The organism is Vagococcus coleopterorum, assembly GCF_011303955.1.
In the GTDB taxonomy this organism is placed as follows: Bacteria; Bacillota; Bacilli; order Lactobacillales; family Vagococcaceae; genus Vagococcus_D; species Vagococcus_D coleopterorum.
In genome coordinates this window covers 1,037,423-1,095,093 of record NZ_CP049886.1, presented here as the reverse complement: position 1 = coordinate 1,095,093, position 57,671 = coordinate 1,037,423, and the positions used below count along the sequence as shown (strand labels likewise).

General features: G+C 35.7%; 57 protein-coding genes (2 of these 57 running past the window's edge). 11 read left to right on the top strand and 46 right to left on the bottom strand.

Going from position 1 to position 57,671, the window contains the following annotated elements; all coding sequences use genetic code 11:
* The 4 genes from aroF to G7081_RS05425 form a co-directional block, all read right to left on the bottom strand.
* Positions 1 to 59 carry the 5' end (the start) of a 3-deoxy-7-phosphoheptulonate synthase gene (gene aroF, locus G7081_RS05440; protein WP_166007944.1) on the bottom strand. It extends 970 nt beyond the left edge of the window, so only the first 59 of its 1,029 coding nucleotides appear in the window; it begins with the start codon at positions 57 to 59; the stop codon falls past the left edge of the window.
* Entirely contained in the window at positions 56 to 934 is an 879-nt protein-coding gene (gene aroE / locus G7081_RS05435; protein ID WP_166007943.1) for a shikimate dehydrogenase, read from the bottom strand. The genes aroF and aroE overlap by 4 nt, the downstream gene beginning before the upstream one ends.
* A gap of 278 nt (positions 935 to 1,212) precedes the next feature.
* Positions 1,213 to 2,715 carry a D-alanyl-D-alanine carboxypeptidase family protein gene (locus G7081_RS05430; RefSeq protein ID WP_166007942.1) on the bottom strand — a complete coding sequence of 501 codons (1,503 nt, stop codon included), beginning with the start codon at positions 2,713 to 2,715 and terminating at the stop codon, positions 1,213 to 1,215.
* 59 nt (positions 2,716 to 2,774) lie between these two features.
* Complete coding sequence (locus tag G7081_RS05425; protein WP_166007941.1) at positions 2,775 to 3,518, bottom strand: hypothetical protein; 744 nt, start codon at positions 3,516 to 3,518, stop codon at positions 2,775 to 2,777.
* 146 nt (positions 3,519 to 3,664) lie between these two features.
* On the opposite strand from G7081_RS05425, the gene G7081_RS05420 reads away from it, so the two are divergent.
* Positions 3,665 to 5,365, top strand: coding sequence for an NFACT RNA binding domain-containing protein (locus G7081_RS05420; protein WP_166007940.1), 1,701 nt, complete (start codon positions 3,665 to 3,667; stop codon positions 5,363 to 5,365).
* Positions 5,366 to 5,392: 27 nt separating this feature from the next.
* On the opposite strand, the gene G7081_RS05415 is transcribed toward G7081_RS05420, so the two are convergent.
* The 14 genes from G7081_RS05415 to G7081_RS05355 form a co-directional block, all read right to left on the bottom strand.
* Complete coding sequence (locus G7081_RS05415; RefSeq protein WP_166008395.1) at positions 5,393 to 5,746, bottom strand: phage holin family protein; 354 nt, start codon at positions 5,744 to 5,746, stop codon at positions 5,393 to 5,395.
* The gene (locus G7081_RS05410) at positions 5,746 to 6,054 is read right to left on the bottom strand and encodes a PspC domain-containing protein (protein WP_166007939.1); all 309 of its coding nucleotides are present in this window, start codon (positions 6,052 to 6,054) and stop codon (positions 5,746 to 5,748) included. Before G7081_RS05410 ends, G7081_RS05415 begins: the two co-directional genes overlap by 1 nt.
* 24 nt (positions 6,055 to 6,078) lie before the next feature.
* The gene (liaX, locus tag G7081_RS05405; protein ID WP_166007938.1) at positions 6,079 to 7,404 is read right to left on the bottom strand and encodes a daptomycin-sensing surface protein LiaX; all 1,326 of its coding nucleotides are present in this window, start codon (positions 7,402 to 7,404) and stop codon (positions 6,079 to 6,081) included.
* A gap of 123 nt (positions 7,405 to 7,527) precedes the next feature.
* Positions 7,528 to 9,030, bottom strand: coding sequence for a glycerol kinase GlpK (gene glpK / locus G7081_RS05400; protein WP_202982284.1), 1,503 nt, complete (start codon positions 9,028 to 9,030; stop codon positions 7,528 to 7,530).
* Between the two features lie 95 nt (positions 9,031 to 9,125).
* Entirely contained in the window at positions 9,126 to 10,538 is a 1,413-nt protein-coding gene (locus G7081_RS05395; RefSeq protein WP_166007936.1) for a cation:dicarboxylate symporter family transporter, read from the bottom strand.
* A 16-nt stretch (positions 10,539 to 10,554) separates the two neighbouring features.
* Positions 10,555 to 11,889, bottom strand: coding sequence for a CoA-disulfide reductase (locus G7081_RS05390; RefSeq protein ID WP_166007935.1), 1,335 nt, complete (start codon positions 11,887 to 11,889; stop codon positions 10,555 to 10,557).
* A gap of 169 nt (positions 11,890 to 12,058) precedes the next feature.
* The gene (locus tag G7081_RS07660) at positions 12,059 to 12,232 is read right to left on the bottom strand and encodes a hypothetical protein (RefSeq protein WP_238786626.1); all 174 of its coding nucleotides are present in this window, start codon (positions 12,230 to 12,232) and stop codon (positions 12,059 to 12,061) included.
* Positions 12,233 to 12,299: 67 nt separating this feature from the next.
* Positions 12,300 to 13,199: a permease-like cell division protein FtsX gene (gene ftsX, locus G7081_RS05385; RefSeq protein WP_166007934.1), complete on the bottom strand. Its 900-nt coding sequence runs from the start codon at positions 13,197 to 13,199 to the stop codon at positions 12,300 to 12,302.
* Complete coding sequence (gene ftsE, locus G7081_RS05380; RefSeq protein WP_166007933.1) at positions 13,192 to 13,878, bottom strand: cell division ATP-binding protein FtsE; 687 nt, start codon at positions 13,876 to 13,878, stop codon at positions 13,192 to 13,194. The genes ftsX and ftsE overlap by 8 nt, the downstream gene beginning before the upstream one ends.
* A 126-nt stretch (positions 13,879 to 14,004) precedes the next feature.
* A protein-coding gene (gene prfB, locus G7081_RS05375) for a peptide chain release factor 2 (protein WP_166007932.1) occupies positions 14,005 to 15,103 on the bottom strand; the annotation gives its coding sequence in 2 pieces (ribosomal slippage) (positions 14,005 to 15,033 and positions 15,035 to 15,103; 1,098 coding nt in all).
* A 59-nt stretch (positions 15,104 to 15,162) separates the two neighbouring features.
* Positions 15,163 to 17,691 carry a preprotein translocase subunit SecA gene (secA, locus tag G7081_RS05370; RefSeq protein ID WP_166007931.1) on the bottom strand — a complete coding sequence of 843 codons (2,529 nt, stop codon included), beginning with the start codon at positions 17,689 to 17,691 and terminating at the stop codon, positions 15,163 to 15,165.
* 202 nt (positions 17,692 to 17,893) lie between these two features.
* Positions 17,894 to 18,457, bottom strand: coding sequence for a ribosome hibernation-promoting factor, HPF/YfiA family (gene hpf / locus G7081_RS05365; protein ID WP_166007930.1), 564 nt, complete (start codon positions 18,455 to 18,457; stop codon positions 17,894 to 17,896).
* Between the two features lie 153 nt (positions 18,458 to 18,610).
* A complete protein-coding gene (locus G7081_RS05360; protein WP_166007929.1) occupies positions 18,611 to 19,294 on the bottom strand; it encodes a ComF family protein in 684 nt (227 codons plus the stop codon).
* Between the two features lie 3 nt (positions 19,295 to 19,297).
* Complete coding sequence (locus G7081_RS05355; RefSeq protein WP_166007928.1) at positions 19,298 to 20,605, bottom strand: ATP-dependent helicase ComFA; 1,308 nt, start codon at positions 20,603 to 20,605, stop codon at positions 19,298 to 19,300.
* Positions 20,606 to 20,735: 130 nt separating this feature from the next.
* Between G7081_RS05355 and G7081_RS05350 the strand changes: the two genes are divergently transcribed.
* Together G7081_RS05350 and G7081_RS05345 are read left to right on the top strand one after the other, a co-directional pair.
* Entirely contained in the window at positions 20,736 to 21,662 is a 927-nt protein-coding gene (locus tag G7081_RS05350; protein ID WP_166007927.1) for an alpha/beta fold hydrolase, read from the top strand.
* Positions 21,663 to 21,753: 91 nt separating this feature from the next.
* Positions 21,754 to 22,386, top strand: a complete 633-nt coding sequence (locus tag G7081_RS05345) for a YigZ family protein (RefSeq protein ID WP_166007926.1) — start codon at positions 21,754 to 21,756, stop codon at positions 22,384 to 22,386.
* Positions 22,387 to 22,395: 9 nt separating this feature from the next.
* Here the strand turns inward: G7081_RS05345 and G7081_RS05340 are convergent, their stop codons facing one another.
* The 5 genes from G7081_RS05340 to G7081_RS05320 all read right to left on the bottom strand — a co-directional run bounded on the left by G7081_RS05340 (position 22,396) and on the right by G7081_RS05320 (position 25,618).
* Complete coding sequence (locus G7081_RS05340) at positions 22,396 to 23,085, bottom strand: CPBP family intramembrane glutamic endopeptidase (protein WP_166007925.1); 690 nt, start codon at positions 23,083 to 23,085, stop codon at positions 22,396 to 22,398.
* 26 nt (positions 23,086 to 23,111) lie between these two features.
* On the bottom strand, positions 23,112 to 23,831 hold the full coding sequence (locus G7081_RS05335) for a hypothetical protein (RefSeq protein ID WP_166007924.1): 720 nt from the start codon (positions 23,829 to 23,831) through the stop codon (positions 23,112 to 23,114).
* A complete protein-coding gene (locus G7081_RS05330; protein WP_166007923.1) occupies positions 23,831 to 24,691 on the bottom strand; it encodes an ATP-binding cassette domain-containing protein in 861 nt (286 codons plus the stop codon). Before G7081_RS05330 ends, G7081_RS05335 begins: the two co-directional genes overlap by 1 nt.
* The gene (locus G7081_RS05325; RefSeq protein ID WP_166007922.1) at positions 24,684 to 25,055 is read right to left on the bottom strand and encodes a GntR family transcriptional regulator; all 372 of its coding nucleotides are present in this window, start codon (positions 25,053 to 25,055) and stop codon (positions 24,684 to 24,686) included. The genes G7081_RS05330 and G7081_RS05325 overlap by 8 nt, the downstream gene beginning before the upstream one ends.
* Before the next feature lie 107 nt (positions 25,056 to 25,162).
* Positions 25,163 to 25,618, bottom strand: coding sequence for a MepB family protein (locus G7081_RS05320; protein ID WP_166007921.1), 456 nt, complete (start codon positions 25,616 to 25,618; stop codon positions 25,163 to 25,165).
* 116 nt (positions 25,619 to 25,734) lie between these two features.
* On the opposite strand from G7081_RS05320, the gene G7081_RS05315 reads away from it, so the two are divergent.
* The 3 genes from G7081_RS05315 to G7081_RS05305 all read left to right on the top strand — a co-directional run bounded on the left by G7081_RS05315 (position 25,735) and on the right by G7081_RS05305 (position 28,671).
* Positions 25,735 to 27,201 (top strand): helicase HerA-like domain-containing protein, encoded by a 1,467-nt coding sequence (locus G7081_RS05315; RefSeq protein ID WP_166007920.1) that lies wholly within the window; start codon positions 25,735 to 25,737, stop codon positions 27,199 to 27,201.
* Between the two features lie 131 nt (positions 27,202 to 27,332).
* Positions 27,333 to 27,755: a cupin domain-containing protein gene (locus G7081_RS05310; protein ID WP_166007919.1), complete on the top strand. Its 423-nt coding sequence runs from the start codon at positions 27,333 to 27,335 to the stop codon at positions 27,753 to 27,755.
* Between the two features lie 85 nt (positions 27,756 to 27,840).
* Entirely contained in the window at positions 27,841 to 28,671 is an 831-nt protein-coding gene (locus G7081_RS05305) for a VOC family protein (RefSeq protein ID WP_166007918.1), read from the top strand.
* Positions 28,672 to 28,702: 31 nt separating this feature from the next.
* On the opposite strand, the gene adhP is transcribed toward G7081_RS05305, so the two are convergent.
* Positions 28,703 to 29,716 (bottom strand): alcohol dehydrogenase AdhP, encoded by a 1,014-nt coding sequence (gene adhP, locus G7081_RS05300; protein ID WP_166007917.1) that lies wholly within the window; start codon positions 29,714 to 29,716, stop codon positions 28,703 to 28,705.
* Positions 29,717 to 29,877: 161 nt separating this feature from the next.
* Here adhP and G7081_RS05295 point away from each other — a divergent pair, with 161 nt between their 5' ends.
* Positions 29,878 to 30,777, top strand: coding sequence for a prenyltransferase (locus G7081_RS05295; RefSeq protein ID WP_166007916.1), 900 nt, complete (start codon positions 29,878 to 29,880; stop codon positions 30,775 to 30,777).
* Between the two features lie 32 nt (positions 30,778 to 30,809).
* On the opposite strand, the gene G7081_RS05290 is transcribed toward G7081_RS05295, so the two are convergent.
* Positions 30,810 to 32,312, bottom strand: coding sequence for an LPXTG cell wall anchor domain-containing protein (locus tag G7081_RS05290; RefSeq protein ID WP_166007915.1), 1,503 nt, complete (start codon positions 32,310 to 32,312; stop codon positions 30,810 to 30,812).
* Between the two features lie 243 nt (positions 32,313 to 32,555).
* Here G7081_RS05290 and G7081_RS05285 point away from each other — a divergent pair, with 243 nt between their 5' ends.
* A complete protein-coding gene (locus G7081_RS05285) occupies positions 32,556 to 34,031 on the top strand; it encodes a helix-turn-helix domain-containing protein (RefSeq protein ID WP_166007914.1) in 1,476 nt (491 codons plus the stop codon).
* A 26-nt stretch (positions 34,032 to 34,057) separates the two neighbouring features.
* Here G7081_RS05285 and G7081_RS05280 read toward each other — a convergent pair whose 3' ends face one another.
* A complete protein-coding gene (locus tag G7081_RS05280; protein WP_166007913.1) occupies positions 34,058 to 34,801 on the bottom strand; it encodes an HAD family hydrolase in 744 nt (247 codons plus the stop codon).
* Between the two features lie 336 nt (positions 34,802 to 35,137).
* Between G7081_RS05280 and G7081_RS05275 the strand changes: the two genes are divergently transcribed.
* Complete coding sequence (locus tag G7081_RS05275) at positions 35,138 to 36,079, top strand: TDT family transporter (protein ID WP_238786625.1); 942 nt, start codon at positions 35,138 to 35,140, stop codon at positions 36,077 to 36,079.
* A 10-nt stretch (positions 36,080 to 36,089) separates the two neighbouring features.
* Here the strand turns inward: G7081_RS05275 and G7081_RS05270 are convergent, their stop codons facing one another.
* On the bottom strand, positions 36,090 to 36,707 hold the full coding sequence (locus G7081_RS05270) for a YfbR-like 5'-deoxynucleotidase (RefSeq protein ID WP_166007911.1): 618 nt from the start codon (positions 36,705 to 36,707) through the stop codon (positions 36,090 to 36,092).
* A 143-nt stretch (positions 36,708 to 36,850) separates the two neighbouring features.
* On the opposite strand from G7081_RS05270, the gene G7081_RS05265 reads away from it, so the two are divergent.
* A complete protein-coding gene (locus G7081_RS05265) occupies positions 36,851 to 37,489 on the top strand; it encodes a GNAT family N-acetyltransferase (RefSeq protein WP_166007910.1) in 639 nt (212 codons plus the stop codon).
* A 12-nt stretch (positions 37,490 to 37,501) separates the two neighbouring features.
* On the opposite strand, the gene G7081_RS05260 is transcribed toward G7081_RS05265, so the two are convergent.
* The 14 genes from G7081_RS05260 to G7081_RS05195 all read right to left on the bottom strand — a co-directional run bounded on the left by G7081_RS05260 (position 37,502) and on the right by G7081_RS05195 (position 50,963).
* Positions 37,502 to 38,218: a DsbA family oxidoreductase gene (locus G7081_RS05260; protein ID WP_166007909.1), complete on the bottom strand. Its 717-nt coding sequence runs from the start codon at positions 38,216 to 38,218 to the stop codon at positions 37,502 to 37,504.
* A gap of 164 nt (positions 38,219 to 38,382) precedes the next feature.
* On the bottom strand, positions 38,383 to 40,563 hold the full coding sequence (locus G7081_RS05255) for a C39 family peptidase (protein WP_166007908.1): 2,181 nt from the start codon (positions 40,561 to 40,563) through the stop codon (positions 38,383 to 38,385).
* 77 nt (positions 40,564 to 40,640) lie between these two features.
* Entirely contained in the window at positions 40,641 to 40,988 is a 348-nt protein-coding gene (rplS, locus tag G7081_RS05250; RefSeq protein ID WP_166007907.1) for a 50S ribosomal protein L19, read from the bottom strand.
* Between the two features lie 140 nt (positions 40,989 to 41,128).
* Positions 41,129 to 41,872, bottom strand: coding sequence for a tRNA (guanosine(37)-N1)-methyltransferase TrmD (gene trmD, locus G7081_RS05245; protein ID WP_166007906.1), 744 nt, complete (start codon positions 41,870 to 41,872; stop codon positions 41,129 to 41,131).
* Position 41,873: 1 nt separating this feature from the next.
* Positions 41,874 to 42,389 carry a ribosome maturation factor RimM gene (gene rimM / locus G7081_RS05240; protein ID WP_166007905.1) on the bottom strand — a complete coding sequence of 172 codons (516 nt, stop codon included), beginning with the start codon at positions 42,387 to 42,389 and terminating at the stop codon, positions 41,874 to 41,876.
* 102 nt (positions 42,390 to 42,491) lie between these two features.
* Positions 42,492 to 42,737, bottom strand: coding sequence for a KH domain-containing protein (locus tag G7081_RS05235; protein WP_166007904.1), 246 nt, complete (start codon positions 42,735 to 42,737; stop codon positions 42,492 to 42,494).
* Between the two features lie 13 nt (positions 42,738 to 42,750).
* Entirely contained in the window at positions 42,751 to 43,026 is a 276-nt protein-coding gene (gene rpsP / locus G7081_RS05230) for a 30S ribosomal protein S16 (protein WP_126830757.1), read from the bottom strand.
* Positions 43,027 to 43,112: 86 nt separating this feature from the next.
* Positions 43,113 to 45,542: a serine hydrolase gene (locus G7081_RS05225; protein WP_166007903.1), complete on the bottom strand. Its 2,430-nt coding sequence runs from the start codon at positions 45,540 to 45,542 to the stop codon at positions 43,113 to 43,115.
* 61 nt (positions 45,543 to 45,603) lie between these two features.
* Positions 45,604 to 47,028, bottom strand: coding sequence for a signal recognition particle protein (ffh, locus tag G7081_RS05220; RefSeq protein ID WP_166007902.1), 1,425 nt, complete (start codon positions 47,026 to 47,028; stop codon positions 45,604 to 45,606).
* 15 nt (positions 47,029 to 47,043) lie between these two features.
* Positions 47,044 to 47,382: a putative DNA-binding protein gene (locus G7081_RS05215; RefSeq protein WP_166007901.1), complete on the bottom strand. Its 339-nt coding sequence runs from the start codon at positions 47,380 to 47,382 to the stop codon at positions 47,044 to 47,046.
* Positions 47,383 to 47,645: 263 nt separating this feature from the next.
* Entirely contained in the window at positions 47,646 to 49,847 is a 2,202-nt protein-coding gene (locus G7081_RS05210; RefSeq protein WP_202982253.1) for a heavy metal translocating P-type ATPase, read from the bottom strand.
* Between the two features lies 1 nt (position 49,848).
* Entirely contained in the window at positions 49,849 to 50,058 is a 210-nt protein-coding gene (gene copZ / locus G7081_RS05205; protein ID WP_166007900.1) for a copper chaperone CopZ, read from the bottom strand.
* A gap of 23 nt (positions 50,059 to 50,081) precedes the next feature.
* Entirely contained in the window at positions 50,082 to 50,516 is a 435-nt protein-coding gene (locus G7081_RS05200) for a CopY/TcrY family copper transport repressor (RefSeq protein WP_166007899.1), read from the bottom strand.
* Between the two features lie 123 nt (positions 50,517 to 50,639).
* Positions 50,640 to 50,963 (bottom strand): heavy metal-binding domain-containing protein, encoded by a 324-nt coding sequence (locus G7081_RS05195; RefSeq protein ID WP_166007898.1) that lies wholly within the window; start codon positions 50,961 to 50,963, stop codon positions 50,640 to 50,642.
* Positions 50,964 to 51,089: 126 nt separating this feature from the next.
* Between G7081_RS05195 and G7081_RS05190 the strand changes: the two genes are divergently transcribed.
* Positions 51,090 to 51,833 (top strand): nitroreductase family protein, encoded by a 744-nt coding sequence (locus G7081_RS05190; RefSeq protein ID WP_166007897.1) that lies wholly within the window; start codon positions 51,090 to 51,092, stop codon positions 51,831 to 51,833.
* 23 nt (positions 51,834 to 51,856) lie between these two features.
* Here the strand turns inward: G7081_RS05190 and G7081_RS05185 are convergent, their stop codons facing one another.
* The 5 genes from G7081_RS05185 to G7081_RS05165 form a co-directional block, all read right to left on the bottom strand.
* A complete protein-coding gene (locus G7081_RS05185) occupies positions 51,857 to 52,615 on the bottom strand; it encodes an alpha/beta fold hydrolase (protein ID WP_166007896.1) in 759 nt (252 codons plus the stop codon).
* A gap of 55 nt (positions 52,616 to 52,670) precedes the next feature.
* Positions 52,671 to 53,987: an asparagine--tRNA ligase gene (gene asnS, locus G7081_RS05180; RefSeq protein ID WP_166007895.1), complete on the bottom strand. Its 1,317-nt coding sequence runs from the start codon at positions 53,985 to 53,987 to the stop codon at positions 52,671 to 52,673.
* A 54-nt stretch (positions 53,988 to 54,041) separates the two neighbouring features.
* On the bottom strand, positions 54,042 to 54,518 hold the full coding sequence (locus G7081_RS05175) for a cell wall elongation regulator TseB-like domain-containing protein (protein WP_166007894.1): 477 nt from the start codon (positions 54,516 to 54,518) through the stop codon (positions 54,042 to 54,044).
* Positions 54,519 to 54,595: 77 nt separating this feature from the next.
* On the bottom strand, positions 54,596 to 57,394 hold the full coding sequence (locus G7081_RS05170; RefSeq protein WP_166007893.1) for a helicase C-terminal domain-containing protein: 2,799 nt from the start codon (positions 57,392 to 57,394) through the stop codon (positions 54,596 to 54,598).
* Between the two features lie 82 nt (positions 57,395 to 57,476).
* Positions 57,477 to 57,671 carry the final stretch of an MFS transporter gene (locus G7081_RS05165; RefSeq protein ID WP_166007892.1) on the bottom strand. Its footprint extends 1,224 nt past the window's final position, so the window shows 195 of its 1,419 coding nt (coding positions 1,225–1,419); its start codon lies off the right edge, out of view; the stop codon is at positions 57,477 to 57,479.

The window sequence follows — 57,671 nt, the reverse complement described above, 5'->3', positions numbered from 1 at the left end:
GTATCTTGTAGAAGTTTTAGGTCAGCTTCTTTGATAGTTTTATTTAAATGAATAATCATTTGTCATTATTCTCCAATCGATTTTTTACCGCTTCTTTTACAGGAGTAATCGGCATGTCTTTAGCCGTCCATAATTTAAAGGCTTCTGAGGCTTGGTAAATTAGCATATCTAAGCCGTTTAACGTGCGACAACCTTGCTCTTCTGCCCATTTCAATAGTTCAGTTTGCTTCGGCACGTAGATGATATCAACGACGACTGAATGGCTGGACAGCTTAAACCTAGGGTCTAACGGAGTTTCATCCTCTAACTCCGCCATACCAACATTTGTACAATTCACAATAATATCAGCACTCTCGATGATAGCTTGTAATTCATCTGAGAAAGCAATAACTGTTATGGGGCAATTTGTCAGAGTTGATAATTGTTCCATCTTAGCTACAGTCTGATCAAAGGTGTCATTTTGACGTTTTAAAACAACTAATTGACTAACGCCTTGCTTTGCTAATTCATAAATAATACTTAGCGCTGCACCACCTGCACCTAAAATAAGGACCGTTTTATCTTGAAATACAATGTCATTCACTTCTAACCCTTTAACAAACCCTCTACCATCTGTATTATCTCCAAATAATTTACCGTCGTTTACGATAACTGTATTGATGGCGCCAACAACTTTAGCTGTATCAGATAAATCATCTACTAAAGGAATAGCTAATTGTTTATTCGGCATGGATAAATTACAACCTAAGAGTGTTGACTGACGCAATTCGGCAAAGCAAGATTCTAAAGAATCACTACCAGTATCAACAAGGGTATATTGCCCGTTGATATTTAATTCAGCAAAAGCTGTATTATGAATCACAGGTGATAAACTATGACCAATTGGCGAAGCTAATAAACTGGCTAACACTGGTTTTTTAATTGCTTTATCCATCGTACGACTCCTCTTCAAAATAAAAACGTTTGCCAAAGAAAAGCTTAGCAAACGTTCTAATTACTATCATTTGAATTACCAAATTAACATGTCACATGTTTCGTCCTAGTCAATTCAATTTTGCACATCCAAAGAGTTTAACTATTAGGCATAACGTCCTGTAAAATTAACTTTGTACAACAAGTATATAACGCTAAAAAATGATTGTCAATTCAGCGTTTGATAGCTTATACCCGCTTTGTAAAAAAACAAAAAACACTATCAATTAAGATAGTGTTTTAATTAAATATGCCACCTAAAAGCTGTTCTAAAGTAAAGTAAATTGCCACAACTACAAGCGCGAACCCCAAAAGAATTCCTACTGTTGTTATTAGATTTCCACCGCGAGCGTTTTTTCGACGACGAAGGTTAATCACTAACCTAGATAACATTATCATTACTATGCCGACCAACCCCATTAACAACGGAATTAATTTATTGGTTTTAAACTGTTCAGTGATTGTTTTATCTGAATCGAATCCTAAATTACTCGCTAAAGTTTTCTCTTTAAATTTAACCGTTGGTGCAGAAATTTTATCAGACACACCTTCTAAACCGGTATCAATTTTGATTCCATTTTCACTAAAATCAACTGAAAATTCTTGTTCAGGTTTAACTAATGCATAGACATCGTCATCCAAAATAACGTCACGTCCACTGATTGTATTTTCACCTTTTGACAGGACTTTGCGATAATCGTAATCTTTAAACATCTTATCTAGCAAAGCATTCCCAATTGGGAAACGAATATCTTCGCCGTTCTGTTCTTCCCACGTTCCAACACCTAATAAAACTTCGATAAAACGTTTATCATCTCGAACAGCTGTTGCTCCATAACCAAACGCCGCTGATGGACTAGAACCTGTTTTTAAACCATCCATGCCTGGGAAACTATACTTATTCCCTTCCACAGAAAGAACATATGATTCAAAAGTTTCTTCATAGGGTGTCCCAGATTTGACTGTTACTTTCGGATTTTTAGTAAATTCTAACACTTCGGGATGATGTTTCATAAAGTTATAAATTAAAATTGAAATATCACGAGCGGTTGAAACATTGTCACCATTCGGATCATAACCTTCAGGATTATATAAGCCCTCAAAAGAGGCTGCCGTTGCTCCTGAAGAATTATAGTATTTCGTTTTCGTCATTCCTAATTTTTCAGCCATATTATTCATTTTATCAATGAATTCACCACGTTTACCTGGCGACACAACATCCGATAACATAACTGTCGCAGCATTTGATGATGGGATTAACATAATGGTTAATAATTCTCGTAAGGTATACTCAACCCCTGTTACCATTTTATTATTACTTAATGAATAAATTTGCGAAATGGCTTGAATATCATCTGTCACTTTAAATTTACTATCTAAAGTTAAATCACCCTCGCTAATTTCATCTAAGACAATATAAGCAGTCATCAACTTGCTTAAACTAGCGATTGGCCAGACTTTATCTGGATTTTCAGACCAAAGCACGTCACCACTTAAACTATCAATAACGATACCACCTTTAGGTCGATAAAATTCTGGATAAACACTGCCCGCTTTTGCTGCAATCTTCATAATATCATCTTCTGGTTGAATGGTTGGCTTCTCTGCTCCGTTCAATTTACCCGATAATGTCTTATCAATTACTGGCAGCTCTTCTTCCGCCGCGTAACCTGACATTGAAGAAGAAAATAACCCCACTATAACTAGAAGGACTAGCAAAACTTTAACTTTTAAATCTGTCATTTTTTGTTACCCTCCTAGTCAAAATAAAAGGCTTCGAAAGTTTCTTCAAAGCCGGTTAATTAAATAATAACGTCCTTTAGTTCATCAATGACTTCACCAGTTTTTTTAGGTTCTCCATCTGGAGTTAACCCTTTAGCTTCCTGATCTTCTTTTAGCTTTTCATTCGCTAATTCATCAGCGGTCATTGCTGGTTTCCCCATACTCATTGATTTGAAATAATCAAAGGTATTTTTTTCAATATCTTTTTTCTTAGATAGAACTTTACGAGCTGTTTCTTTTTGATCTTCAAAATGAATCAGCGTGATACCATCTTTGATTTTAAAGAATGAACGAACTCGGTCTTTTTCATTTACTAATGGATATAAGTAAACTGTCCCATCAAACTTAACCGCTTTTTCTTCATCGTTTAGAACTGATTCTAACACATCGTAATTTTCATCATGTTGATCAATAATTGCAACGGTAATGCTGTCATTATTTACAATCGCTTTTTCAATTTTATTATACGGAATCAATTCCACATGGTTGCTTTCTTGGTAATTACGACCAACTAAAGAATTTGTTTCTTTCGTAATAATTGAAGCTTTTGTTCTTGGAATAGCAACAATCATAATCAACGCTAAAAGAACAATTGACAACAATGTAATCGCAACAATTTCTTTTCGTTCTTTAAGAGATTGCCAAAAATGGTGACGGCTTTCTTTCATACGCGGAGAAAAATTTGCTTTTTTATCGCTGATTCCACCAGTAATATTATTATATATAGTTTGAAGTTCGTTTTTTATCTTAGTTAATTTATCCATGCACTTCACCTTTACTCTGTTATAATACATAGTATACTAATTGCTGATAGAAAAGAAAAGCATTTTCCTATTTTATAGGCAAAAACACTTTCAATTAATCAGTATTTTATATTACTTTATCGATAATCAAGAAATGAGGTTATTTTATGTCATTTGATGGTGTTTTTACCCACTCAATCATTCATGAATTAAAAGCAAAAATTCAAAACGGCCGTTTATCAAAAGTCCACCAACCTTACGATAATGAGCTTGTTTTAATTATTCGTCAACAAGGACAAAATCATAAGCTCCTATTATCTGCTCACTCGCAGTACGCTCGTATTCAATTGACTTCAATGGAATACCACAATCCAACTACTCCTCCTAACTTTTGTTTAATGCTCCGAAAACATCTTGAAGGTGCTATCATTCAAGATATTAAACAAATCGAAAACGATCGGATTGTAGAAATTCATTTCTCGAAACGGAATGATTTAGGTGACTTAGAAGATATCGCCTTAGTTGTTGAATTGATGGGTCGTCATAGTAATATCGTCTTAGTCAATCAAGAAAATAATAAAATATTAGATTGTATTAAACATGTGGGGCCTAGTCAAAATACCTTTAGAATCTTATTACCTGGCGCTGATTACGTGCAACCTCCGATTAATACTAAACAAGAAAATCCTTATACAATCGATCAAACTAAACTATTTGAATTGCTTTCTACAGCAGATGAGCTTTCAGCAACTTTTTTCCAGGAGAACTTTCAAGGCTTAGGAAAAGATACAGCCAACGAACTTGCTCACCGCATGCTGGAAACCCCTACTGAACCTCTTGGTGTCTGGAAACAATTTTGGCATGAGCTAGAATCTGAAATCACGCCTACTTTAAGTATTTATGAAAACAAAGAATACTTCACACCAATTAGTTTTGATTCATTAGGACCAGAACGTTATACTTTTCCAACACTTCATGATCTATTGGATCAATTCTATGATGGAAAAGCGGAAAAAGAACGTGTTAAACAGCAAGCTGGTGAACTTATTCGTAAAATTGAAAATGAACGAAAAAAAATGGTTACTAAAAAAGAAAAACTGACGAAGGATTTGGCCCAAACAACTAACGCCGAGTTGGTTCGTCAAAAAGGTGAATTGTTAACAACTTACCTTCATGAAGTCCCTCGTGGCGCTAACAAAATCACCCTTGAAAACTACTACGAAGATAACCAACCTATCGAAATTCAATTAAGGGAAGATTTATCACCTTCACAAAATGCTCAAAAATATTTCCATAAATATGGCAAGTTGAAAAACAGCGTCAAAATCATTGGGGAACAATTGGAATTAGTTGAAAAAGAAGCGGCCTATTTGGACTCCGTCCTATCACAACTTGATTTAGCCACTCCTAAGGAAATTGAATACATTCGTGAAGAACTTATTTCTGAACGTTATATCCGAGCTAAAAAAATACCTGGCAAACGAAATAGCCAAGCTAAGAGTAAACCCGAAACGTATCTCTCTTCAGACGGCGTTACGATTCTCGTCGGAAAAAATAATATTCAAAATGACCAATTGACAATGAAAACGGCTGATAAAAATCATATCTGGTTACATGCTAAAGACATACCGGGTTCTCATGTCATTATTCAAGATAGCACCCCAAGCTATGAAACGATTGAAGAAGCAGCTATACTAGCGGCTTATTATTCAAAATATCGGCTCTCTGCTTCAGTCCCTGTTGACTATGTTAAAGTTAAACATGTTAAAAAGCCAAATGGTTCTAAGCCTGGATACGTGATATACGAAAATCAAAAAACAGTTTTTGTAACACCAAATAAATTAGTTGTCGATTCATTACGCAAATAAAAAAAGACTATCAAACGATAGTCTTTTTTATTTCGTCAAATTATGGTTTACAACAACACTATTTACCAGTGTCATAATAACAGCCACTAAGATTGACGCACCGAAACTTGAAAACATAAAGTTTTGTTCACCTAATACTGCTGATGTTAGCTGTAAGATGACAGCATTAATCACGAAGCTAAACAACCCTAGTGTTAAAAAAGTAATTGGTAGCGATAATAAATGTAAAATTGGTTTTACTAAGACATTTAGTAATGATAAGACAAAACTAGCAATTAACGCTACTAGAATACTACTAACATAAAGCATATTATCCGGTAAAATGACCGATAACGAGATAAAGGTTAAGGTGCTAACAATTAAACTTTGGAAGTATCCCATTAAAAATCGCTCCATTCATCCTCAACTTTTTCCGCCTCTTTACGAGGACGTTTACCTTGTTTAGTTGTTTTTTCAAATTCAGAAAACTCACCTTCGAAACTAGCTGATTGTCTTGATTGACCACTTTCTGTTGGGATCACAATAGCTAACAAGATGTAAATAATAATTGTTGCCCAAAAACTAAAGAAAATTGTTAATGCGAACAATACTCTAATAATCGTTGGATCAATATTTAAATATTCCCCAATTCCTGCTAAGACACCTGAAACAACTCTATCTTTATTTGATTTAACTAATTTTTTCTTCATAACCATACCCCTTATTGATCAAATTTAAATTGATTTATCTTTAATATAAATACTACCTGTTGTTGAACTTAGACGCAAATGAACCGCTTCGCTTTCCAATGTTCGACGCAATTGAATTTGCGAGCTAGTTTTATCTTTTTTCTCACGAATGATTTCACTTTCCCCAACACGGTGATTAATGCTGCCAAAATCCGTCTTTAAGTAAGCTTCTACACTTTGTTTTTCAGGAATTGCTACTTTAATTGTACCGTTTTTTACACGAACATCAACATTTTTCAGCTCTGACGTTGTTGGCATTAGGCGTAAATCTCCATTAGTTGCTTTGGCAGTAACCGTTTGGAAAGTTCCTGCTAAATTAGCATTACCATTGACCGTTTCCACCATAATGTCATTTATCGAAGCATCTGCTAATAGAACATTCCCATTAACGCCTTCAATTTCTAACATTGTTGCTGAAATTGCATTAAATGTTTTATCTCCATTTGTGCTCTTAATGAAACAATCATTTGTTTTAAGATCACTTAAGTCCATATCACCATTCAATAAATTAATTGAAACATGATCGTATATACGACTTGGAATAAAAATATTTAAGTCAGCCTTCACGCGTTTGTTAGGTAATTGGAAACTAATCGTGTCATCGTTCACTTCGATTCGGCTTCTTTGTAAGAATGCTTCTAAGTCTGTTTCAGCTTCCATTTTTCCATAAAGCTTAATAGTTGCTTCAACTTTCACATCCTCTTTATCCCACGTGTTAAACATAATATTACCATTAGCAACTTTAAAGTCTATATTAGTTGCTTTGATTTCTGGGTAATAAAACTCGTGTTTAAAACTACTGTTAGCCTTTGGTGATAATGAGCGTTTCAAATCATGTGCCGAAACACTTTCTGTCATCGCTTTAAAGAAACCACCAATTCGTTGTGATAATGGTTCTTCATCTTCAAGCGACTTTTCAGCGTCCTCGCTAAAAAATGATTTATTTCCCTTGATACCACTCATGATTTTTTCTTCTGCTGACTCGTTTAACTCTTCTTCTAACTCGGTTAACGTTAATTGCAGTTCAGTTAACTCTTCTTCTTTTTCAGCCTTCAATTCTGCTTGTTCCGGCAAGTGATACATCTCCTGAACTAATTCCGTTTCTAATTCAGAAATTTGTAGTTTAATAGCCTCTATTTCCAACTTAATATCTGAGAAAGATTGGTCTTCCGTTTCATTAACTGCTGTTTTTTTAGTTGCAAATGAATCTGCTTTTTTTTCATCAGCAATTTTTTCTAATAGACTTAAGCCTTCTTCCGCAGAAATGACACCCATATTTATTAATTCAACAATTCTTTCTTGTTCTTTCATAAAAAAACCTCCTTATGATTTCCATTTGTTAATAGAAATCAACCTGATAACACTATTATGCATTATATCGCATAATTCGTCATAGGTCTTAAGGAGGATTTGTTTCTCTATTTAAAGTCTGACTTAATCTTCATCACAAAAACTACGGGCTGCGGCAACTGCTTTTTGCCATTTACGATAGTACTTATTGCGAGATTCTTCATCCATATCTGGATAATAACTAGCATCGACTTGCCAAATATGTTTAATTTCTTCTGTATCTTTCCAGAAACCACTTGCTAAACCAGCTAGGTAAGCTGCACCTAAAGCTGTTGTTTCATTAACCATTGGTCTAAAAATTGGTAAGTTTAAAATATCAGCTTGGAAACTTAGTAAGAAATTATTTTTAGAAGCGCCACCGTCGACTTTCATCTGTGTCATTGGTAAGCCTGTTTCTTTAATCATTGTTTCCACTACATCTTTTGTTTGGTAAGCAATACTTTCCAAAGTCGCTCGTGCAAAGGTGTTTCTTGTCGTTCCACGTGTCACGCCAAAAATTGCGCCACGCACATTTGAATCCCAATAAGGTGCACCTAACCCCACAAATGCTGGCACAATATAGACTCCCTCGTTACTTGCTAAATTTTGAGACATTTTCTCCGTTTCAGCAGAATCCTTAATGATTTCTAAGCCATCACGTAGCCACTGAATCGCAGAACCAGAAACAAAGACACTTCCTTCTAATGCGTAGCAGACCTCACCCTGTCCATCACAAGCTAAGGTTGTTAATAGTCCATAATCTGATTGGATTGCTTTGTCTCCAGTGTTCATTAGGATAAATGATCCTGTACCATAAGTATTTTTGACATTCCCCGCTTCAAAACAGTTTTGACCAAATAAGGCAGCTTGTTGATCACCAGCCACACCCATGATTTTTACGCCAGTTTCAAACAAGTGGTAATAGTCTGTTGTACCGTAGTCTGCAGATGATTTTTTCACCTCTGGTAATAAACTTGCGGGAATATTATACAAGTCTAACAGCTCTTGATCCCATTCTAAATCATGAATGTTGTACATCATAGTTCTTGAGGCGTTAGTATAATCGGTCGCATGAACTTTCCCATCGGTTAATTTCCAAATTAACCATGTATCAATCGTTCCAAAAAGTAATTCTCCACGCTCAGCACGTTGTCTTGCTTGTGGAATTTCATCTAATAACCACATAACTTTCGTAGCCGAAAAATATGAGTTAACTTTTAGCCCGGTCTTTTCACGAATCAATTCTTCGTGACCTGACTCGATCAACTCCTCTGTTAATTCATTGCTTTGACGGGATTGCCAAACTAAGGCATGGTGTATCGGCATACCAGTTTCTTTATCCCAAATAACCGTTGTCTCTCGCTGATTTGTAATCCCTATACTATCAAGATCTTTTGATGTAATATCAGCTTCTTTCATGACTTTAGAAATGACACTTAAAACACTTTGCCAAATCTCATTAGCATCATGTTCAACCCAACTCGGTTGAGGAAAATACTGAGGAAATTCTTCTTGAGCCTTGGCAACATCCACCCCCTCTTTATTAAATAAAATCGCACGGGTACTGGTTGTCCCTTGATCTATCACTAATATATATTTAGACATAATAATTCCTTTCAATACATTCTCGTAACTCATATTTTAACTGATATTACGATGACAAACAATATAAAAAGGCTAGTCAGCAGACTAGCCTTTTTAACTTATTCTTCGATTGTTTCATTAAATGTGTTGTAGGCTTCCTTATCAAAGTTACCTTCCCATTTATCGACCATAATAGCTGACACCATCGAACCAGCAACATTTAACATTGTCCGTCCCATATCAACAATTGGATCAATCCCAAAGATTGCCCCAATGCTTGAAATTGTTTGACCGTATCCTAAACCATTTAGTGTAACTGTCGCAGCAACTGTTGCAGTGCCAGGTACACCAGCAATTCCGATTGAACCAACTGTTACAACTAAGACAACTAACATGTAGAACGAGAACGTCATTGGTGTTCCCACCGCTGAAGCAATCAAGACACCTAACATAGCTGGAAAGACACCAGCACAGCCGTTCATTCCCACAGTTGTCCCTAATGTTCCGACAAAGTTGGCTGTTTCTTTAGACACACCCATATCATCTTCAAGTGTTTTCAAAGTATAGGGCAATGTCCCTACGCTTGAACGTGAAGAGAATGCGAATAACAATGTATTAAAAGCTTTTTTAAAGAATGTTACAGGGCTAACACCCATTACTAATAACATCACAACATAAACTAATAACATAATTAATACAGCTGTATAAAGCGCTGCAATAAAGCCTAACATCCCTACAATTGATTCGATACCATTAGCAATGATGGTGTTACTAACTAATGCTAAAACACCATAAGGCATTAATTTAATAACATTTGTTAAGACTGAATTGACTGTTACTTTTAATGAATCTAACAACGTAACAAATGGCGCAACCTCTTTCGGTTTCTTCACTTGTAAGAAACGAATAGCTCCCGCAAACATGGCCGCAACAATCACAACTGAAACAATGCTCCCGTTATCACTCATCACTTTAAAAATATTATCTGGAATTAAGTTTAAAAAGAAATCTGGAAAACTTTGAGCTGAAATGTCAGCCATTCGTTCAATTTTAGCTTCGGTTAAATCGCCTGCAAAACTTGAACCATTTAAGTTGAATAATTTCACAACAAAAATCCCGACTCCAGCTGATATAGCCGTTGTTCCTAACAATGTTGTAAAAGTTTTAGCCGTCAGTGATTTAATCCGATCTCCTTGGACATCAATCACCACTTTAATAATTGATAAGAAGACAACTGGAATCGCTAGCAGTTGAACAAGTTTTAAGAAGCCTGTCCCAACCAGACCGAACCATGTGGCAATTTCAATTTGTGCAAAGTTTTGATAAACATCAAATTGTTGCCCAATTAAATCAATCCCTATACCAATGATTAAACCTAATGCTAAAGAAATTAACATGCGTTTGGTAAAATTAACTTTTTTATTTTTTAATTGCTTTAGAAATAATATCCCTGCAATTAAAACAATGATTGAGATAACTGTAAAAGCGTTACTTATTTTCAAAAAATCGGTAAAGAATGGTAAATTAATCATCTTTATTCATCCCCTTTTATTTTGCAGTGTTAGCCGCAACATTAATTGCTTCCCAAGTTGAAGCAAATGGTGGTGCATATGCGAAGTCAACAAAGCCTAATTCTTTAGTCGTCATACCTGCATGAATAGCTGTTGTTAAACCAGTTGCTCGTAAAACTGTTTCGTTTTTCCCAAATAATTGTGCACCATATAAGACAAATGTTTCAGCATCGTAAACCAGTTTAATCATAATTTTTTCTTGAACTGTGTAGTAATTTGAATGATTATTTGTTTCAATACAAGTCGTTTTAATATTAAGACCTTTGCTAATCGCTTGTTTTTCAGTTAAACCCGTACTAGCAGCTTCATATTGCCCTGCTTTAATAGCGCTACTTCCTAACGAGCCTACAAATGACTCCCATTCAGATTCTGGCAACCCAATATTTGTTCCAACAATCCGTCCCATTTTATTGGCACTTGTTGCAAGAGCCGTATAAGTATCACCCAACAATCTGTTAGGAATACTTGCACAGTCCCCTGCGGCAAAAACATCCTTAATTGATGTTTGACCATGCTGATCAATAATGATAGCCCCGTTAGATAGTGTTTTGAAATTATCTGCATAAAATTTTGTGTTTGGACGGAAACCAATCGCAATAATGACAGCGTCTACTTCATACTGACCTTTAGCAGTTTTAACGGCGGTGATCTGCCCGTCTGTTTGGACAAATTCTTCAGCAGCTTCATTCGTACAGACGCAAATATCATCTTCTTCTAATGCACCTTTTAACTTCTGAGAAAATTCAGAATCAAAAGGACCACTCATAATTTCTGGGCCAGCTTCAAGTAAAGTGACGTCTTTACCTAATTTTACTAACTGATCGGCAACTTCCACACCAATAAAACCGCCACCAACAACCATAATTTTTTTATAGCTAGTCAAGGCTTTTTTTAAGCGATTAACTGAATCTAATTTAGTAATCGTATAAGCATTATCTGCATCAATCCCTGGAATAGGTGGAACAATCGGTTGTGCACCGGTAGCTAGCATCAGGCGATCATAAGCTTTTTCAAATGACTCTCCTGTTTGTAAATCAGTGACCGTAATGATTTTTTTATTAAAATCAATGTTTGTAGCTTCATGTTCTAACAGTAAATTAATCCCTGTCTTCTCCATTTGCTCAGGTGTTCTAGCAAACATTTCATTTTCATCTGCAAATTCCTCGCCTAAATAATAAGGTAATCCACATGCCCCAAACGAAATATATTTTTCTTTTTCGATAACAGTAATATTAGCGTCTTTATTTGTTCTAGATGCTTTTGCTGCCGCACTCATCCCTGCGGCAATCCCTCCGATTATAACAATTTCCATCTGACAAAACCTCCTAAAGTGTGATCACTATAAATATAGCATCTAACAAAAAAAAATGCTCGTACTTTAACTTACTTTTTAATAGTATTTTTTGTCTAATATTAAATTTTATTGAGATTTTGTTTAGAATTTATAGAAATTGTTATTTTATTGAACTAATGTGATATAATTACACTGAAATCTTTTGACCATAATTAATGCCACTATTAGTGTGTAGTAACTTCCCCAAGCTCTGCATGCTAATAGCTTTAAACTTCTGTTTAACATTTTTCTGGTTCATATGATTTCCTGTTGAATCTAGTTTCCCCAAATACTCTAGTTCAACAGCATATCCCTTTAACACATTAGAGCATCTGCTTTAATGTGTTTTTTTGTATAAAAAAAAGACCACTTAAAGTGATCTTTAAAATTTATACTTTTAAGAATTTACGCATTGACATAATTGATCCTAATGAACCAATCGCAACACCTAAAACTAACATTCCTAAACAAACTTTTGGTAGTAACTCAGCAGTTGGATATAAGCTAAAGTTTGAACTTACGAATAATTGTTTAGATAAATTAAACATTTTACGGTAACCAAAGTACATAGCAATCACCGGAATAATCGCGCCTAAAAGACCAATCCAAGCGCCTTCAATAAAGAATGGCCAGCGGATGAAGCCGTTTTTAGCACCAACTAAACGCATAATTTGAATCTCACGTTTACGTGAAATGATAGTAATACGAATCGTATTTGAAATTAAGAAGATTGCAATAAATAATAAAACAATTGTCGCAATCAATCCCCACTTACGAACGAAACTAGAAATTTTAAAGATATTATCTGAAGACACTCCACCATAATCGGCTTTTTTAACATTTGGTAATTCTGCCGCTGCTCTTTGAATATCTTTTGTTTGTTCAGGCGTTTCTGCTTTTACAACAAAAACATCATATAAGGGATTGTTATCTTTATCAAATAACTTCCATGTAGGACCTAAATCCTCAATTAATTTTTTCAATTGTTCATCTTTACCAGATAAACGAATACCTTCTTTTTCTTTTGATACTACACCGGGAATTTTGTATAGCTCTGTTTCTAATACATCACGATCTTTATCTGACGTACCAATATTAACGAAAACAGAAACATCTACAGCATTCTCAATGTCTTTTGATAATTTATTGACGTTTAACATAGCGGCTAAGAAAGCACCTACTAAAATCAACGTCACTGTTACGGCACTGACAGAAGCTAAAGTCATCCAGCCGTTACGTTTTAAGCTTTTTAAGCTCTCGCCAATATGACGGAAAAATCCTCTAATCATCGTAACCGTACTCCCCTTCGTGTTGATCTCGAATAATACATCCATTTTCAACCGCGATAACGCGGTGACGAATCGTATTTACGATTGTACTATTGTGTGTTGCCATCACAACAGTTGTTCCTTGTAAGTTGATTTTTTCTAAAAGTTTCATGATTTCCCATGAGTTTTCAGGGTCTAAGTTACCTGTTGGTTCATCGGCAATTAAAACTTTCGGTGTGTTAACAATCGCACGTGCAATAGCCACACGTTGTTGTTCCCCACCTGACAATTCATCTGGGAAAGCATTTGCTTTATGGCGCAAGCCAACTAAGTCTAAAACTTCCATCACACGTTTTTTAGTTTCACGTGGTTTTTTACCGATAACTTGCATCGCGTATGCCACATTCTCATAAACTTTTTTCTTTGGTAATAATTTATAATCTTGGAAGACAATCCCAATTTCACGACGCAATAATGGGACTTGTTTATTTTTAATTTTCATTAAATTAAATCCACAAACTGAAATAGATCCTTTTGTTGCTTTTTCTTCGCGGTACATTAACTTAATAAAAGTTGATTTACCAGCACCACTTGGTCCTACTACATATACGAATTCACCTTGGTCAATATTTACCGAGATGTCACGGATAGCAGTTGTTCCGTTAGGATACTTTTTCATGACATTTTTCATTTCAATCATTTTCATTCTCCTATCTAACTAGCGATTTGGTCGCCTAGTTGTCAGCTATGTTACACATTATAGCACTCAAACATTGTAAATCATCTTACATTTAATTACAAATGTGTATCATTTATAACAATCTTATCAAAGACTTAATCTTAAGAATGCATCCATAAACCCATCAAGACCACCGTCCATGACAGACTGCGTATTGCCTACTTCATGATTTGTTCGATGATCCTTCACCATTGAATATGGATGAAAGACATACGATCTGATTTGTGAACCCCAACCATTTTCTAGTTGTTCGCCACGTAACTCTGCTTCTTCTTGTTCTTTTTTCTCAACTTCTAACTGATATAACTTCGACTTCAACATTCCCATAGCCTGTTCTCTATTTTTTAATTGAGAACGTTGCGCTTGGCTAGAGACGACAATCCCTGTTGGTGTATGGGTTAAGCGCACTGCTGAATCGGTTTTGTTGACATGCTGTCCACCTGCTCCGCTTGCTCTAAATGTATCCATTTTAATGTCATCAGGATTGATCTCAATTTCAATCTTATCATCTAACTCTGGCATGACATCAACCGAGCAAAATGAGGTGTGACGACGATTGGCTGAATCAAATGGTGAGATACGTACTAAGCGGTGAACCCCTTTTTCAGATTTTAAATAGCCAAAAGCGTTGTGTCCTTTAATCAACAGAGTGACGCTTTTAATACCGGCTTCATCACCTGCTATATAATCTAGGTATTCAACGGTAAAGTTGTGAGCATTGGCCCAACGTGTGTACATCCGAAGTAACATATCGCCCCAGTCTTGCGACTCAGTTCCCCCTGCACCTGGATGTAACTCGACAATTGCATTACTACTATCGTATGGATCATTTAATAGTTGCTCTAACTCATAGGCATCTAATTTTGTTTGCAATTCGGTTAAACCACTAACTAGTTCCATTTCCATTTCTGCATCAGGTTCTTCACTTACCATTTCAAGCATCATTAGCAATTCTTCAGATGCTTCAGTTAAATTATGAAAAGCTTGGAATTTCGCCTTTAATAGGTTGCTTTCATTAATAACGACTTGAGCTTTCTCGTTATCGTCCCAAAAACCAGGAAAGGCCATTTCATTTTCAAGATTGGCAATTTGCTCTTCAAGATCCTCTAAGTCAAAGTGACCCCCTAAATTCAATTAGTTTGCCATCAATTGTCTCTAAATGATTTTTTATTTCAAATAATTCCATCGTGTTTCCTCCTATAATAAAAAGCAATGGCATTTGGTTAGACCAAATACCATTGACGATTATAAATCTTTACCGTGACAGTTTTTAAATTTCTTTCCACTACCACAAGGGCACATTTCATTACGACCAACTTTTTCAACTTGGCGGGGTTGTTTCGTTTGATCTGCACTGACTTTGCCTTCGTCATCAGAAGGTTGTACTGCCTCCCCTTGCGCAACTTGTTCACGTTGCACATTTTGACGAATTTCTGATTTCATGAATAAACGAGTCACATCATATTCAATCGATCCGACCATCGCTTCAAACATGCGGTAACCTTCTTGTTGATATTCAACTAAAGGATTATTTTGGCCGTAGGCACGTAAGCCAATTGACTCACGTAATTGATCCATGGCATCAATATGATCTGTCCACTTCATGTCAACAACACGTAAAATCACCACTTTTTGGAATTCAAGTAATTGTTCACTACCATTTAAAATTTCAACTTTTTCATCAAAAATAGCTTGCGCTTTTTCATTTAAGAAAGTCATCATTTCAGCTGGTGTCTTCTCTTCAATATCAGCTAATGAAATATCATCTTCATGAACAAGACAGTTTCCTGCAAAATCAACAATGCCTTGTAAGTTCCAATCTTTTTTATCTGGAGCTGAGGTGTGATCTGTTACCACTTGTTCAATCGCGCGGTTGATCATCCCCATAACAACTGGTGTTAGGGTATCATCTTCCATGATGACTTCATGACGTTGACTGTAGATGATCTCACGTTGTTCACGCATCACATCATCGTATTGTAAGACATTTTTACGCGTATCGTAGTTATTACCCTCAACACGTTTCTGTGCTGACTCAACTTGTTTAGATAACATTTTACTTTGAATAACCGCTTCATCATCAGCAATTTTAAAGCGGTCTAACATTGCTTTAACTTTTTCAGATCCAAAACGTTTCATTAAATCATCTTCAAGAGATAAGTAGAATTGAGACACACCTGGGTCACCTTGACGACCTGCACGTCCACGTAATTGATTATCGATACGACGAGATTCGTGACGTTCCGTACCAATAACCGCTAAACCGCCATTTTCTTTCACGCCTAAACCAAGTTTAATATCGGTACCACGACCAGCCATATTAGTAGCGATTGTGACCGCACCTTTTTGACCAGCGTTTAAAATGATTTCCGCTTCTTTAAAGTGATTTTTAGCATTCAATACTTCATGCGGAATATTCGCTTGGTCTAATAAGTGAGAAATTAATTCTGATGTTTCAACAGCAACTGTTCCGACTAAGACTGGTTGACCAGCTTCATGACGTTCTTGAATGTCTTCAACGACTGCTTTAAATTTACTCTCTAATGTTGGGTAAAGTAAATCAGCACGGTCATCACGGATTAATGGACGATTTGTCGGAATTTGAATAACTTGAATATTGTAAATTTCACGGAACTCTTCTTCTTCCGTTTTAGCTGTACCTGTCATACCAGACAATTTTTTATACATTCTAAAGAAGTTTTGGTAAGTCACGTTGGCCATTGTTTTTGTTTCGTCTTCAATTTCAACGCCTTCTTTAGATTCAATCGCTTGGTGTAAGCCATCAGAATAACGACGTCCATCCATAATACGACCAGTAAATTGGTCAACGATCATCACTTTACCATCTTGAACAACGTAATCAATGTCTAATAACATAATGAAGTTTGCTCTTAAAGCGTTATCTAAGTGATGAGTTAACGCCGTATTTTCAATATCATAAAGGTTTTCTAAACCAAATGTTTCTTCGGCTTTAGTAATTCCTTCTTCTGTTAAAGCAATTGTTTTAGATTGCACATCAATTTTATAATCTTCATCTGCTACTAGGCGTTTAACAAAGTTATCCGCACGAGAATACAACGCTGTAGATTTCTCAGCTTGACCTGAAATAATCAATGGTGTTCTAGCTTCATCAATTAAGATTGAGTCAACTTCATCGACAATGGCATAATTTAATGGACGTTGTACCATTTGTTCACGGTAAACCACCATGTTATCACGCAGATAGTCAAAACCAAGTTCGCTATTTGTGCTGTACGTAATATCGCAAGCATAGGCCATACGTTTTTCTTCAGAAGATTTTTCGTTTAAGTTAAGACCTACTGATAAACCTAAGAAATTGTATAATTCACCCATTTCGCTAGCATCACGAGTTGATAAGTATTCATTGACTGTTACAACATGAACCCCTTCGCCAGTCAAAGCATTTAAGTAAACAGGCATTGTCGCTGTTAACGTTTTACCTTCACCTGTTTTCATCTCTGGGATGTTACCATCATGAAGCACAACACCACCCATGATTTGAACACGGTAAGGATATAAACCTAAAACACGTTTGGCACCCTCACGGACAACAGCAAACGCTTCTGGTAATAAGCTATCTAAACTTTCACCATCTGCAACACGTTGTTTGAACTCAGCTGTTTTAGCAGTTAAAGCTTCATCAGATAAAGCTTCCATGCCTTCTGCAAGAGCGTCTACTTGATCTGCAATTTTTTCTAAACGTTTTAATTCTTTTTTGTCACTCTCTACCATTTTTTTAAGAAAATTAGCCATCTTTTAAATTCCTTTCAGAAAACCTTTATTGTTCAGTGATTAAATCACCCTTAATTGAAGTCTAGAGATTAATCCATCTCTAGTATTTTAGCATTATTGGGAGGAAAATGAAACAGTTTTGTCATTGCTATCCCTTCGCTTTATTGATCTTAACTAAAATATAAAAAGACAACTTCGAAAAGTTGTCTTTATTTCTAATTATTTAATTTGTTTCAATCAAACCGTATTTACCATTTTTACGACGATAGATAATGCTTGTACCATTCGTTTCCGCATCTTCAAAGATAAAGAAATTATGTCCTAGCATTTCCATTTGTAAGATTGCTTCCTCGCTATCCATTGGTTTTAATGATAAACGTTTAGTTCTCACAATGTCTAGTTCTTCGACAGCAATTTCATCTTCGGCAGGCAAGTTATTTAAAAAGACTGCGGCTTCTCGCGTATCAATGTTTCCTTCACGTTGTTTACGATTCATTCTAGTTTTAAATTTTCTAATTTGTCGTTCTAGCTTATCAACTACCATGTCGATACTTGCATATAGATCATGTGATGTTTCCTCAGCTCTTAAAACAATATATGGTAATGGGATTGTAACTTCTACTTTAGCATTTTTGTCTGAATAGACTTTTAAGTTTACATGAGCAGTTGCTTCCGGTGCCTTTTCTTTGTCAAAATAACGTTCCAATTTAGAAATACGTTTTTCAACATAGTCTCGTATTGCTTCAGTAACCTCGATGTTTTCACCACGGACATTGAACTTTAGCATAATATTGACCCCTCTCATTTACCTGTTCTAGAAGAAATCGGTTAGGAAAAGCTAACCTCCTTCTCCTTACCTTTAGTATATCTGAGACTAATAAAAAGCGCAAACAATAACACCTTGAAAACCTTATTATAATAACATTGGAAGCGCTACCCGCTATCTTGCTAAACAAAACCCTTTAATTGTTTTAGGGCTACATTGTTCAATCAACTCCACTGCCCAATACATCGTTCTGCCAGTCGTATAAATATCATCTACTAAAATGATATCGCGTCCCCTTATACAAGCTATTGCCCCAAGATTCAATTGGAATGGTTGACTCGTTTGCAAACGTTCTACTTTAGATTTTTTATTTTGTTCCATCGTCTGGGCGGGTTTATTCAATAACTTTTTATACGTTACACTCCCTGCTTTTAATAACTCCTCAACTTGATTAAATCCTCTTTTTTGATAACGACTACTTGCTAAAGGAATAGGAATAACCACTGCACCATGTTGATTAGAAAAATAATTTGCGATTTCTTCTGCAAAACAATAACACAATGCGCGATGGCCTTTAAACTTGTAAAGTGCTATCCACTCTTTCATCTCTTCTGAATATTTAAAAATGGGCTCTAGCTTAAAGGTACTGTTCGGGTATTTAGCTTGCCATGCGAGACAGTCAGCACAACAATCTTTAGTCGTTTCTTTGCTACAAATCAAACAGCCCCCATTAGAAATTTCTTCAAATTGACTGCGACAAAGCTGACATTGTTGACTGACAATAAGCGGTCGGAAAGAAAAAATACTTTTTAACGTAACATGTGGGCAAAACTTCTGGTGGCATTGTAAGCACTCCATTTATTATCCTCCTTTAGCATTCATTTCCTGTATAACTTTAATTGATTCTACCAATGGTTTAGTCAAACCATCATGAATGAAATAAACATGACCTGATGGCTGTTCAGAACTTCTGCCAACCCTTCCAGCAATTTGAATCAAACTAGCTGTTTTATAAACACGATGATTAGCTCCTACAACGATGACATTAACCCCTTTAAATGTAACGCCACGTTCTAAAATGGTGGTGGTTAGCAACCAGTCAATTTTCCCTCCTCTAAATGACTGTATTTTTTCTTCACGTGACGGATCTTTAGCATAAACTTTCTCAATGACGACAGAAGGAAATTGTAAAACTAGTTGCTTGTGAAATTTTAATAACCACTCCACACTTGGACAAAAAATTAAGTAACTCTCTTGCTTTTCTCTGCTTTCTTCCAAAATTTCCTTTACAATTGATGGGAAGCGTTTAGCTAACAGCTTTTCACGCCAACGCCAGCACCAAACTAATTCAGGCACGGGTAAAGGTTTTTGATGATAGCGCACTGGCACAATCATTGTTTTGTATCCCTCATTAGCTAGTTCCAAAGATAGTTCTTTGGTAACTGTTGCTGTTAAGACAATTTGGCTGCTGATCTTTTTTCGTGATTGTTTAATTGCGAATGCAAGAACGTTATTACCTGCTAAGGGGAATGCGTCTATTTCATCGACAATCATGACGTCAAACGCCTGATAAAATCTTAATAGTTGATGAGTGGTGCAAATAACCAATTGGCTTGTTTGGTAGACTTCTTTTCGCTTACCGTACAGTAAGCTAATTGAAATATCCGGAAAAACCTTTAGCAACCTTGGGTATAACTCTAAACAAACATCTACTCGCGGCGCGGCCAGCGCAACTCTCAGCTCTTGCTTGAAAGCGTATTCTAATCCTTTAAAAAGCATTTCTGTTTTACCCGCCCCTGTTACACCATGAATTAATAACTGGCCATTGACTTTAATCATTTCTACTATTTGATTAGAGGCAGCTTCTTGATAGCTATTCAGCACTCCCTTCCAATTTAGTGCGTCTGGTTGAAACCAATTAGTCGGTTTGCTTATTTTCTTTTGATATAAAAAATTATCTGTCTGACACCTTCCCATTTGAATACAAAATGGACAGTAACTCGTATCGTTTAACAAAGTAAATTGGCATTTAGTAAACTGTGACCCACAACGTTGGCAAACCAGTTTTTCTCCATTTTGGAGGATTGTTTTTTCTGAAAAAAACTCTTTATAATTGTTTGACTCCGAGTCTAATTCACTCTTAAGTAAACGACGACCTAAATAAGGCATTCTCTGCAACCTCCTTACTAATAAATTCTACGAAATTTATTAGTATTTCCATCAAAATCTGATGGCACTTTCCAATGGCATGGCTTATACTAAAAAAGAAGCTTACTAATTAATTAAGAGGGATGACATTATGAAGAAAAACCAAACATTTTTATCATCAAATCAAGCAGAACAAATCAATGAAGTTTTATGGATACCTGAATCTACGAGCCAACCAAAAGCAATCTTGCAAATCGTTCACGGCATGGCTGAGTACATCGAACGTTACCAAGAATTTGCTGAGCATTTAAATCAATATAATATTTTAGTTGTGGGCCACGACCATCTTGGTCACGGTCAATCTGTTGACCCAACTAATCCCAAATATGGTTACTTTAATCAAACAAATAGCGTGTCACATCTTATTGAAGACGTCTATCAAGTAACAAAGCGTACGAAAGCTGCCTACCCTAACACACCTTATTTCATCATGGGTCATAGTATGGGGTCATTCATTACACGTAACTACTTGAAAAAATATTCTAAACAAGTAGACGGTGCTATTATTATGGGGACTGGTGGAAAAGAAATCGGCGCTACTTTAATCCGTCCATTAACAACTGTTTTAAATAAATTTGCACCTGAAAAAATTAATAATGCCATCGACAAGATGGCATTTGGTCCCTTTGGTCAAAAATTCCCAGAACATCCAAAACCAATGTGTTGGTTATCTTTAAATCAAACAAATGTGGACAACTATTTAGCTGACCCATTACTAGGAAAAGTTTTTACAAACAACGGATTCCATACACTGTTTCAACTATCTAGCCAAGCGAATAAAAAGAATTGGTTCAAAACAATCCGCAAGGACTTACCCATTCTCATCATCAGTGGTGAAGACGATCCTGTAGGTCAATATGGAAAAGGTCCAACCACCATCGCTGCAGATTTAACTAACAATAAATTTAAATCAGTTAATTTGCTGTTATATCCGACTCTTCGTCACGAAATTTTAAACGAAGAAAATAGTCATATGATTATGCGTGATATCACAAACTGGTTAACAGACAAACTATAATAAAAAGCCACTGTTAACCAGTGGCTTTTTTGATTGATTCTAGCTATCAATTTCCGTTATACTTACTATATTATTAATTCGGAGGTGCTACATGATAACAGACTATTTAACTCTTAAAGAAAATGGCCAACATGAAATAGAAATTAAAAAGTCTCGCTTTATTTGTCACCTTTTTAGAATTGACTCTGATGAACAAGCAAAAGAACTGATTCAGAAAATTAAAAAAGAACACTGGAAAGCCACTCATAACTGTCACGCCTACCTTGTTGGAGATAACAATGATATCCAACGCAGTAGCGATGACGGCGAACCTAGCGGAACTGCCGGTCTACCTATGTTGGAAGTTTTAAAAAAACGTGAGCTGATCAATACACTAGCCGTTGTCACTCGTTACTTCGGTGGAACTGAACTGGGTAAAGGAGGCTTAATCCGCGCTTATGGTGGATCTGTTAGCGAAGCATTAGATGAGATCGGGATTGTACAAGGAACGCTACAGCAAGAGATGCAAGTTACTGTAGACTACCCTAATCACCCTAAACTTGAAAATTTTTTAGAAAATTCAGTTTATAATCTAAAAGAGACAATATACACAGACAAAGTCCAACTTTTAATCATGGTGGATGAACAAACAACCGATACCTTCGAACAAGAACTCATTGAGCTGTTAAGCGGACAAGTGACTATAACGGCTGGTAAGACGAGTTACTTTGAAAAAGAAATATAAAAAGCGTGGCTATGCCACGCTTTTTTCTTTTACTTTATTTTTATGTAACCTCACAAAATAATAAACTTCCCAAACGATACCAATCACAAGCAGATAGATCAAGCTCAGAGTCACACCTGAGTTCAACATATAATGGATTACCATCCCTGGGAAAATACTATTAACTTGAAACCTTAAAACAAATAAAATCAAGCCTACTACTGCTGAAAACACCACGCCTTGCAAACTACTTTGAATGTGTAGGCTAGCAAATAATACCGTTGAAATCACTGCATTCATAAAAATTGAGTGTGAACTTAATTGTCGAGGAATCACTCCTCTAAAAAGTAATTCCTCAACTACAGGTGGTTGTGTGAACACCAACCAATTTAGTCCTGCTAAACCTGTCAACGTAATGCTAGGCAACAATTGCTGTGTTTGGTAAATACTTAGTATAAATCCCGCCAATAGCACAAATGATAATACCATTGCGGGTTGAGTCATTTGAAACCCTATTTCATTTAGATATCTTTGTGAGTTTATGTTCCTGGAATAGATAGGAATTGCTAAGTAACTGATATACGTCACCACAAGCACTAATCCGTAAAAGGCTAACATGTAATACTCAGCATTAAACAATAATTTAGCAATCACTGAGCTACCGAAAAGAATCAACCACCAACTGATATAAACCAGTATCACTTTAAATAATTGTTTCATTTCTATTGCCTCATTTCTATGTGCGCCTACTTAACTTCTAAATTGCGACTGAATAACTTAGCAAGAATTGCCGTAAATAGAACATCACAGACTAAATAAGTGAAATGTGGGATTGGCTGTTTATATAACTCAACCACTTTGTTAATAATTGGAGTTAATATTGTTTCTGGAATCGCAACAGCGCTAATTCCTAAAATGATTGGTAAAATAATGAATAACAAAATTCCTAAAATCACGATATAGCGAGTCTGGAATCGTTTGAATAAGGTTGCAACAATCCAAGCCCCTAATCCTGTTGAAATCAACGTCAGAATAGTGCGCAAGTGATGTAATACAATGTTGATGCCTTCATTATCATAAAAGTGCATGACTTTCATTGTCGTTAGGTTTTCAAAAGCTACAGACAAAATTAATGGATAGATTACTTGAAAAGCAATAACCGTAACAACTGCACTAATCACAATTGTTAGGAAGTTCCCCCAATATTGATCTTTACGAGCCACATTAAATTGGGCAAATCTAGCAATATTTCTAAAGAACACAAAGGCTAACATAATGAAGAACATCATTTCTAACATACCAAATGCCAAAGAACTTTCTAATGTTTTTTCACTTGGCCATCCTTGTCCGAAGAAATATCCAATAACTGGCATTAAAAAATCTACTATCAACAAAGCAATAATAAACCCATAAAACCCTGGTAGTAATTCTTTAAAGTTCATTTTTAACATAGCTTTTAATCTCATTACGCCACCTCCGTTGCTGTCAATTGAATAAAGATTTTTTGTAAGGTTGTTTTCCCTACTGTTAGCGAATCAGAAACGACTGGTTGCTCACCATAAATATATAATGTCACTTGGTTTCCTAATCGTTCCCAACCAACAACATTTAAATCATTCTTCACAGCAATAATTTCTTCTTCAGAACCTGTCACTGTCCAAGCTTTATTAATAATATCTTCAACTGAATCCTCAATCTCAATTGTGCCATTGTTTAAAACAATCACCGAATCAATAATGTGTGACACTTCTTCAATTAAATGGGTCGAAATAATAAATGATGTATTCCCTTTAGAAAAGACATCTAACATTTCTTTGTAGAATAAATCACGGTGATTAGCATCTAATCCGAGAATTGGTTCATCTAAAAAGATATAAGGAATATTCATAGATAACGCTAAGACGATATTAAAAATCGAACGATATCCGGTTGATAATTTTCTTAACTTTTGCTTTCCTTTCAAACCGAACGCTGACATTAAATGCTCAGCTTGCTCGCGGTCGAAATCAGGATAAAATGTTTCAGCCGTTTCTAGGTAATACTTAATCTTCTGATTTTCATCTTTGGCACTTAAACAACTATCATTAACTAAAAATAGCTGACGTAATAATTGATCATTCTCAAAGACAGATTCACCACCAAGTAACACATCTCCCGATTTTGCAATCACGCGATTATTAATAATTGATAGCAACGTACTTTTACCTGCTCCATTTCTACCAAGAAGACCATAAATATGACCTGGCTCTAATGTAAATGATACATCTTTTAGAACTTCTTTTTTACCAAACTTTTTTTGAATTTGTTTCACTTCTAAATTACTCATTTGAATACCCTCTTTCTATTAAGTCTACTAATTCTTCTTTGCTAATCCCTAGTTGTTTTGCTTCAGTAATAAATTCGGCTAAGCGTTCCTCTGCAAATTGCGTCGCACGTTTTTTAAAGATTTTATCGACACCCGTATCTGTGACAAACATTCCGATACCACGACGTTTTTCAATCACACCATCTGCTACTAATTGATTCATCCCTTTTAAAACTGTTGCAGGATTAATATTGTAACTTTTTGAAATTTCAGTTGTTGAAGGGACTTGTTCTCCTTCTTTAAAGCTCCCTTGCAGGATACCTTGTTCTATTTGCGTGGCCACTTGAAGATAAAGCGGTACGCCATTTTCGAAATCAAATATCATAATGACTCCTTTCACCTTTTGCGCATTAGGTTAGTTACTTATATAACTAACTATATATCTAGGTTGTTATTTTGTAAAGAAAAAAATTCAAAAAAATAAACTCTCTTTTAATTAAGAGAGTTTACGTCAGTATAATAGGCTTTTTGCCATCTTTGCGTTTGTGTTGCTGTCTTATTTAAATCTTGTTCTGTGGGCAAATAAACTCTGAACCCCATCTTACCTTTTTGTTCCTCTGTTTTTATAATACCTTTTTTGATAAGAATTTCTTTTGGGAAAAGAAACTGACCTCTCAAATCATTATCAATAATATTAATGACTAAATAATCTTTTGCGCTTTCAAAGTTATAAGCTTGATTGACATTCTCCCTATCTTTTTCCCAGGCAACCACAAAGTAACCAGCTTTAGTCGGCGTCTTCTTTGCCAAGCGACTCCGATAGGTTTTCCCATTTAAATCAAACCAACAACCTTCGTATTCACTATTTTGAGATTCAATCTGTAACCGTTCTTTACCTATAAGACCTTTTGAACCAAAACTACTATCTAATAATTCAACTGACTTCATCTGTTCACCTCATTGTTTATTGTAACCTGAACTACTTTAGAAACCAATGTTGAAGTTTGCTATCAGACTTCAAAGAATGATAAAATATAAACGAATGATTTAGGAGGAGAAACTATATGACTAAGATTAATATTGCCCGTGCTAATGGTGAAGATTTAGGGATTCCCTTACAGTACCTAAACCGTCACGGATTTATCACTGGTGCCACTGGTACTGGTAAAACAGTAACTTTAAAAGTAATTTCAGAGCAACTAAGCAAACAAGGTATTCCGGTGTTCTTAGCTGACATCAAAGGTGACTTAGCTAGTTTAGCTCAACCCGCTACTGCTGGAAGTCAAACCGAACGCTGTGCCAACTTAGGGATTACTGATTATACGGAACGTTCATTCCCAGTTCGTCTGTGGGATGTCTTCGGCGTGAATGGTCACCCTGTTCGTGCCACAATTGCTGAGATGGGACCATTATTATTAGCTCGTTTATTTGAATTAACGGATACCCAAACCGATGTCTTGCAAGTTTTATTCAAAATCGCTGATGATAAAGGTTACTTGTTAATTGACTTAAAAGATCTACAAGCCTTAATCTCTGAAGTTACCAACCACATGGATGACTATGTTGGTCCTTATGGTCACATGACAAAACAAACATTAGGTGCAATTCAACGTCACCTTTTAACAATCCAAGAACAAGGTGGCGATTTATTCTTCGGTGAGCCTGCTATCAAATTAACAGATTTCATTCGTCAAGATGAAAAAGGCCAAGGTGTTTTAAACGTTCTAATGGCTCAAAAATTATTTGAGAATCCCCTATTATATGCCACAATGTTAATCTGGTTACTTGCTCAATTATTTGAAGAACTACCAGAAGTTGGCGACCAAGACAAACCTAAGATGCTCTTCTTCTTCGATGAAGCTCACCTGCTTTTCAATGACATGCCAAAAGGTTTAGTCAATCAAGTTGAAAAAGTCGTGCGTTTAATTCGTTCAAAAGGTGTGGGTGTTTTCTTCGTGACACAAAATCCTATTGATTTACCGGAGAACATCTTAGCTCAATTAGGTAACAGAATCCAACACGCTCTACGTGCTTATACGCCAAAAGAACAAAAAGCAATTAAAGCGGCGGCTGAAAGTTACCGTGAAAATGAAAACTTTAAAGTTGCTGAAGTGATCACTGAATTAAAAGTTGGTGAAGCCTTAATTTCTTTCTTAGATGAAGAAGGAATTCCTAGCGTGGTTGAACGTGCTATGGTTCGTCCGCCAGAAAGCTTTATGGGAACTGTTGACCCAGCTTACATTCAACAACTCATCTCGACATCTCCATTCGATGCGCAATACCGCGAACCAGTCGACCGTGAATCAGCTTATGAACTGTTATCGGCTAAACTTGATGCTGAAAATGAAGAAAAAGCCAAAGCTGAACTTCAAAAACAATTAGAAAAAGAAGCGAAAGAAAAAGAAAAAGCGAAAAAACGTCAACCAAAAGGAACCGTTGAAAAAATTGCCGATTCCTTTACAAGTAACTTAATTAGAAGTATCGGCCGCGAAATGTCACGTAGTGTACTTGGCATTTTCAAACGTCGTTAAACAAAAGCCTACCCAACTGGTAGGCTTTTTCTTATTGGGAACCATTCTCAAAGAAAGCCTTTTCAATAGCGTTATTACAACCTCGATTGTACACTAAAGGTGCAATAAAGATAACTAAGGAGGAAGATATCATGGAATTAAAAGATTATGGTAAAGACCCAATTGTCTTTAATATTGAGGAAGCTACTTTAGAAAATCAACGTTACCGTACAACAATGTGGACTGGTGACCACTTTCAAGTAACGTTAATGTCTATCCCTGCTGGTGGCGGTGACATTGGTATGGAAAAACATGATCATGTCGATCAATTCTTACGTATGGAGGGCGGTTTCGGTCGTGTGGAAATGGGTAAAGAACTGAATAACATCACTGTTAAACAAGATGTTAAAGATGGTGACTGTATTATTATTCCAGCCGGAACATGGCATAATGTCACAAATATTGGTGATGAACCGATGAAAGTCTACTCAATCTATGGTCCCAAAAATCACCCATTCAATGCGCAAGCTGATACAAAAGAAGAAGCTGAAGAACAAGAACATCACGATCACTAATATAAAAGCAAAACACAAACTTACTATTTGTAAGTTTGTGTTTTTTGTTTTATACTAAGTTTATAAATCTAAAGGACGTGATGTTATGACTCATACACTAACAATTCAAACCGTGACATTAAATGTAAAAAACTTAGATAAAATGGCTAATTTTTATCAGCATGTTGTGGGGCTAGAGTTATTAGAACAAACTGAAACAACTGCTGCACTTGGCCTATCAAACTCAGCAACTCCACTATTGCTATTAAATACCGTTACCACCCCATTCACCTTTACAACCGGTCTTTATCATACTGCCTTTCTGTTGCCCGAACGACAAAATTTAGCACAAGTTATTCGACGCCTTGAACAACAAAGTTATCCACTTGATGGCGCAAGTGATCATGGTTACAGTGAAGCACTTTATCTACAAGATCCTGAAGGAAATGGTATTGAAATTTATTGGGATAAACCTAAAGAACTTTGGGATGTTCGTGAGAACGGTGAAATTATTGGGATAACCGAACCGATTGATTTCACAAGTATTATGGCCTTAAATGAGCAGGCAATAGATAAACTGCCTGAAGGAACAATTATTGGTCATGTCCACTTAGCTGTTGATGACCGTCAAAAAGAAAATGTCTTTTTCAAAAACATTTTAGGGTTCACCATTACATCAGAAATGTTTGACTCGGCTTCATTCTATGGTATTGATGGGTATCACCACCAGTTTGCGGGAAACATTTGGTACCGTTCAAGACAAGTTGAATACAACCCGACATTACCAGGACTGGCTAATATCCAATTAAAAGTTAATGATGATTACTTTAAACAATTGATTACACGACTAGATAATGCAACCTACCCTTACGAAAAAACAGATAATGATATCTTATTAAAAAATCCAACTGGGATTTCATTTAGCATCCATAAATAAAAAAGACTCTTCTATTGAAGAGTCTTTTTTATTATTTAGTTAAGTCTAAAACCATACGACCTTGAATATTTCCAGCTTCCATTTCGTCAAAAATTTCATTGATTTCTTCTAATTGACGCATTTGCACACGAGGAATAACTTTGCCCTCTTTAGCAAATTCGAATGCTTCTTTTAAATCTTCACGTGTTCCAACTAATGAACCAACAACGTGAATCCCATCTAACACAAGACGGGGAATACTTAAGTCCATTGATTCTGGTGGTAAACCAACCGCCACAACAGTTCCAGCTGCACGAACGGCATTGACTGCTGAATTGAAAGCTGACTTAGCAACCGCTGTTACAACAGCACCGTGAGCGCCACCATCAGTTAATTTAATAATTTCTTCTTCAACGTTAACTTCCATTGGGTTTAAGACAACATCCGCACCCATTTCTTTGGCAAATGCCAATTGTTTTTCATTGACATCGACTGCAATAACTTTCATGTTGAAAACATTTTTAGCATATTGTAAGGCTAAGTTTCCTAAACCACCCAAACCTGAAATCATTAACCATTGGCCTGGTTTTACATTTGAAACTTTAACTGCTTTATATGTTGTTACACCCGCACAAGTCACGCTACTTGCAGCTGCTGGGTCTAATCCTTCTGGAACTTTAACAGCGTAATCCGCTGTAACGATGCATTCTTCAGCCATTCCACCATCAACGGTATAACCAGCATTTTTTACTGAACGACATAATGTTTCGTTCCCATTAACACAGTACTCACAGTGTCCACACCCTTCAAAGAACCAGGCAACACTGACGCGATCGCCAACTTTTAAACTTGTCACTCCTTCTGCGATTTCTTTAACAACACCAATCCCTTCATGGCCTAAAACCACCCCAGTAACATCCCCAAAATCAGCATTTTTAACATGTAAGTCTGTATGACAAACGCCACAATATTCCATCGCTACTAATGCTTCACCATGCTCTATCGGACGTAGCTCTTTATCTTCAATTGATACTCTATGATCTTTCGTTACAACTGCTGCTTTCATTTTAATTCCCCCTTAAATTGAAAGGTTGTGAAATCATTCACTTCCTTATAAGTGAATTATATCACAAAGATTATTGTGCGCAATAATATAATGCAAATTATTCTTCTTTTTTTTAAATTCACGGTATAATACTTTTTTAACTAACTTTAAGGAGATTTTTTATGCGCTTTAAACACTTTTACGAATTAGCTGAAGTTTATACTCTACCCATTAACTTTTTAGTTTATTTGATGGGTTATGCCTTTGCTAAGTATCAATTTAACGGTCACCTGTCGATCGCTGTTGTCATTGGTTTAGTTGCCATCAGCCTATTCCATAGCTTAGTCAATACTCATAATAACTATATGGATTACCAAAATGCTTTAGGTGATCACTATAAAAATCAAACCAATGTTATTGGACGGGAAAATCTAAGTTTATCTCTGATTAAAAAAATCATGTGGGGATTAGCAATTGCTTACCTTGTCTTAGGAATTTATTTATTTTCTATTGGCTCATGGCCAATAGCTGTGATTGGATTCTTCGGAACAGTTATCGGATTGGCCTACTCGTCAGGTCCCAAACCAATTAACAGTACCTTCCTAGCAGAAAGTTTGACTGCTACATCTATGGGATTCTTAACCCCTCTAACAGCTATCTACTTAGCATCAATTGGAACAGCAGACTTCACCACTGGCCTATTTTTTAAAAGCTTAGCTGCCTGTTTACCTTTAATCTTAATTTCCTTCACACTACTTTTAGCTAATAATACCTGTGACCTTGAAGAAGATTTAGAAAATAATCGTTATACCTTAGTTTCTTATATTGGTAAAGAAAACGCAGTGACATTATTTAACCTAGTCACAGTTGCCTTACCAATCATCATCTTTATTCTTGCCATAACTAAAATCACACCGTATTTATCGTTAGTGACATTGTTAGTATTCCCACTAGTCTATAAAATGACTAAACCTTATAAAGCAGAACAAATAAAAAACAAGACCTTTCCAATTGCATTAAAGGCCTTGTCATTAGTTATTATGGTGTACAGCTTAAGTTTCTATATTGGAACATTTATTTAAAAAGAAAAACCACTCAAATGAGTGGTTTTTTATTATGCTTTTTTACGACGGTTAATAACTAAGTAAGCTGTTGTTGCAATAAGAATAACTAACGCTCCAGCTGCTTTCATTAAGTTATTACGAGCTTCCCCAGTTTGTGGTAATGCTCCAGCTTTTTCTTTTGATTCTTTTTTTGTTTCAGATTGCGTTGACACTTTTGATGATTCTGGTGTCTTTTCACCTTCGGGTTCCACTTCTGAATCTTTTGGTGTTTCACCAGGTTTTTCTGGGGTTGTCGGTTTTTCTGGATCTGTCGGTTTTTCTGGGGTTGTCGGTTTTTCTGGATCTGTCGGTTTTTCTTTTACAGTAACTTTTAGTTCTGCCATTTTCATTGAATCTTGGTTTGTTTCAGGTAACTTATATATAACTGTGTATGACCCAGGACAAGTCGTAGTAACATTATCTCCGCTAACTTCCACTTTCAATTTGACGTCTTCACCAAAATCATTTGTTGCTTGTTTTATATAATTTCCTGGGCTCCACTCTGAGCCAAATTCTAAATCAACAGAGTCTGCGGTCAATTCTAAACTTGATTTGTCTTCAATTTCAGGAATTGGTTCATATTCAAAATCAACATCTTCAACCTTATCTGTAAATGTGATTTCTCTAATTGACTCACCTTTCAGTCTATAACCTGCTGGTGCTTCGATTGATTTAACTGTAATTGTATTTCCAACTTGATCATAGTGAACTTTGGAGGCAACTTCATTTGGCAGCCCACGATAATTCACTTGAACTGCTGAATACGCAGGGATTTTAAATGATGCTTGATAACTAGTTTCACCCTCTGCGTCTGGACTATTAGTTCCTGCACCAAAAGTTCCAATTACATAGGATAAATTTTCGAATACAACTGCCAAGTCTAAACTACCTTGTACCGCAACTCTTTTTTCCAAATTAATTTGAAGGTTTTCTTTATCTGCTGTCCATGAAAAAATAACATCTTGATCATTTTCACTCTCAAGTTTATTCTCTCCTACAGGAAGCTCTATACGGCCACCTTCTTTAATATCATTATGAGGCGCGTCCTCAGATGAATAAGGTCTTGTTTTTTGATCTGCACTAATATCGTGAGTAACGAAATCTCCATCAAGAAATCTCCCCACTTTGAACCCGTTTTGTTTACTGCTAATCGGCTTATTAAATTCAGATGTAAAATCTTGTGTCACAACTTCAAAGGGTTTGGATTTCACCAGCTTATTAACAAGCGAATCCCAAGCACCAGTAAAGGCATCACTTTTAAAATATTCATCTAACTTAGTTTGTAAAACACTTGGATCTGCGGACATTCTTATCGTTGGACGACTAAAATCTCTTAGTTCTTCACTGTTTTGCAAATTATCTATATTATTAAGTGTTTCAGCCTTCATTTCAGAATTATTGAAATTACTTAAGTTTAATTCACTTGATTCAACTGCAATGGATTTACTGGATTGAATAGTAAATGCAATAGTTATTAATACTAGTAATTTATTAAATTGAATAGTCTTTTTCATCCTAATTACTCCCTATCCTTTTTTGATTTCCACATTTTAATCTCACCAGATTATTTTACTACTTATCATCTATCGTTCATTAACATCTTTTGCTTGTTTTTTATCCAATATTTAAAATATTGTACATTTAACCTCCCCTATATATTTTAATTAAACATATATCCGACTTAATAAGGTTAGTATGCGTTTACATTTGTATGATTATATGATTATAATATTTGTACTATCTTTGGGAGGAAAAAAATGTTTAGTTTATTTTTGAAAAAGAATGAAGTAAAAGAATTAACAGTTCTTGGTCAAATAATTAATACCAAATTAAGTGACAAAAAAGAACTATGCGATGAGCTTGATATCTCACGTAGCTCACTTGAACGTTATGTCGAAAATATAAACTCTATCTTCGACCAAGAAGAAAGCTTTCCAACATTTGACACGAAGGGATCATCTATAAAATACATTCCTGATTGCAACAATACTCCAATAAATATTCTCGCGGTTACATTACTTGCAGAATATTTATCAAATTCTTTAAACTATCAATTACTCATGACAGTTATATTAAAGAGAAGAGCTTCTTTAACTAGCCTATTAGATGAGTTGTCAGTTTCAGAAAGTTATTTGCTACAGCACATTTCAACTATCAATAAAATTTTCAAAAAAAATCATATTCAGTTACGTGTTGTTAATAAGCAGGTCTATTTAGATGGACGTTTACCTGATGTGATACTTTTTTCATATTTAGCAATTGATTCTCATAATAAAATTTTTCACTCAAAAACTTTTTCATCATCAAAGCATTCAGTAACTAATATAAAAAATATTAATCCTAATTTTTTAAATGGACTAAGCTTAATTCAATTACTACGGGCTGAATCATTACAAAAACAAGCTGTCCTTTTTCAAAATGACATTCAAGATTTCACATATAATGATTCGGATGTTATGGAGATACTCAAAGCATATACCGATCATAAAGAACTATTTTCAAAAGAGTTCTTTAAACATAAGAATAACGATATGGTCGCTTTAATGATCACACAATTAACAACGATTGTTTTCACCCCGTCTGATGTTGAACTAGCTCAACTAAGAATCTTTATGCAGAAAGTAGTTCCTAATAACCAACTTGTTAAGGAAGCTGCGGCGTTTACGGAAGAGCTGGTAGATAAAATTGATTTTATTCACAGTAAAGATTTAGATGTTTTCAAAGGTGGCATTCTCTTCCACATTATTTATCAACGCTGTTTCTCAACTGATTATCGTAAACTTTTCAAAAATGAAATTATTCTTGAGGATATGTATCCCTCTAACAGAAATAAGGCTTTTGATTTAGAAAAATTAATTCATACAAAAACCATTGATTTGAATCAATTTCCATTAATCAAAAATGATATTTTAAAAGATATTCCTTTTTTCCATGACTACTTAATGTATACTTTTAGCTACCATTCAAACGTTCCGTTAAAAATATTAGTCGATTTCGAAAGTGATATTCCTTTTGAATACGCTCTGAAACACCATATGAAGACAATTTTTTCAGATGACTATCTGCAACATGCTAAAGCATCAGAAAAAGCTGATATTATTGTTTCAGATAAACTCTATTACACTCATTCTGACGCTTATTTTATGCACTACCCTAAGCTAGATAATGAAGAATTGTTAGCCAGACTTTTTTCAAAAATTGGCGAACTTTATATCAGAAAAAATTATCAATAAAAAAACCACTTCTCTTGAAGTGGTTTTTATTTTGTAATAATATCAGCAATTATTTCTGGTAACTCATGGTAATCAGTTGCCATGTAAAATTCTTTGTTGTGGCGACTATGTTCTAATTCCTTATCATATTTATTGATCCAGACTGGTGTGATATCGGCATTCCATGAGCCAATCAAATCATTACCATAAGAATCCCCTATATAATATGTTTCTTCGCGACTAAGGTCGTGACTATCAATATAATAATCAAATAACTCCCGTTCTGGTTTTGCCCATTGCGTATCTTGGGAAATTAGCATTTTTTCTTCATCTAAATAATTTGTTAAATTAAGTTGTTTTATTTTATCGCGTTGCTGTTTTGAGTAACCGTTAGAAATAACCCCCACAAAATGACCATCTGCTTGTAACTTTTCTATCAATTCAATCATTGTAGGTTCTGGACATAGCTTAGTTTGCTCTTCTTTATATAAACAATCCATCCGGTTTGTTTCTTCCACTGTAAACTCGAATCCGTGATCTAAGAATGCCAAACGTAATCTTAAACTATCATAGTAAAAACGTTTTGTCGGATCAGCAATTATCTTTTCAAAATTTTGTTCTGCATAATGACGACTTTTTATAAATATAGCTTTGAGGGTTTGACTATTGATTGTTGGAACTTCCTCTGACAATCTCTTCTCATCAGAAAACCGTTCGTACATTTTTTTAAAAACCTGACACTGATCATACAATGTATCATCTAAATCAAAAATAAATGCGGATTTCAACACACGACACTCCTCTAATCAATTTGATAATTCTATTCTACTACTTCAAACTGTTATTTTCATTGAAATGAAAATATTTTCAGAATGTTTTTTAGGTATAAACGACTGATATATTAAGGTTTTAATTACTTAATCACCTTAGCTCATTTCAGTTTTTTTTACTTATTTTCAAATGATGGTCAGACTAACCATTTACGAATTATGGTTCTTTTTACTTATAATTTATTTTTTAATTGGTTAAATTGATATTATTTTTTTAAAGATTAGAAAATTATGAGAAGGTCTTTCAGATACGTTTGTTATACTGTTTTTAATATCAAACAGAAAGAAGGAATTTTTATGCATCATTTTTTTAAAAACCTCCCCATCCCAATGGGAGGATTAGCACTTGCATTGTTGTCGATTGGGAATCTTTTTAGACAGTACGACTTAATGCTCTTATCACATCTTGCCGGAACCTTTGGATTTATTTTACTTGTATTATTACTTCTAAAAGTTCTATTAACACCGAAAGAAACACTCGAGCAATTAAAACAGCCGATGCTTGCGGCCGTTGCACCGACTATTACAATGGCAACAATGGTTGGTACAACCTATTTGAATCGCTTCGAATCTCTACACGTACTAGCTCTGATTATTTGGTATCTTTCACTGACCCTTCAAGTTTTGCTAATGCTTTACTTTACCTATGTTTTTCTTGTTAAGCGTAAATGGTCGTGGCATAATTTTTATCCAAGTTGGTTTATTTTATATATTGGAATTGGTATTATTCCAATTACTGGTCAAGCATTCAGTCATTTAATTGGTGAAATCAGTTTGCTAATATCACTCATTTTATATATCATTTTCTTACCAATGGTTTTATACCGCGTCCTTGTATTTAAACAGTTCGATAAAAGTGCAACTCCTTTAATTGCTATTACTTGTGCACCTAGTTCGCTTATCTTAACTGGTTATCTAGCTGCCCACGATTCACCCAACAAGCTATTATTAGTTTTATGGTTAATTTTAGCCCAAGGCCTATATTTCTTAGTCCTTTACTTATTACCTAAGATTATACCAACAGATTTTTATCCAAGTTGGTCAGGGTTAACCTTCCCATTTGTGATTTGTGCTACTGGCTTAAAAGCCTCTGCACCCCATTTCAATGGCTTAACAAAAACACTACTGTCAGCATTAGCTTATGCTGAATTAATTATTGCAGCAGTTATGGTTGCTTTGGTTCTTATTAAGTACCTCAACTTTTTAGCTAATTTAATCCAAACAAAAAAACATGCCTAAGGCATGTTTTTTATATTAACTTTTTTAAAAATTCTGCACGACCGTAAAAATCTTGATCTAAAAGTTCTGGGAAAATATATTCAAAGAAATAGACTACGCTTGGTCGATGACTGTACTCTTTAATGGTTGCCACTGATTCAAAGAACATTTCTTGATAAACAGGTTCTGGATTACTTTTAACAATCTCTTCAAATGATTCATAAAGTAAATCAACTTTATCAGCAATTGCCAGGACTTCCCCTTCAACGGTGTCATCTTTTCCTTCAAATAAACGACGACGATAGATTTCTTGAAATTCAGCCGGAATCTCTTGCGCAATAAACTTCTCAGTCATCCCCTCTTCAACTGTTTGTAACATGCCCCGTAATTCTTTACTGGCATATTTTACAGGCGTTTTAATGTCTCCAATAAATCGTTCCGTATAATCGTGGTTCAATGATTTTTCATATAGTGATTTCCAATCAATCTCAACACCGGCTAATTCTTCAATATCTCCTAAGACTTGAGAAATTGACGCTACTCGATAAGAGTGTGCAGCCACCGTATGTTCCGTGTATTTGAAGAACCCTGGTGCTCTCGTAATTGTCTCCAAATTGTTCAACCCTAAAATAAACTCGTTTAATCCCATTAACATCGCCTCCTAGGTATTTTTACTATCATATCTATTTCCTAAGGTGATGTCAAAGAATATACTAAGAGTATTGATTTTTGACTTACCAACCAGAATATAGTTTACTTATCATTAATGAAACTTAGAAAAGAGAGACTATTATGACCGTTGAACTACGTCCTATGACAGAAAAAGATTTCCCTAAAATTGAATCAATTATCAAAAGCTCTTGGCGTTACGAAGATTTTTGTAGCCCAAAAGTAGCTAATAAATTGGCTAAATCATTTTTAGCTGGCTGTTTAACTGACTACACTGATTCACAGGTTGCCATTGTCAATAACAAGCTTGTAGCTGTTATTTTTTTGAAAAATAACGCTATTCACCGTACACCTTTTAAGTACCGCTTAAAACAGCTTAAAACGATGATTTCAATGATGTTAAACAAAGAAGCTCGTAATGTTGCTAGCGTCTTTAGCTACGTTGAGGTTATTGATAAAAAGTTATTAAAAGAAGCTGGTCATGACTATGCTGGTGAACTTTCTTTATTTGCTGTTGATGAAACTTGTCAAGGACAAGGCGTTGGTAAAAAACTATTTCAATATGCTATGACAACCTTTCAAGAACAACAAGTTGATAACTTTTACTTGTATACCGATACGACTTGTAACTATGGTTTTTATGATTACCACGGCATGACTAAACGTGCTGAGATGGTTCACCACTTTACACAACTTGCCGGTGTAGAACCAACTACCTTCTTCTTATATGATTATGACTTTAAACAAAAAGACGCTGACTAATCAGCGTCTTTTTTATTTAGGAATCTCGCACCCATTTTCATCACACATCATGCCCTCTTTAACGGCTACTTCTTGAAAGGGACTTTTGGGTGTTAGTTCACCCCATGCCGTTTCAATAGCACCTTTAAATGTTTCGACAGGTTGGGCGCCTTTAATAGCGTATTTATCATTCACAACAATGTATGGCACACTAGTAATTCCGTATTGATGGGCAGTCGTTTCATCAGCTCTAACCTCAGATAAAAATCTTGATTCATCTGCTAACACATCACGAACATCCGCCTCTAACAAGCCCACTTCAGTTGCTAAGTTGACTAAAGTTTCAGTATCACTCACCAAAGCTCCTTCTTCAAAATAAGCTTTAAATAAACGATTAGACATTGCTAGTTCTTTACCTTGGCTCTTAGCAAACTTTATTAAACGATGTGCTGCTAAAGTGTTAGTTGGTTTTAATTCAGCAAAATTAAAGTCTAAACCAACTTCTTTCGCCTGCTCAATAATATTCTGATTCATGCCACGTGCTTGCTCAATACTCACACCATACTTTTCTGATAATGCTTCTTCAATACTTTTTCCTGTATAAAAACTAGCGTTGGGATCTAGTTCAAAACTTTTAAACGATAATTCTAATTCATCTTTATATGGTAATTCATCCATTGCTGCAAACAAACGACGTTCACCAATATAACAAAACGGACACACCACATCTGACCAAATTTCAATCTTCATAGTAACACACTCCTCTTAAATTCTTCTTGATTACATTCTAACTTAAAGTAAGTAAATCACCTATTAAAGTGCTTGCTTTAAATTTATATTTAAATATATCTATCAACTAGTCTAAAAAAGAACCTTTCTACAGCAAGGTTCTTTTTAGACACTTTTATATTTTTTTAATATGAGAGCGCCCTATAACTTTGTGTTCTCCATAAATTTAAAAATTGACTATTAGCCATTTTTTTATTCTTTTCATTTGTCCAAGGATCATTAAAAAATACATTGTTTGCATCATACCCAGTTAAAGTTACTGCGTGAAATGGAAACCCATGCATCGTTAGCCAAACAACAACTGGTTTTTCATTATTAATATAGACTTTCAAAGTGTTAAACGATGATCTCGATAAATCAATATATGAACCGACATAATTATTAACTAGTCTTCGAAATGCTGGTGGAAAAGCATACCCTGTATCTAAAAATGGGTTGCCTACATATCCAACATTTGGGTTACCCGAGTTAAAACTTAATTGTTTTGTTAGCATTACCTTATTATAGTTTTTTCCTGTTGCGTAATTGATTAGCATTGTTACTGCTGTAGCTTCACAACCTGATGGCATTTCTGGCAATTGCCAAATAACTGGTAAATCGAGAATTTTTTCTGTCATTTCAAATGCATTCTTATGAACCCAAACACCTTTTTGGGCCTCGTAATAGACACCATTACTTGTTGTTGCTTGTCGTTTGATTGCATATGTATTGCCAACCTTTAAATTGTTCTTTGATAGACCCAACGATCTATAACCATAGTAATTATATGGCAAGCTAAAGGCTGACATGTTGCCATTCTTCAATTTGGCTTTGAAATTGACTTGTTTATAGCTCTCTTTATCCATTGATTTGAAGGCATTTTTGTGGATCCATAACCCTTCTTTTACTTCGTAATAGATGCCATTACTTGTTGTGGCTTGACGCTTGATAATACGTTGCGACCCGACCGCCATATTATCTTTCGCTACTCCTAAGTTTCTATAACCATAATAATTATATGGCAAACTAAAAGCTGACATGTTGCCATTTTTTAGTGTTGTCTTGATGTTAACGGTTTGATAGCTCTCTTTATCCATTGATTTGAAAGCATTTTTGTGGATCCATAACCCTTCTTTTACTTCGTAATAGATGCCATTACTTGTTGTGGCTTGACGCTTGATAATACGTTGTGACCCGACCGCCATATTATCTTTCGCTACTCCTAAGTTTCTATAACCATAATAATTATATGGCAAACTAAAAGCTGACATGTTGCCATTTTTTAGTGTTGTCTTGATGTTAACGGTTTGATAGCTCTCTTTATCCATTGATTTGAAAGCATTTTTGTGGATCCATAACCCTTCTTTTACTTCGTAATAGATGCCATTACTTGTTGTGGCTTGACGCTTGATAATACGTTGTGACCCGACCGCCATATTATCTTTCGCTACTCCTAAGTTTCTATAACCATAATAATTATATGGCAAACTAAAAGCTGACATGTTGCCATTTTTTAATGTGGCTTTTATATTAATATCTTGATACATTTCTTCGTCCATTGATTTGAAGGCATTTTTATGAATCCATAACCCTTCTTTTACTTCGTAATAGATGCCATTACTTGTTGTGGCTTGACGCTTGATAATACGTTGTGACCCGACCGCCATATTATCTTTCGCTACTCCTAAGTTTCTATAACCATAATAATTATATGGCAAACTAAAAGCTGACATGTTGCCATTTTTTAATGTGGCTTTTATATTAATATCTTGATACATTTCTTCGTCCATTGATTTGAAGGCATTTTTATGAATCCATAACCCTTCTTTTACTTCGTAATAGATGCCATTACTTGTTGTGGCTTGACGCTTGATAATACGTTGTGAACCAACTACCATATTATCTTTTGCTAATCCTAAGTTTATATACCCTTCATAGCCATATGGAAGCGACCAGGCTGACACACTCCCATTTTTTAATACGGCTCTTAAATCTATCTCTTGATAATCTTCTACCATATCAAGTTGCTCTGAAATTTGTTCATCCTTAACAGGTAATGACTCTGTTGGAATTTCTTCAATTAATGAATCTTCAGTAATACTTTCTGAACTAGCAAGCTGTTCAGAATCATTCGCAAAACTAGTCAAACCAATCTCGTTTGAGTTATCATCTTTTGTTTCTAACATCGATTCACTGGATTCATTATCAAAACTTTGAGTTACGCCTACCTTTTCAACTGTTTCATCAATAGTATCCGCAATGACGATAGAGGCCATTAATGGATTAATAAACATCATAACAACACAAATTTTTATCATATTTTTCATAACATATCCTCCATTATATTTATCCGAAAAAAAAACTCTTGCATAAGCAAGAGCTTTCTACCTTGTTAATCTTTAGATTAACGACGGATTTCTTTGATACGAGCTGCTTTACCGTGTAATTCGCGGATGTAATAAAGTTTAGCACGACGCACTTTACCATGACGAACAACTTCGATTTCTGCAACACGTGGAGTATGTACTGGGAATGTACGCTCAACACCAACACCACCAGAAATTTTACGAACTGTATAAGTTTCGCTAATTCCAGCACCTTGACGTTTGATAACAATTCCTTCGAACAATTGGATACGTTCACGAGTACCCTCTACAACTTTCGCGTGAACACGTACAGTGTCACCAGGGCGGAAGTCAGGGATATCACTACGTAATTGATCTTGTGTGATTGCTTCGATTAATGGATTCATATTTCTTTCTCCTTTGACAAACATTCTTGCGATCTATGTCACAGCGGAATATCGTAATATGAATGCTTTTGCACTCAAAAGATAGTTTAACATAGTCAAATGTTGATGTAAAGGCTTTTTACATTATTAAAAGGAGCGAGCTACTTAGCTCCCTCCTCATTTTTGACTTCATCTAATAATTTAATCATTTCAGGGGTCATCTCAAGTGCTTCAAGCATTTCAGGACGACGTTGATATGTTCTTCTTAGGGACTCTTTTAATTGCCACTCAGCAATTAATTTATGATTACCATTACGAACAACTTCTGGTACTTCCATCCCTTTATATTTCGCAGGACGGGTATATTGTGGGTGTTCTAGTAAACCAGTAGAATGAGAGTCAGTGATGGCTGATTCATCATTGCCTAAAACATCAGGTAACAACCGGACTGTCGCATCGATCATCACCATGGCTCCTAGTTCACCACCTGTTAAGACATAATCTCCTAGAGAAACTTCATCTGTCACATAGGTTCTAATCCGTTCATCATAGCCTTCATAGTGACCACAGATAAAGACTAAATGTTCTTCTTCAGAAAACTCTTCCGCCATTTTTTGATCAAACTTTTTCCCAGCTGGATCAAGTAGAATCACTCGTTTTTTAGTATCCGGTGTTTCTTTTTCAATCGCTTGAAGACTCTCATCAATGGGTTGAACTTTTAGCAGCATACCTGCTCCACCACCGTATGGATAATCATCAACATTTTTATGTTTACTATCAGAGAAATCACGGAAGTTAGTGACTTTTACTTCTAGCAGTTTTTTCTCAATAGCTTTCCCTAAGATTGATTCCGTTAATGGGCCATCAAACATTCTTGGGAATAATGTTAAAACATCAATTCTCATGTTAGTCTAGCAACCCTTCTGGAATTTCTACTGTTACTTTACCTGCTTCTAAATCAATTGTTTTGACAACTGATTCAATATAAGGAATCAAAGCATCTTTAGCTCCCTGACGTTGAACAACCCATACGTCATTAGCTCCTGGTGATAAAATTTCTTTAATTTTACCAACTAAAGTCCCATCTTCTTCCACTACTTCTAAACCAATGATTTCGTGATAGTAAAATTCATTATCATCTAAGTCATGTAATTCTGTAGCGGGAATTTTTAAAATCCCATCACGATATTTTTCGATATCATTGATACTTGGGTGATCTTCAAAGGCTACAATATCAAAGTTTTTATGTTTACGATGACTACGAATCTTTAATTTCACTGGATTCTTGCTTTCTTGGAACAAGAATAAAACATTCCCTACTTTGTAACGTTCTTCCGCAAAGTCGGTTTTTGAAATCACGCGTACTTCACCACGTAATCCTTGGGTATTAACAATTTTTCCTACATTATAAAAATCAGCCATAACGGTCTCCTCTTCAAGTGAATTCTTGTCCTATTGTATCATTCTACGACTAATTTTTCCATGACAACAAAAAAACTCTCAAGTACCGAAGTACTTAAGAGTTTATTTACCATCTAATATGTTTAAACGAACCTTTTTAGGTCCATCAATTCGCACACTGTAAACAATTGTACGAATAGCTTTCGCTACACGACCTTGTTTTCCAATAATACGACCAATATCTTCCGGATCAACAGTTAAATTATACTCGATAAAATCCGCAGATTCCGTCAGGTCTAACTTAACACTGTCTGGGTGAGTGACTAATGGACGTACAATAGCATAAACTAATTCTTTCACATCTGTCATATTTTATCCCACCTTATTTTTTAGAAAATTTAGCTTCATGATGTTTTTGCATGATGCCTTCAGTTGATAATAAGTTACGAACTGTATCAGAAGGTTGAGCACCTTTAGATAACCATTCTAAAACTAAATCTTCTTTAATTGTTACTTGTGCTGGATCTAATAAAGGATTGTAAGTTCCAACTGTTTCGATGAAACGACCATCACGTGGAGAACGTGAATCTGCAACTACGATACGGTAGAAAGGACTTTTTTTAGAACCCATACGTTTTAAACGGATTTTAACTGACATTGAATACACCTCCAACTATTTTTTACAAGACTTAGTTTACCATGGAATAAAAACCATGTAAAGTGTTTTTTCTTTACATGACTTTTTTATTTCATAATATTATATATTTCTAATGACAATTGAGATATTTGCTCATACGTTACATAGTCTTGGGTCATTACTGATAAAATATATGGTTCATTAGCATAGACCACCGCAATATCGTGTCTGTAATCATCCACATCACCTATTTTATGAGCTACCTTTACGGGTAAATATTTAGGGATTCGTTGATTATCATAAACTGTATTTTGCATATATTTAATACTTTGTCCACCCTCTTGATAAATTGCTTTTATTAGAGCAGCATTTTCTCTAGGTGAGACTCTGAATGGGGAGTTCCAACTTCTGCCAATTATTCTTGAAATTTCATTTCTCATTGCCGTATTATATTTATTTGCTGCATAATAACCCAAAAAGTTAGCACCTTGATTATCGGAATATTTTATCGTCCAATTTAATATTGTATCAATCTGAAACGATTTACCAAATGGTTGATTCTGTAAGATACCAGCTCCTCCTCTACCATAAGAAAGGGCCATTTGATTTATCGAATCAGTATAAACAAAATACTTAGTTGGTAACAATTTTTTCTGATTTATCATTTTTTGAGTGTAATAGATTGCTGGCAACTTCCCTGTACTCGCTGCTACCATTTGTTTATTACCATTTATTTGTGCAGTTCCACCGTCATTTAAAGACTCAACGTATATTCCAAATTTATATGAATTGTATTTTTTATCCAAAAGTTTTTGAACTTTTTTCAACTTTTCTTCACTTGTAGTAAATGCATTCTTATGAACCCAAACACCTTTTTGGGCCTCGTAATAGACACCATTACTTGTTGTTGCTTGTCGTTTGATTGCATATGTATTGCCAACCTTTAAATTGTTCTTTGATAGACCCAACGATCTATAACCATAGTAATTATATGGCAAGCTAAAGGCTGACATGTTGCCATTCTTCAATTTGGCTTTGAAATTGACTTGTTTATAGCTCTCTTTATCCATTGATTTGAAGGCATTTTTGTGGATCCATAACCCTTCTTTTACTTCGTAATAGATGCCATTACTTGTTGTGGCTTGACGCTTGATAATACGTTGCGACCCGACCGCCATATTATCTTTCGCTACTCCTAAGTTTCTATAACCATAATAATTATATGGCAAACTAAAAGCTGACATGTTGCCATTTTTTAGTGTTGTCTTGATGTTAACGGTTTGATAGCTCTCTTTATCCATTGATTTGAAAGCATTTTTGTGGATCCATAACCCTTCTTTTACTTCGTAATAGATGCCATTACTTGTTGTGGCTTGACGCTTGATAATACGTTGTGACCCGACCGCCATATTATCTTTCGCTACTCCTAAGTTTCTATAACCATAATAATTATATGGCAAACTAAAAGCTGACATGTTGCCATTTTTTAGTGTTGTCTTGATGTTAACGGTTTGATAGCTCTCTTTATCCATTGATTTGAAAGCATTTTTGTGGATCCATAACCCTTCTTTTACTTCGTAATAGATGCCATTACTTGTTGTGGCTTGACGCTTGATAATACGTTGTGACCCGACCGCCATATTATCTTTCGCTACTCCTAAGTTTCTATAACCATAATAATTATATGGCAAACTAAAAGCTGACATGTTGCCATTTTTTAATGTGGCTTTTATATTAATATCTTGATACATTTCTTCGTCCATTGATTTGAAGGCATTTTTATGAATCCATAACCCTTCTTTTACTTCGTAATAGATGCCATTACTTGTTGTGGCTTGACGCTTGATAATACGTTGTGACCCGACCGCCATATTATCTTTCGCTACTCCTAAGTTTCTATAACCATAATAATTATATGGCAAACTAAAAGCTGACATGTTGCCATTTTTTAATGTGGCTTTTATATTAATATCTTGATACATTTCTTCGTCCATTGATTTGAAGGCATTTTTATGAATCCATAACCCTTCTTTTACTTCGTAATAGATGCCATTACTTGTTGTGGCTTGACGCTTGATAATACGTTGTGAACCAACTACCATATTATCTTTTGCTAATCCTAAGTTTATATACCCTTCATAGCCATATGGAAGCGACCAGGCTGACACACTCCCATTTTTTAATACGGCTCTTAAATCTATCTCTTGATAATCTTCTACCATATCAAGATCAAGTTGCTCTGAAATTTGTTCATCCTTAACAGGTAATGACTCTGTTGGAATTTCTTCAATTAATGAATCTTCAGTAATACTTTCTGAACTAGCAAGCTGTTCAGAATCATTCGCAAAACTAGTCAAACCAATCTCGTTTGAGTTATCATCTTTTGTTTCTAACATCGATTCACTGGATTCATTATCAAAACTTTGAGTTACGCCTACCTTTTCAACTGTTTCATCAATAGTATCCGCAATGACGATAGAGGCCATTAATGGATTAATAAACATCATAACAACACAAATTTTTATCATATTTTTCATGACATATCCTCCTTAAGATAAAAAGCTAGTTATTAACTAGCTTTTTATAGTTTATATTATATTATCTTTTCTTTTTCTTTTTCTTCTTGCCTTTGTTCATCTTCTTCGTCATTTGGTTCATGGCCATTTTACCCATCTTACCTTTAATTCCTGAACCAAACATTTGGTCCATTCCGGCAGGCATTTTACCATTAGACATTTGTTGCATCATCTTACGTGATTCGTTGAATTGTTTAATCATGCGGTTAACTTCAACCACTTGATTACCCGAACCAGCAGCAATACGACGGCGACGGCTTGGATTTAACAAGCCTGGATTTTCACGTTCTTCAGGCGTCATTGAGAAGACGATGGCTTTTTTACGTGCGACATCTTTTGGATCGACTTTAATCTGATCTAAGCCTGGCATATTGCTCATACCAGGAATCATTTTAAGCAAATCTTCAATTGGTCCCATTCCCATCACTTGATCCAGTTGCTCGATAAAGTCATTGAAATCAAAGGTGTTTTCTTTCATCTTAGTGGCAAGTTCAGTTGCTTTCTTTTCATCGAATTCAGCTTCTGCTTTTTCGATTAACGTCAACATGTCACCCATACCTAAGATACGACTAGACATCCGATCTGGATGGAAGACTTCTAAATCAGTAAGCTTTTCACCAGTACCGACGAATTTAATCGGTTTACCAGTAACCGCACGGATTGAAAGGGCCGCACCACCACGAGTGTCCCCGTCTAATTTAGTCACGATAACACCAGAAATATCTAATTGTTCATTGAAACTTTCAGCAACGGTAACCGCATCTTGACCAGTCATACCATCTACTACTAAAAGTGTTTCATCAGGATTCGCTAATTCTTTAATTTGTTTTAATTCATCCATTAAGGCTTCATCAATATGTAAACGACCTGCCGTATCAATGAAGACATAGTCATTTTTATTTTCAGCCGCTTGAGCTAAACCTTGACGAACGATTTCAACTGGACTAACATCTGTCCCCATATCAAAGACAGGTGCATCAATTTGTTGTCCTAAAACTTTTAATTGCTCAATCGCCGCTGGACGGTACACGTCACCTGCAATTAATAATGGACGAGCATTTTCAGTTTTCATTAAATGCTTAGCTAACTTACCAACAATGGTTGTTTTACCAGCACCTTGTAACCCAGACATCATAATGATGGTTGGGATTTTCGGTGATTTATTTAATGGAACTGTTTCTGTCCCTAAAGTTGCGGTTAATTCTTCGTCAACAATCTTAACGATTTGTTGAGCGGGGCTTAAACTTTCTAAGACTTCCACACCAACTGCTCGATCACTAACTCGTTTTGTAAAGTCTTTAACGACTTTAAAGTTAACATCGGCTTCTAATAACGCCAGACGAATCTCACGCATCATTTCTTTTACGTCTGCTTCGGATACCTTCCCTTTACGACGTAATTTTGACATCGCTCCTTGTAAGCGATCCGTTAAACTTTCAAATGCCATCTCTTACACTCCTATCTAATCTTCAATCTCTTGAATCGCAGCAAGCATTTGTTGCAACTCTTGATCTTCCGGGTATTTGTCATTCACATGTTCTTGCATCTCTTTAATCAAATCTTTTCGCACAATGAAGTCAGAATACATATGCAACTTACGCTCATAGTTTTCTAAAATCTTTTCAGTCCGCTTAATGTTATCGTAGACTGCTTGACGACTCACATTATACTCTTCAGAAATTTCTGTTAAAGAAAAGTCATCCGCATAGTAAAGCTCAATATAATTCATTTGTTTTTCAGTTAAAAGTGTTGAATAAAATTCAAATAACGCATTCATACGGTTCGTTTTTTCAATATTCACGTGCTTCCTCCTTCAACTGGAACTTTACTAGCTCTCAAGTTATATATTATACCACAAGCCTTACCCCTTTTTAAGTCTTTTTAACTAGGGACTAGGCAATGACTTTTCAATATGCTATACTAAGGTATGCGATGAGGCGACACGGAACTCGCAGTGGGAGTTCCCCCCAACCGTTAAGACTTTGTGGAAGGTCTGGTTGGGGCTTTTTTTATACCAAAAAATAAAAAGCAGTTAGTAGGAAACCCTACTGACTGCTTTTTTGTTTATAATTTTTGTCTGTTTAAACTTAATGAATTTAGTAGCACACTCACTGAACTAAAGGCCATCGCACCACCTGCTACCATTGGATTTAATAACCCTAATGCAGCAAATGGAATGCCGATTGTGTTGTAGATGAAGGCCCAGAATAAATTCTGTTTGATTTTTCGCATCGTTAATTTTGATAATTTAATCATTTTAGGCAATTGTTTTAAATCACCTGTCATCAATGTGACATCAGCTGTTTCCATGGCAATATCGGTACCCGTTCCCATGGCGATTCCCACATCGGCAACGGCTAAAGCTGGAGCATCGTTAATCCCATCACCAACCATCGCAACAAACTTCCCTTTATCTTCTAACAATTTAACATAGTTCGCCTTATCTTCTGGTAAAACTTCGGCATAAATATGACGACTATCTAGTCCCACTTGCTCGCCAATATACTCAGCTGTTCGTTGGTTGTCTCCTGTTAGCATAAAGACATCCACACCTTGTTCTTTTAATTTCGCTACAGCTTCGGCAGAGCTTTCTTTCAATTGATCAGCTACGGCAATAATGGCGCATATTTCTTTTTCATTAGCCAAGTACATCGCTGTCTTACCTTCAATTTCTAAGTTTCCTACTCGTTCTAGCTGACCCAGCGTCAGTGGGATATCATGACTCTCCATTAAACGTCTTGTACCAACGTAATACTTTGTACCATCAATTTTACCTGTTAGACCTGAACCAACAATTGCTTCAAACTCTGATACTGGGTAGTCTGTTCCTAACCCTAGATTATCTGCATAGGTCACAATCGCTTGCGCTAAAGGATGCTCTGAGCGACTTTCTAGACTAGCTAAAATACCTAACCACTCATCAGCAGAAAACTGAGAACTTGTTGATTCAAATTCTGTCACTTCTGGTTGACCTTTAGTCAGGGTGCCTGTTTTATCAATGACAATCGCATTAATCCTTGCAGCACGTTCTAAAGCTTCGCCACCTTTAATTAAAATACCATTCTTAGCTCCTAGACCTGTTCCCACCATAATTGCTGTTGGTGTTGCTAAGCCTAAAGCACAAGGACAGGCAATTACTAACACAGAAACGCTATGAATTAGAGCTGTTTCCCAATTCTTAGTGAGCAAACCAGTGATGATTAATGTTAATAAAGCAATCACTAATACGATTGGCACAAAGACTGAAGCGATTTTATCTGCTACCGCTTGAATCGGTGCTTTACTGCCTTGCGCTTCCTCTACCATCCGAATAATGCGAGATAAGGCCGTTTCCGAACCAATTTGTTTGGCTTCAAAAACCAGAGAACCAGTTGTGTTAATTGTTCCCCCATATACTTTATCGCCAACATTTTTTTCGATTGGTAAACTCTCACCAGTTAACATGCTTTCATCAATCGTTGTTTGTCCTTCAAGAATGACACCATCAACTGGTACTTGAGAACCTGGTTTAACTTGAACATGATCACCAACAACCACTTCATCAGCTGATATCGTCAAAGTTTTACCATCACGAATTACAGTCGCTTCATTCGCTTGTAATGCCATTAACTGTTTAATAGCCCCACTGGTTTTATTCTTAGCATTTTGTTCTAGGTACTTCCCTAATAAAATTAACGTGATAATAACTGCACTACTTTCAAAATATAGTTCATGGCTATTTTGACTAAAGAATCCATTATATATACTTAATAAGTAAGCCGCAGTTGTTCCCATAGCAACTAGTACATCCATATTAGGCGCTTTTGTTTTAATCGCATGATAAGCACCTTTGTAGAAACGCCAACCAATCCAAAACTGAACAGGTGTTGCCAAGGCCAACTGTACCCATGGCTTATGAATAAAATCAATGACTGGATTTTGAACACCTACCATCATCAAAATCATCCCAATAACCATTGGTAAACTTAAACAAGCACTGATGATTAAATCACGTTTCATCTTAGCTGCTTCTTCTGCTTTGCCAGCTGCAATTTCTTCTTTGTGTTGGTCATCATAAACTAGTGCACCATAGCCAATTGCTTCCACACTAGTAATTAATTTATCAACCGATGTTGTGTCATCGTATTCCACAGTGGCACGCTCCGTTGCTAAGTTAACTGATGCTTGTTTCACACCTGGTTGATTGTTTAATTCTTTTTCCACACGACCTGAACAGTTTGCACAAGTCATACCTGAAATAGCCAATGTTTCTGTTTTATTAGACATCTTAGATGACCTCCGCTCCGTAGCCAGCATTTTTAATGGCACTGACTAGATCAATAATTCCAACTTCTTTTTCATCATACTTAACTTTAGCTGTTTCTTTTTTTAGATTAACTTTAACTTTTTTGACACCATCTAATTCTTCTAGCTGTTTTTCAACATTCGCAACACAATGTTCACAGGACATACCTGATACTTTAAATGTTAATTTCATGACTAATTCCTTCTTTCTTTATCCTAGTTAGTTTGATGTTCTTGACACTCACACTGACCGGGGATGCAATTACACGTAACCTCTGATACAGTTTTTTTATTTCCTAATGCCTGTTGAATCTTTTGAACATCTTCTTGCGTCAATTCTGCCTCATTAATAATATCAATAATACTATTACCCATTTTTTTAGCACATACCCGTGAGAATAAATCTGCTGTAGCAGATTTTAGCGTTGCTTCTTCTGTGACTAATGGACGATAGATATATTTGTTACCATCCGCTTTCGTTCCCAGCATATCTTTTTTTACTAAACGGCCAATTAGCGTTTTAATCGTTGCTGGTTTCCAATTCATTGTTTCAGAAAGACTAGCAATTATTTCTGGACTTGTCGTTTCACCCTTAGCCCACACAACACGCATGACTTGCCATTCCGCTTCGCTAATTTTATTTAAACTCATTAACACCCCTCCTGAACTACAACTGTAATCTCTTTACATTTCAAATTTACCACCAACGATTACAAGTGTCAACCCAAAAGATTCTAATAAAAAAAGACCTACATGGTAGGTCTTACAACTAAACTATTTAAATTTGACTGCTGTCCCATAAGCCGCAACAGATTGCATATCTGTCCCGATTGAGCCCGAGTCAAAACGCATCATCACAACTGCATCCGCTCCCATTTTGGCTGCATTTTCACGCAAACGGTCAATTGAAATATCACGCGATTCTTCTAGCATTTCACTGTAGGCTTTGATTTCTCCACCAACAATATTTTTTAAACTGGCACCAATATTTTTAAAGACGTTTTTCGATTGTGTTGTTAAACCAAAAACTTCTCCAATCACTTCATATTCACGACCGGGAATATTTTCTGTTGTTACCACTAACATTTTTTCATTCATTATAAATTCCTCCTCAATTTGTTATTCATCGTATTATACCCCGATTACTAAATAATCACCACTTGTCTGTTCAATCTCATTGCTTAGCGTTATACTTTAACTAATCTATCGAAAGTTGGTGTCTAAATGAACGAAACAATTAAACTATTGCAGAGTCATGGATCCGTTAGAAATTTTTCACCCTACACACTCACTAAGGATGAATTACTAGCCATCATCGACTCCGCAAAACAAGCTCCATCTTGGATGAACTTCCAATCTTACAACCTGTTCGTCCTCCAGGGAACGGATAAAGAAGCCTTTGCTGATGTCCTTTTAACCAACCCTAACAATAAAAACAATGCTCGTTTTATTAAAGAAGCATCGGCTTTTATCCTGTTCACAACAGACTTTTCAAAGGTAAATAGTTTACTTGAACAAGAATTAGATTTTACTGATGAGTCTGAGCCACTTTTAATTTCATCAATGGATGCGGCCTTAGCTGTTCAAAATACTGTTGTCGCTGCTGAAAGTCTGGGATTTAGCACTGTTGTCGTTGGCGCTATTCGTAACGTTGCTGACAAAGTTATCCAGCACTTAAATTTACCAAATTATGCTATGCCACTTGCCGGTGTGGCAATTGGGAAAGGGAGCGTTGAAAAAAATATAAAACCAAGAATGCCACACAACTTAAATGTTTTCCATGGTAAGTATGATAATGCTCAATTTACAAAAGAAGACATTTTAAAATACGGACAAGAAACAGCAGACTTTGGCAAATCAATTGGTTATGACGCTATCCCTTGGGATCAAAAGATTGCTAAATTTTATCAAGATAAAAACTACGCTTCTACAACAAACGACATTTTAAAACAACAAAAACTAAAATAAAAAGCACCTCTCCAGGTGCTTTTTTATTTTAAATTTTCTTTGAAAAAGTCGGCAATCGTTTCCATCAACTCAATGGTTACAAGATGGCCTTCCCCTTTACCCGTTAAAAACTTAACCTTTTCGGCATACTCTTCACGCTTAATACTCTGATAAAAATCGAATGGTTGCTTATACGGAATTTTTTTATCTTCCGTCCCATGCCAAAATAAAACTGGTCTATCAGCAATTTTATTAGGTTGTAATGATAAATCTACTTGTGGAAGCCATGAGTGAATTAAGGATAATTCAGGAGGTACCTTCATGCCAAATCCCTTTGCATGTTTGCGGATATTTTTAGCATATAAAGTCGGGGTTGGCGTTCCCATAATGCTAGCTGCTACTTTAATTTCTGGTCGGCTTGTTAACAAGGCAGCGGTTGTCATGCCGCCCATTGAATAACCACCTACGCCAATCAAATCATCCTTGATTAACTTGCGCTCATTAAAATAATCCACTAACAATTGAAACTCCACAATATTGTATTGAATTGTCGAAAAGAATGTCACAGACGGAATTGGAGAAATCTCTTCTGATTTCCGCTCGCCATGATGCATCCCATCTGGTAAGATAACGCGAAATCCTTGATCAGCTAGTCGTCTAGCTTGAGTTAACAATAATTCCTTATTCGTTTTCCAGCCATGATAAAAAATGACTAGTGGTAATGCTTCGTTCAACTTAGCTTCCTGAACGACCTCTAAAATTGGAATTTGATAAACGTGGCGTGCTCTAATTTTTAATACCATTTGCCTAACTCCTTTAAAAAAGTCCCTCCATTAAATGAAGGGACTTTCAAGTTTTCTAAGGTTCAATTCTATTTAATAAACGTGGGAATGGAATTGCTTCACGGATGTGTTCTGTACCCGCAACGAATGTTACCATACGTTCAAGACCTAACCCAAATCCTGCATGTGGCACTGAGCCAAACTTACGAAGATCTAAATACCATTCATAGTCTTTTGGATCTAATCCAAAATCAATGATTTTTTGACGTAAAACATCATAATCAGTTTCACGTTCAGAACCACCAACGATTTCACCATAACCCTCTGGTGCTAATAAATCAGCACATAACACACGCTCTGGATTACCAGGAACTGGTTTCATATAGAAAGCTTTGAAACTTGCTGGATAGTTAATAATAAATGTTGGCACACCATAAAAGTTTGAAATCCAAGTTTCATGTGGCGAACCAAAATCATCCCCATGCTCTAAGTGTTCATAATCAGTATCTTCATCAGCTTCATGTTCTTGTAATAAAGTAATGGCATCATCATATGAAACGCGTTTAAACGGTGTATCAATGTATTTTTGCAATAAGTCTGTATCACGCTCTAAAGCATCTAAAGCAAAAGCTGCATTGTCTAAGACACCTTGAATCAAAGCTTTAATGTAAGCTTCTTGCAAATCAAGTGATTCATCGTGAGTGACAAATGGATACTCAGCATCCATCATCCAGAACTCTGTTAAATGACGACGTGTTTTTGATTTTTCAGCACGGAAAACTGGTCCAAAGTCAAAGACACGACCTAAAGCCATTGCCCCTGCTTCTAGGTATAATTGACCTGATTGTGACAAGAACGCTGGTTGACCAAAATAATCTGTTTCGAAAAGTTCTGTCGTATTTTCAGCCGCATTTCCTGATAAAATCGGACTGTCAAACTTGATAAAGCCATTTTCAGCAAAGAAATCATAACTTGCATAAATAATAGCGTTACGAATTTGCATCACTGCATGTTGTTTTGATGAACGCAACCATAAGTGGCGGTTATCCATCAAGAACTCTGTTCCGTGTTCTTTTGGCGTGATCGGGAAGTCTTTACTTTCCCCTACGATTTCAATGTCTGTGACACCAATTTCAAAGCCAAATTTAGAACGGCTATCTTCACGAATTTCACCAGTGATCATAACAGCTGTTTCTTGGTTTAATGATTTAGCCGTTTCAAAGACTTCTTCTGATACTTCAGCTTTAACTACGATACCTTGGAAAAAGGCAGTACCGTCACGTAATTGTAAGAAAGCGATTTTCCCACTTGAGCGTTTATTGGCAATCCACGCTCCGATTTGGACTGTTTCGCCCACATGTTTTTTTGAGTCAATAATACGAATTTTTTCCATGTTGTTCGCTCCTTCATAAGTTTAGTTTATGGGTAAGTTTACCCTTAATTCTCATTACACATTTTTAATCGTTTTGACGATGCTACCTGTTTTGAAATCGACTGAGTAATAACTTAACTCCCCTTTTTCATTAGCAGCAACTATCTCCCAAATAGGTTGATTGTCTAGAATACCAAAATTAATCCTAGTCATCTTGTGTGGTTTCATCTCTTTTGCCACAACTTGAACAGCATCAAACTCCGACAAGCCATCCTTTTGTTTTACAACTGTTACCGGATCACCTGTTTTAGGAATAACCACAAGCAACTGTTCTCCATCTTTATCGCGTCCTAATATTGTGAAGTAGGTTTCATCACGATTGTACCAATAAAACTTATCAGTCTTTTCAACACCTGCTTGTTTTTTCGCAATGGCTTCGGCTTCGCTTTGAGCTTGCTCCATTGGACGATTTGAGCGGATTAGAAAGATTAATGATAGACAAATAAAAAATAGCAAAAACAAACTTGTACCAGCTAAAATTTTATTTTTCATAGCATCCTCCTTGAATAAACTGAATATTGTTTCATTATATCAGAAAATTAACTTTTTGTGACCCGGTGTCCCTTATTTTATAAAAAATCTTGGATATCTTTTAATGACTCTTTTAAGCTCAACTCTTTTATAACCAGGTCGGCTGGTAATGCTTTTTGCAGCATTTCACCATAACTCGCTTGGGTCAAACGACGATCCAAGACAATCATTGCCCCTTTATCTTCATCAGAACGAATCAGACGCCCTATACCTTGGCGTAACCTTAAGGCTGCTTTTGGTAAAGCATATTTATAAAAAGAGTCTACTCCCTTACTTTGTAAGTATTGGTATTTTTCTTTAATAAATGGTCGTTCTGGCGAATCGAACGGTAATCGTGTCACGACTAGCAGTTCTAAACGGTCGCCAGGCAAGTCCAACCCTTCCCAAAAACTATCCGTACCTAATAAAATACTTTGGTCATTATGCTCAAACCGTTTAACTATTTTCTCGCGAGATCCCGATAGACCTTGCGCCAAGACCTCAACTCCTTCATTTATCATCGGTTGGTTTATTTGATGATAAACAGTTTGAAGCATTTGATGGGAGGTAAATAAAACTAATACTGACCTTTTTTCTACCTTCATTAATTCACTTATCGTGTCTCCAACAAAACGACTATAAGCTTGTGACGATAATTCTTGAAATTCAGCTGTTTCAGTTGGCACATACAAGCGGGCTTGTTGACTGTAATCATAACTGCTTGGTACTGATTTGAATGGTAAATACTCAATCCCTAATTCACGCGCTAAAAACTGGGTATCTTTGCCAACGCGAATCGTTCCGCCTGTATATAAAATCTTATTGAATTTACGATACCACTTACTATCAATCACCGTCGCTGAGTTAAAATCACTAAAGTAAGCCGTTAATTGGTGATTATGTTCATTCAATTGTAGCCAACGAACACAGTCTATCGCATTCGGGTTAATAAAAGCTGATAATAACTGCTGAAATTCACTCAATTGATTAATCACTTCAAAATAGCTGCTTAACAATTCATGATCACGTTTGCTCCAGCGTTCAATTTGTTGAACATAACTTTCTTCTATCTGATTAGACAGATTAATAGCTTCATCCAGTGCTTGCAACAATTGTTGCCCGTGACGCTGTGTATAGATTGGCATTTTTAATAACAACTCATTTGTTACAATCAAATCGGAACCAGACTGATAACCATGATCAATTAGTAAATTCTCAAAAATATCTTCTTTATAATCACCAAAAGCTACACTTAATTCTGTTGCTAGTTGGTGTAATAGTTGATACTCTTTCGACCAATTTCCCGTTTCAGCCAACTCGCGTAAACCATCACTATCATCTAACTCAGCAATCATTTTATTTAACGTCCGACTCACATCGTAACTATTTAATTGTTTTGATGCAGCATGTTGAGCCGTTTCAGGTAAATGATGTGCCTCATCGACAACGAGAATATCTGTATCGGGTAATAAACTAGCCTGTCGATTGTTTTCCTGACAAAGGAAACTATGGTTTACAATAATAATATTAGAAGTCGCAACTTTTTCTTGTAAGTGCAACCAAAAATCAACTGGGTAAAACGGTGACCTCTTAGATAAATAAGTCAGCCCTCGATGAGAAATTTCTTTAAAGAAAGGATGATTCATCGTTGTTAATTGAAGCTCATCTAAGTCACCTGTTATTGTTTCTGTTAACCAGACTAAAATCTTCATTTGATACAGCACATACTGTTTCGGCTCAGAGCGTTTTTTTAACGTATTCGAAAACCGACTTAAATCTATGAATCGCTGTTGACTCTTAAGCAATGTCGCACGAACACTTCCTGGTCGTAATTCATTAATCTTTGGAATATCTTTTTCAAGGATTTGATTTTCAAGAAAAACTGAAACTGTACTGATGACTGCAGGTTTGTCTGGTGTCGCGATATAACTTAGAGGGAACAAATACCCTAAAGTTTTCCCACTACCAGTCGACGATTCAATCGCTAGATTTTTCCCAGCAAAACGGTCATTAATTTCGGTCTCTTCAGTTACTCGACTAGTAAAGAAACGATCAGCAAAGTTCATCATCTTGCTTTGACCTGGTCGGTAATCTAAAGTTTTCCCATAAATTTTTTGTTTTTGTTTTTTATCTTTCGGGAAAGCATCTTGATTTGGTTGATACCAATTTAAGGTCGGCTTTCCCTTTTTTTGAAGAGCAATCCCATCAACCACTTGGATTGTTGGGTTTAATGGCGGTAGTTCACGAACCATTTCAACTGTTAGCATATCGAGATACTCACCAGTATTCATCTCACAGCAGCTCGCTAAGGAAACAATCGTATCCATAGTTGTTAATGGCAATGTCATAATTTTCTTTTCAATCATCATCAGTAAATTCGCCGTGGCTTCGGCATCACTATCAGCTTGATGAGGGTTATCATGTGAGAAACCAAACTCATCAGCTAAATCGCTTAATCTAAAACTTGCTGATGTTGGTAAGAAGATTTGAGCTAACTCTACTGTATCAATTCCTAAAAGATTCAAAGCAGGCTGCTCACAGCGAATTAACTCTGTACTTAAAAATTGATAATCGAAGGCAATGTTATGTGCAACAAAGACTGTCCCTTGTAACATATCATAAATTTCTTTTGCCACTTCTTTAAAAGTTGGCGCAGTCGAAACGCGTTCATTACTTAATCCTGTGAGTGTTTCAATTTGTTTAGAAAAGTCCCGCTCAGGATTAATATCAGATGCATAACGTGAAATAATTTGATTGTTTTGAATAAAGACGCAACCAAACTGGATAATTCGGTCATCTTTAGGATTAGTACCTGTTGTTTCTAAATCAACAACAGCATACACTTGATCTTTCTTCATGACCTCATCCTTCCTTTCACTAATACTCTAAATTATACCTATTTTCTGAAATAATGACACCTTTTACACCAAATTAAAAAGACTAGGCAGTTGACCTAGTCTTTTTTCGTTTCATTTCTATAAAAATAACTAATAAAATAACCAAATAGATAGCCGACAACCATAAAGAATGACTAAAGGCTCTCTGGTAATCACTTAAACTGGCTTTAGCTAAACTTTTGCCTAATGAATTCTGGAAAAAGAAGCCAATGGCACAAACACCTAAGCTACTTGCTAA

Bases quoted from the DNA above. Each gene is read 5' to 3' on its own strand.
- G7081_RS05355 (WP_166007928.1), bottom strand. From the start codon at position 20,605: ATGCCTTATTTAGGTCGTCGTTTACTTAAGAGTGAATTAGACTCGGAG.
- liaX (WP_166007938.1), bottom strand. From the start codon at position 7,404: ATGAAAGAACAAGAAAGAATTGTTGAATTAATAAATATGGGTGTCATT.
- G7081_RS05320 (WP_166007921.1), bottom strand. From the start codon at position 25,618: ATGAAGTCAGTTGAATTATTAGATAGTAGTTTTGGTTCAAAAGGTCTT.
- G7081_RS05395 (WP_166007936.1), bottom strand. From the start codon at position 10,538: ATGATTAATTTACCATTCTTTACCGATTTTTTGAAAATAAGTAACGCT.
- G7081_RS05360 (WP_166007929.1), bottom strand. From the start codon at position 19,294: ATGGAGTGCTTACAATGCCACCAGAAGTTTTGCCCACATGTTACGTTA.
- G7081_RS05410 (WP_166007939.1), bottom strand. From the start codon at position 6,054: ATGAAGAAAAAATTAGTTAAATCAAATAAAGATAGAGTTGTTTCAGGT.
- ftsE (WP_166007933.1), bottom strand. From the start codon at position 13,878: ATGATTGAAATGAAAAATGTCATGAAAAAGTATCCTAACGGAACAACT.
- rimM (WP_166007905.1), bottom strand. From the start codon at position 42,389: ATGGCTGATTTTTATAATGTAGGAAAAATTGTTAATACCCAAGGATTA.
- G7081_RS05430 (WP_166007942.1), bottom strand. From the start codon at position 2,715: ATGACAGATTTAAAAGTTAAAGTTTTGCTAGTCCTTCTAGTTATAGTG.
- G7081_RS05345 (WP_166007926.1), top strand. From the start codon at position 21,754: ATGATAACAGACTATTTAACTCTTAAAGAAAATGGCCAACATGAAATA.
- G7081_RS05295 (WP_166007916.1), top strand. From the start codon at position 29,878: ATGCGCTTTAAACACTTTTACGAATTAGCTGAAGTTTATACTCTACCC.
- G7081_RS05235 (WP_166007904.1), bottom strand. From the start codon at position 42,737: ATGACAGATGTGAAAGAATTAGTTTATGCTATTGTACGTCCATTAGTC.
- G7081_RS05190 (WP_166007897.1), top strand. From the start codon at position 51,090: ATGAACGAAACAATTAAACTATTGCAGAGTCATGGATCCGTTAGAAAT.
- G7081_RS05210 (WP_202982253.1), bottom strand. From the start codon at position 49,847: ATGTCTAATAAAACAGAAACATTGGCTATTTCAGGTATGACTTGTGCA.
- G7081_RS05425 (WP_166007941.1), bottom strand. From the start codon at position 3,518: ATGGATAAATTAACTAAGATAAAAAACGAACTTCAAACTATATATAAT.
- ftsX (WP_166007934.1), bottom strand. From the start codon at position 13,199: ATGATTAGAGGATTTTTCCGTCATATTGGCGAGAGCTTAAAAAGCTTA.
- G7081_RS05315 (WP_166007920.1), top strand. From the start codon at position 25,735: ATGACTAAGATTAATATTGCCCGTGCTAATGGTGAAGATTTAGGGATT.
- G7081_RS05185 (WP_166007896.1), bottom strand. From the start codon at position 52,615: ATGGTATTAAAAATTAGAGCACGCCACGTTTATCAAATTCCAATTTTA.
- G7081_RS05325 (WP_166007922.1), bottom strand. From the start codon at position 25,055: ATGATATTTGATTTCGAAAATGGCGTACCGCTTTATCTTCAAGTGGCC.
- G7081_RS05270 (WP_166007911.1), bottom strand. From the start codon at position 36,707: ATGGGATTAAACGAGTTTATTTTAGGGTTGAACAATTTGGAGACAATT.
- G7081_RS05330 (WP_166007923.1), bottom strand. From the start codon at position 24,691: ATGAGTAATTTAGAAGTGAAACAAATTCAAAAAAAGTTTGGTAAAAAA.
- adhP (WP_166007917.1), bottom strand. From the start codon at position 29,716: ATGAAAGCAGCAGTTGTAACGAAAGATCATAGAGTATCAATTGAAGAT.
- rpsP (WP_126830757.1), bottom strand. From the start codon at position 43,026: ATGTCAGTTAAAATCCGTTTAAAACGTATGGGTTCTAAAAAAAGTCCT.
- G7081_RS05340 (WP_166007925.1), bottom strand. From the start codon at position 23,085: ATGAAACAATTATTTAAAGTGATACTGGTTTATATCAGTTGGTGGTTG.
- G7081_RS05260 (WP_166007909.1), bottom strand. From the start codon at position 38,218: ATGAAGATTGAAATTTGGTCAGATGTGGTGTGTCCGTTTTGTTATATT.
- G7081_RS05275 (WP_238786625.1), top strand. From the start codon at position 35,138: ATGCATCATTTTTTTAAAAACCTCCCCATCCCAATGGGAGGATTAGCA.
- aroE (WP_166007943.1), bottom strand. From the start codon at position 934: ATGGATAAAGCAATTAAAAAACCAGTGTTAGCCAGTTTATTAGCTTCG.
- G7081_RS05175 (WP_166007894.1), bottom strand. From the start codon at position 54,518: ATGAAAAATAAAATTTTAGCTGGTACAAGTTTGTTTTTGCTATTTTTT.
- G7081_RS05225 (WP_166007903.1), bottom strand. From the start codon at position 45,542: ATGAAAAATATGATAAAAATTTGTGTTGTTATGATGTTTATTAATCCA.
- G7081_RS05415 (WP_166008395.1), bottom strand. From the start codon at position 5,746: ATGGGATACTTCCAAAGTTTAATTGTTAGCACCTTAACCTTTATCTCG.
- trmD (WP_166007906.1), bottom strand. From the start codon at position 41,872: ATGAGAATTGATGTTTTAACATTATTCCCAAGAATGTTTGATGGCCCA.
- G7081_RS05390 (WP_166007935.1), bottom strand. From the start codon at position 11,889: ATGGAAATTGTTATAATCGGAGGGATTGCCGCAGGGATGAGTGCGGCA.
- G7081_RS05305 (WP_166007918.1), top strand. From the start codon at position 27,841: ATGACTCATACACTAACAATTCAAACCGTGACATTAAATGTAAAAAAC.
- asnS (WP_166007895.1), bottom strand. From the start codon at position 53,987: ATGGAAAAAATTCGTATTATTGACTCAAAAAAACATGTGGGCGAAACA.
- G7081_RS05255 (WP_166007908.1), bottom strand. From the start codon at position 40,563: ATGAAAAATATGATAAAAATTTGTGTTGTTATGATGTTTATTAATCCA.
- copZ (WP_166007900.1), bottom strand. From the start codon at position 50,058: ATGAAATTAACATTTAAAGTATCAGGTATGTCCTGTGAACATTGTGTT.
- G7081_RS05290 (WP_166007915.1), bottom strand. From the start codon at position 32,312: ATGAAAAAGACTATTCAATTTAATAAATTACTAGTATTAATAACTATT.
- G7081_RS05285 (WP_166007914.1), top strand. From the start codon at position 32,556: ATGTTTAGTTTATTTTTGAAAAAGAATGAAGTAAAAGAATTAACAGTT.
- secA (WP_166007931.1), bottom strand. From the start codon at position 17,691: ATGGCTAATTTTCTTAAAAAAATGGTAGAGAGTGACAAAAAAGAATTA.
- G7081_RS05335 (WP_166007924.1), bottom strand. From the start codon at position 23,831: ATGAGATTAAAAGCTATGTTAAAAATGAACTTTAAAGAATTACTACCA.
- G7081_RS05200 (WP_166007899.1), bottom strand. From the start codon at position 50,516: ATGAGTTTAAATAAAATTAGCGAAGCGGAATGGCAAGTCATGCGTGTT.
- G7081_RS05350 (WP_166007927.1), top strand. From the start codon at position 20,736: ATGAAGAAAAACCAAACATTTTTATCATCAAATCAAGCAGAACAAATC.
- ffh (WP_166007902.1), bottom strand. From the start codon at position 47,028: ATGGCATTTGAAAGTTTAACGGATCGCTTACAAGGAGCGATGTCAAAA.
- G7081_RS05310 (WP_166007919.1), top strand. From the start codon at position 27,333: ATGGAATTAAAAGATTATGGTAAAGACCCAATTGTCTTTAATATTGAG.
- G7081_RS05170 (WP_166007893.1), bottom strand. From the start codon at position 57,394: ATGAAGAAAGATCAAGTGTATGCTGTTGTTGATTTAGAAACAACAGGT.
- hpf (WP_166007930.1), bottom strand. From the start codon at position 18,457: ATGCTAAAGTTCAATGTCCGTGGTGAAAACATCGAGGTTACTGAAGCA.
- G7081_RS05195 (WP_166007898.1), bottom strand. From the start codon at position 50,963: ATGAATGAAAAAATGTTAGTGGTAACAACAGAAAATATTCCCGGTCGT.
- G7081_RS05265 (WP_166007910.1), top strand. From the start codon at position 36,851: ATGACCGTTGAACTACGTCCTATGACAGAAAAAGATTTCCCTAAAATT.
- G7081_RS05420 (WP_166007940.1), top strand. From the start codon at position 3,665: ATGTCATTTGATGGTGTTTTTACCCACTCAATCATTCATGAATTAAAA.
- rplS (WP_166007907.1), bottom strand. From the start codon at position 40,988: ATGAATCCATTAATCGAAGCAATCACACAAGATCAATTACGTAGTGAT.